General features: G+C 44.7%; 37 protein-coding genes and 1 tRNA gene. 11 read left to right on the top strand and 27 right to left on the bottom strand.

Translation table 11 applies throughout. The annotated features are described in order from the left end of the window. Positions 1-701 precede the first annotated feature (701 nt). The 3 genes from QW597_03540 to QW597_03530 all read right to left on the bottom strand — a co-directional run bounded on the left by QW597_03540 (position 702) and on the right by QW597_03530 (position 3,311). On the bottom strand, positions 702-1,670 hold the full coding sequence (locus tag QW597_03540; GenBank protein MEM0155658.1) for a bile acid:sodium symporter: 969 nt from the start codon (positions 1,668-1,670) through the stop codon (positions 702-704). 72 nt (positions 1,671-1,742) lie between these two features. After that, a complete protein-coding gene (locus QW597_03535; GenBank protein ID MEM0155657.1) occupies positions 1,743-2,060 on the bottom strand; it encodes a hypothetical protein in 318 nt (105 codons plus the stop codon). Between the two features lie 9 nt (positions 2,061-2,069). Further along, positions 2,070-3,311, bottom strand: coding sequence for an MFS transporter (locus QW597_03530; protein ID MEM0155656.1), 1,242 nt, complete (start codon positions 3,309-3,311; stop codon positions 2,070-2,072). 102 nt (positions 3,312-3,413) lie between these two features. On the opposite strand from QW597_03530, the gene QW597_03525 reads away from it, so the two are divergent. Then, positions 3,414-3,968, top strand: coding sequence for a TetR/AcrR family transcriptional regulator (locus tag QW597_03525; protein MEM0155655.1), 555 nt, complete (start codon positions 3,414-3,416; stop codon positions 3,966-3,968). Positions 3,969-4,271: 303 nt separating this feature from the next. On the opposite strand, the gene QW597_03520 is transcribed toward QW597_03525, so the two are convergent. Further along, positions 4,272-4,721: a PadR family transcriptional regulator gene (locus QW597_03520; GenBank protein MEM0155654.1), complete on the bottom strand. Its 450-nt coding sequence runs from the start codon at positions 4,719-4,721 to the stop codon at positions 4,272-4,274. Positions 4,722-4,799: 78 nt separating this feature from the next. Beyond that, a complete protein-coding gene (locus QW597_03515) occupies positions 4,800-5,768 on the bottom strand; it encodes a trypsin-like peptidase domain-containing protein (protein MEM0155653.1) in 969 nt (322 codons plus the stop codon). 79 nt (positions 5,769-5,847) lie between these two features. Here QW597_03515 and QW597_03510 point away from each other — a divergent pair, with 79 nt between their 5' ends. From QW597_03510 to QW597_03500, 3 genes are all read left to right on the top strand, one after another. Then, positions 5,848-6,237 (top strand): helix-turn-helix domain-containing protein, encoded by a 390-nt coding sequence (locus tag QW597_03510; GenBank protein MEM0155652.1) that lies wholly within the window; start codon positions 5,848-5,850, stop codon positions 6,235-6,237. A 234-nt stretch (positions 6,238-6,471) separates the two neighbouring features. Continuing rightward, positions 6,472-7,047 carry a methyltransferase gene (locus QW597_03505; protein ID MEM0155651.1) on the top strand — a complete coding sequence of 192 codons (576 nt, stop codon included), beginning with the start codon at positions 6,472-6,474 and terminating at the stop codon, positions 7,045-7,047. A 56-nt stretch (positions 7,048-7,103) separates the two neighbouring features. Beyond that, positions 7,104-7,589, top strand: a complete 486-nt coding sequence (locus tag QW597_03500) for a hemerythrin domain-containing protein (protein ID MEM0155650.1) — start codon at positions 7,104-7,106, stop codon at positions 7,587-7,589. Positions 7,590-7,592: 3 nt separating this feature from the next. On the opposite strand, the gene QW597_03495 is transcribed toward QW597_03500, so the two are convergent. After that, positions 7,593-8,105 carry a hemerythrin domain-containing protein gene (locus tag QW597_03495; GenBank protein ID MEM0155649.1) on the bottom strand — a complete coding sequence of 171 codons (513 nt, stop codon included), beginning with the start codon at positions 8,103-8,105 and terminating at the stop codon, positions 7,593-7,595. Positions 8,106-8,206: 101 nt separating this feature from the next. On the opposite strand from QW597_03495, the gene QW597_03490 reads away from it, so the two are divergent. Both QW597_03490 and QW597_03485 read left to right on the top strand, forming a co-directional pair. Continuing rightward, positions 8,207-9,310: a GTP-binding protein gene (locus QW597_03490; protein ID MEM0155648.1), complete on the top strand. Its 1,104-nt coding sequence runs from the start codon at positions 8,207-8,209 to the stop codon at positions 9,308-9,310. A gap of 4 nt (positions 9,311-9,314) precedes the next feature. Beyond that, positions 9,315-9,590, top strand: a complete 276-nt coding sequence (locus tag QW597_03485; protein MEM0155647.1) for an acylphosphatase — start codon at positions 9,315-9,317, stop codon at positions 9,588-9,590. Position 9,591: 1 nt separating this feature from the next. On the opposite strand, the gene ilvA is transcribed toward QW597_03485, so the two are convergent. The 3 genes from ilvA to ftcD are packed head-to-tail and all read right to left on the bottom strand — an operon-like array spanning position 9,592 to position 12,385. Next, positions 9,592-10,821, bottom strand: a complete 1,230-nt coding sequence (ilvA, locus tag QW597_03480; GenBank protein ID MEM0155646.1) for a threonine ammonia-lyase — start codon at positions 10,819-10,821, stop codon at positions 9,592-9,594. A 44-nt stretch (positions 10,822-10,865) separates the two neighbouring features. Continuing rightward, on the bottom strand, positions 10,866-11,483 hold the full coding sequence (locus tag QW597_03475) for a cyclodeaminase/cyclohydrolase family protein (GenBank protein ID MEM0155645.1): 618 nt from the start codon (positions 11,481-11,483) through the stop codon (positions 10,866-10,868). Between the two features lie 2 nt (positions 11,484-11,485). Next, complete coding sequence (gene ftcD, locus QW597_03470) at positions 11,486-12,385, bottom strand: glutamate formimidoyltransferase (protein ID MEM0155644.1); 900 nt, start codon at positions 12,383-12,385, stop codon at positions 11,486-11,488. Between the two features lie 357 nt (positions 12,386-12,742). On the opposite strand from ftcD, the gene QW597_03465 reads away from it, so the two are divergent. Next, complete coding sequence (locus QW597_03465; protein ID MEM0155643.1) at positions 12,743-15,100, top strand: adenosylcobalamin-dependent ribonucleoside-diphosphate reductase; 2,358 nt, start codon at positions 12,743-12,745, stop codon at positions 15,098-15,100. Positions 15,101-15,883: 783 nt separating this feature from the next. Here QW597_03465 and QW597_03460 read toward each other — a convergent pair. Together QW597_03460 and glpK are read right to left on the bottom strand one after the other, a co-directional pair. Further along, positions 15,884-16,360: a hypothetical protein gene (locus tag QW597_03460; GenBank protein ID MEM0155642.1), complete on the bottom strand. Its 477-nt coding sequence runs from the start codon at positions 16,358-16,360 to the stop codon at positions 15,884-15,886. Between the two features lie 161 nt (positions 16,361-16,521). Beyond that, the gene (gene glpK / locus QW597_03455; protein ID MEM0155641.1) at positions 16,522-17,994 is read right to left on the bottom strand and encodes a glycerol kinase GlpK; all 1,473 of its coding nucleotides are present in this window, start codon (positions 17,992-17,994) and stop codon (positions 16,522-16,524) included. 171 nt (positions 17,995-18,165) lie between these two features. Between glpK and QW597_03450 the strand changes: the two genes are divergently transcribed. Further along, positions 18,166-18,250: transfer RNA gene (locus QW597_03450), tRNA-Leu, on the top strand. A gap of 202 nt (positions 18,251-18,452) precedes the next feature. Here the strand turns inward: QW597_03450 and QW597_03445 are convergent. The 3 genes from QW597_03445 to QW597_03435 all read right to left on the bottom strand — a co-directional run bounded on the left by QW597_03445 (position 18,453) and on the right by QW597_03435 (position 21,936). Beyond that, positions 18,453-19,721 (bottom strand): HAD-IC family P-type ATPase, encoded by a 1,269-nt coding sequence (locus tag QW597_03445; GenBank protein ID MEM0155640.1) that lies wholly within the window; start codon positions 19,719-19,721, stop codon positions 18,453-18,455. Continuing rightward, positions 19,613-21,181: an HAD-IC family P-type ATPase gene (locus QW597_03440; protein ID MEM0155639.1), complete on the bottom strand. Its 1,569-nt coding sequence runs from the start codon at positions 21,179-21,181 to the stop codon at positions 19,613-19,615. The genes QW597_03445 and QW597_03440 overlap by 109 nt, the downstream gene beginning before the upstream one ends. Positions 21,182-21,243: 62 nt before the next feature. Further along, positions 21,244-21,936, bottom strand: a complete 693-nt coding sequence (locus QW597_03435; GenBank protein MEM0155638.1) for a diphthine--ammonia ligase — start codon at positions 21,934-21,936, stop codon at positions 21,244-21,246. A 236-nt stretch (positions 21,937-22,172) separates the two neighbouring features. Between QW597_03435 and QW597_03430 the strand changes: the two genes are divergently transcribed. Next, entirely contained in the window at positions 22,173-23,096 is a 924-nt protein-coding gene (locus tag QW597_03430) for a pirin family protein (GenBank protein ID MEM0155637.1), read from the top strand. A 36-nt stretch (positions 23,097-23,132) separates the two neighbouring features. On the opposite strand, the gene QW597_03425 is transcribed toward QW597_03430, so the two are convergent. From QW597_03425 to QW597_03415, 3 genes are all read right to left on the bottom strand, one after another. Continuing rightward, a complete protein-coding gene (locus QW597_03425) occupies positions 23,133-23,882 on the bottom strand; it encodes a DUF973 family protein (protein ID MEM0155636.1) in 750 nt (249 codons plus the stop codon). A 209-nt stretch (positions 23,883-24,091) separates the two neighbouring features. Continuing rightward, positions 24,092-25,369 carry an arsenical efflux pump membrane protein ArsB gene (arsB, locus tag QW597_03420; GenBank protein MEM0155635.1) on the bottom strand — a complete coding sequence of 426 codons (1,278 nt, stop codon included), beginning with the start codon at positions 25,367-25,369 and terminating at the stop codon, positions 24,092-24,094. Between the two features lie 2 nt (positions 25,370-25,371). Next, the gene (locus QW597_03415; GenBank protein MEM0155634.1) at positions 25,372-25,728 is read right to left on the bottom strand and encodes a metalloregulator ArsR/SmtB family transcription factor; all 357 of its coding nucleotides are present in this window, start codon (positions 25,726-25,728) and stop codon (positions 25,372-25,374) included. Between the two features lie 92 nt (positions 25,729-25,820). Between QW597_03415 and QW597_03410 the strand changes: the two genes are divergently transcribed. Then, positions 25,821-26,507 carry a YfcE family phosphodiesterase gene (locus QW597_03410; protein MEM0155633.1) on the top strand — a complete coding sequence of 229 codons (687 nt, stop codon included), beginning with the start codon at positions 25,821-25,823 and terminating at the stop codon, positions 26,505-26,507. A gap of 69 nt (positions 26,508-26,576) precedes the next feature. After that, entirely contained in the window at positions 26,577-27,956 is a 1,380-nt protein-coding gene (locus QW597_03405) for an MFS transporter (protein MEM0155632.1), read from the top strand. On the opposite strand, the gene sepF is transcribed toward QW597_03405, so the two are convergent. The 10 genes from sepF to amrB all read right to left on the bottom strand — a co-directional run bounded on the left by sepF (position 27,953) and on the right by amrB (position 40,443). After that, a complete protein-coding gene (gene sepF / locus QW597_03400) occupies positions 27,953-28,327 on the bottom strand; it encodes a cell division protein SepF (protein MEM0155631.1) in 375 nt (124 codons plus the stop codon). The genes QW597_03405 and sepF overlap by 4 nt on opposite strands. A gap of 169 nt (positions 28,328-28,496) precedes the next feature. Beyond that, positions 28,497-29,159 carry a glycosyltransferase gene (locus QW597_03395; GenBank protein ID MEM0155630.1) on the bottom strand — a complete coding sequence of 221 codons (663 nt, stop codon included), beginning with the start codon at positions 29,157-29,159 and terminating at the stop codon, positions 28,497-28,499. Between the two features lie 49 nt (positions 29,160-29,208). Continuing rightward, on the bottom strand, positions 29,209-31,896 hold the full coding sequence (locus QW597_03390) for an ATP-binding protein (protein MEM0155629.1): 2,688 nt from the start codon (positions 31,894-31,896) through the stop codon (positions 29,209-29,211). A 1-nt stretch (position 31,897) separates the two neighbouring features. Continuing rightward, on the bottom strand, positions 31,898-33,043 hold the full coding sequence (locus QW597_03385; GenBank protein MEM0155628.1) for an exonuclease SbcCD subunit D: 1,146 nt from the start codon (positions 33,041-33,043) through the stop codon (positions 31,898-31,900). Between the two features lies 1 nt (position 33,044). Next, on the bottom strand, positions 33,045-34,577 hold the full coding sequence (locus tag QW597_03380; GenBank protein ID MEM0155627.1) for an ATP-binding protein: 1,533 nt from the start codon (positions 34,575-34,577) through the stop codon (positions 33,045-33,047). Next, a complete protein-coding gene (locus tag QW597_03375; protein ID MEM0155626.1) occupies positions 34,558-35,586 on the bottom strand; it encodes a DNA double-strand break repair nuclease NurA in 1,029 nt (342 codons plus the stop codon). The genes QW597_03380 and QW597_03375 overlap by 20 nt, the downstream gene beginning before the upstream one ends. Before the next feature lie 274 nt (positions 35,587-35,860). Further along, positions 35,861-37,351, bottom strand: a complete 1,491-nt coding sequence (locus tag QW597_03370; protein ID MEM0155625.1) for an aldehyde dehydrogenase family protein — start codon at positions 37,349-37,351, stop codon at positions 35,861-35,863. Continuing rightward, positions 37,352-38,485 (bottom strand): iron-containing alcohol dehydrogenase, encoded by a 1,134-nt coding sequence (locus tag QW597_03365; protein ID MEM0155624.1) that lies wholly within the window; start codon positions 38,483-38,485, stop codon positions 37,352-37,354. Between the two features lie 129 nt (positions 38,486-38,614). Next, on the bottom strand, positions 38,615-39,637 hold the full coding sequence (gene amrS / locus QW597_03360; GenBank protein MEM0155623.1) for an AmmeMemoRadiSam system radical SAM enzyme: 1,023 nt from the start codon (positions 39,635-39,637) through the stop codon (positions 38,615-38,617). Next, positions 39,634-40,443 (bottom strand): AmmeMemoRadiSam system protein B, encoded by an 810-nt coding sequence (gene amrB / locus QW597_03355; GenBank protein MEM0155622.1) that lies wholly within the window; start codon positions 40,441-40,443, stop codon positions 39,634-39,636. The genes amrS and amrB overlap by 4 nt, the downstream gene beginning before the upstream one ends. Positions 40,444-40,578: the final 135 nt, after the last annotated feature.

The following is a 40,578-nucleotide window of genomic DNA, read 5'->3' as shown; positions in this document are numbered from 1 at the left end:
GAAAAGCACCAACCTTGGAGGCAAAAATCTGAAGGATTTTAGTAACTGCGACCGTAAACCATTATGACCGATCCAATGAACGCATCAATCTGGCGTCACTTGATGTTGCTCTTGGTCAAACCTTTGTCGACAACAGAGGATAGCATGAAGAAAGGCATCCAAGGAGTATGGCTGTTCCCAGATTTGCCATCAGAATATATACGAAAAGGAATCCGACTCCACCAGTAATCCTCCAGTTCGGGAAACTTTGGGAGAACAGCTACCAGTTGGGACAAGGAATATAAAGAAAAAGCGGCATGAATATTAGGTTGAAGGCTGCTATCAAGAGTGAGAGTCTCTCCCATCTATAATGTCTCAGAAATAGCTGGATGGGAACAACAAATCAACAAACACTATCGCAGATATAACTGGCGGAACACCAAAAATAGGCAATCCTACTGTTATTCCTATAAATCCGGACACAACTTTTTTCAATTGGGAATATAGGGAAACAGCTTCTCTGGATCTAGCACATTGCGGCGACCGCATATTGTCCTGTTATATTGCAATATTTCCACCAGTATTCCCCTTAAACTTTAATCATATAGCGGCTAGTCCATTTTTATAATTACCTATCATCATGATCTTCCGTGGATGTTTTAGGGTTTCCCAAATGAGGTCTCTTGTTCCTTCTAATTACTCTCATACCTTGGTCGTTGCATTTAATGGGCTAATTTTCTGCTCTCTCTTCGCATCTGCATCCATACCAGCATGAGCATTAGAGGTATTTCAAGCAGAGGGCCAATTGCAGTAGTTATAGCAACATAGGGATACACTGCAAAAGCAGAAAGAGCTATTGCAATGCTTACTTCAAAATTCCTGGCGGAAACCGAGAATCCGATGGCAGTGGAATCTGGATAATTGTAACCGATCTTCTTCGAAGTGAGATACCCCACATGAAAGAGCACGAAGTAAAAAATTAGCATCACAATACCCACCATCCAGACCAGTGAAGGCGTTTTTATTATTCCAAATCCCTCCCCCCAGAATATAACCACGATCGTGAACAAGAGAGCGATAGTCTGCACAGACCCTAGAGACCTCAGCAAGCGGTTATAATATTGCTTTTTCTGGAAAATCCACCTGGTAATGACGCCCGCTAACATAGGAAGACCAAGGTATAATAAAACACTCTCAATAATGAGGGATGGACTTACTGTAACAGAAGTTCTAGCCAGAAGATATATTAGAAATGGAGTCGTTAATATCTGAATTATCGAGTTCCAGGCTACTAGAGATACTCCGAGAGGCAGGTTACCATGTGCCATGTCTGTCCAGACCATGACCATCCCGATACACGGGGCAATTCCGAGAAGAATGATGCCGACCAGCATCTGAGACGCGACACCAGCACCTAGGATGCCTAAATGCACGTAAACTACATAAATGAAAAAGTACGCTATTCCTGCGACAAGGAATGGAGTGATTGCGTAGTTCAGAATTGCGGTAAAACCTAAGGTTCTGATGTTTCTTATGCTCCTTCCCATCTCATTCAGCTGAACTTTGGCCATGGCGGGGTATATCATGAAGAAAAGGCCCACTGGAATGCCGTAAGTGGCTGCAACTGAACTGCTCGATCTGAAGTCGGATCCCAAACCTATGCCAACAGCGATGGCAACTATTACAAAAATTGGAAAAAGTAGGGTCTTGGCCCCAAGTTTTTTTAAAATATTATTAGATTCCAGGTTAACTACCGCCTTGTTCTAGAAGGTGATTGTCACATAGCCCTCTTCTATGCTTTTTGCTATATACCCTCCTACTGGAATCAATTCTATGTCTCTCGAAAGCTTTGTTTCCAGATTGTACTTCTTTGAGGTGTTTACGTAAGCCTTGGGTTTCACAGTTCCTAACGAATTGTATTCCTTTCGCAGTTGATCATTGGTAGCGAGTGTCTTTTCGCTTGGTCCCCAGAACACTATCCTTATTTCGTTTCCAGCCTGCGACTGGTTTTTCGAGAAATTCAAGGGCATCCTTATTCTCTCTTCGTCCTCGCTCATTATTATCAGCATTATTTTTACCATAGGTACACCTTACGACTTAACGGTCTTATCTTCCTGATCATTCACAGTTTTTGCGGGTCTGAGCAGAAGTTCCCATATGAAGAATATTGCGGTGATTCCTGCAAATATCCAAAGCGTTGAGGTAAAACCTAAATACTTTACGGATGCCATGTACCCAACGAGTGGCATCAGAGCAGACATGATCATCATGGTCGAGCTGAAGAATGACGTCGATGTTCCAATCTCTTCCGACTTGAATGTGGTGTTTGCTATCTGTATTCCAAGAGTCCAGGCAATTCCATCGGGTATTGCTGCAATAAGGAATGCAAGTACAAAGAATACTACTGACACAGAACTCAGTGCGAGGAATATTGCCGCGACAAGCGCAATAGTAACAGCGAAGACCATGTATGGTCTCCTGTTCTGTATTGGTGATTTAAGTCTTATAATGAACCTTGTCACGACGTCACCGACGAACATTATGGCTAAGAGGTAGAACACCGTGGTTGCTGAAAGACCAAGGACTCCGCCATAGATAACACCATACGAGAAGATTATATAGAACGGTATCGTGTAGGCGAAAGCGGCTATGACTGCCCAGTTGTACTGTCTGTTCTTGAACAGTGATGTTATGCTCACACTTCCCTTGTGCCCTTTTGCCTCCATATATTGAAGTGAGTATTTCCCTCTAAGTAAGACGACAAAAGGTATTGCCACAAAGGCCATTACAGCAAATATCAGGAAGATCTCCTTTATACCAAGATCCAGGAGGTATCCAGTCACGAACGGAGCAATGATGAGCGCAAGCGCGACCCAGAAGGAGAATGATGCCTGTTCAACCTGCCTCTTGGACTGGTCCATGGATGCCATTCCTGCCATTGTCATGAATGAGTCCATTACCAGACCGGTTATGAAACCATCAATGATCATTAATGTGTACACCTCTGCAAAGCCAGATGCAAATATATACAGTGGCATCGTTATTCCAAGGAGTGCCAGGGAGATTATCTCAACCGTCTTCAACTGACTTGGCCTGAACTTCCTCATAAGAAATGCTGCCCCTGCGAATGCCAGGGTGAAAAGCGCAAATCCTATACCCACCTCAAACGAACTCATGCTGAATGCCAGTCCCAAGGAACCTATTGAGGTCTGATAGAACTGGAGCAGAAACCTGCCCATAAATGCAGCTATGATAATCAGCCACTCGGCCCCGCTTATTAGGCCAAAATCTAATCCAACCTTTCTTAAACTTCTATTCTGCGTGTTTGCCATGATTGACTAAATAGTCAATATATATTTAAACATTTTGACTGACTAGTCAGGTCATACCGACTGACCGATTAGTATATATATATTTTAAACATTACTTTTATTATGTATACAAAGAACGACAAAGAAGAAAAGATCCTGAACGCTTCAATCAAAGTCTTCTCCAAGATGGGTTATGATCTCGCAACTATAGACGAGATTGCTAAGAAAGCCAGGGTCAGCAAGGGCATTGTTTTCTTCTATTTCAAGAAAAAAGATAATCTAATAGAAAAAGCCGCTCTGAGGTCAGTGCCAGTAGAGGAAATCACCAGCGTAAATGAGAGAAGCCACAATAATGCTCAGGAACTCCTCAACGATTTTGGAATATCTTTTCTAAAAAAGTATGAAAGTCCAGAACTTAGAAATCTGCTTCTGATGACCATCGCGAACAAGGACAGACTTAAACCAATTGAACTGGCACTAAGAAACATGTGTTTCCAGGAAATGAACAAAATGTTCTCTCGACTTGAAGAGCTGGCTGGGGCAACAATTCCGTCGCCGATCAGGAAAGCTTTTTTTGGGTCTCTACTTTGCTATGTGGTATGGTGGAAGGATAACGAAATGAGCCCTGAAAGTTACGTAAGAACGCTTGCCGATGGAATCTTGAGTTCCATCATGTAAACCAATAATTTTAAAAATTGGACTTCTTTAGATTTATTGGGGTAAATTCTCTCGACCACTTTTCTCAGGAGATCCCGTAATACAAGGGAAAATATTTCTCCTATATCTCAAAATGTAATCATCCTTAGCAAGTTCGGTGTCAATGGTGAAAATATGCATTCCCCTGCGTCGAATTTACTTTATTTACTTACTCCACAAGGAGTTAAAGAAATACTTTTTATTGCGGTTAGACCGAGGTATTTAGGCCTCTTGCGATGAAGCCGTACATACTTCCAGTGTTAATTGAACCTGAGATTTAGTGATTTAAATGGGTTCGGAAACCTTTTTCAACTTTTCGGATAGCAACTTTAGGTTATTTGAGTAAGAATTCATTCGGTCAGGATCTGACGTTTTCAGGTCTTCCATGTATGAAATATAGCTGTTCATTTCTGAAATCATTTCATCAATGGTCCTAGGTCTGTTTATTCCAAAGAATCCCCCGAAATCAGTGCTTTCTTTTCCTTCTACGGTGAGCTCGTACCTTCCATCATCCCTCTTCTTTATCAGCTTCTCGGAGGCAAGGTTTTCAAGCAGTGGATACACAGAACCTGGAGATGGTCTCCAGAACCCCATGCTATTGGACTCCATGGCATTCATTATTTCAGCCCCGTTCATTGGCTTCTCCTTGAGGAGATACATAACGAAATACCTGAGCCCACCCCGCATTCTATACATTCCACCCATCCTGCGATGTATATCATCACGACCAAACATTATTCATCACCTTATCGTTTATCCGATATTGGATAATCGACATCGAATACTTAAATTCACTGTAAGATGATTCTGAAATCAGTTCAGTTGAGATTCAAGGTAATATTCAGGCATCTCCTGAAGTTCTATGGATACATCCTTCGCCGTGCCGCTTCTTAATATTCCTAAGGTAAGGTTACTTCCGATCTTTGTGGACGAAAGCTGCTCAAGCAGGGATTTCATGGAATCAATTCTTTTGTCATTCACAGACGTGATGACATCCCATGGTCTTAGGCCTGCATAATGAGCAGGGCTGTATCTGGAGACGCGCGCAATGGCAACCCCCTTTGTATTCTTAAGCATCTGTGGTCTATGTATTCCGTCATGCAAGGTAACCCCGGATATTCCAAGCCATGGTCTTATAACCCTGCCATTCTCAAGGAGCTGGTGCATCACCCTCCTGATGGTTGCAGAAGGTATTGCGAATCCCACACCCTGTGCATAGGCAACAATAGCAGTGTTCATACCTACAACCTCTCCATTCAGATCAACCAGCGGCCCTCCACTGTTTCCAGGATTTATGGCAGCGTCAGTCTGGATCAGTCCCTCAAAGATAAAATCGGCCCATGGCATAGGTCTGCCAATCGCGCTGACCACGCCTACGGAGACTGTCGGGTCCCCTGGCAGGCCAAGGGCATTTCCAATGGCAACTACAAATCTTCCAGGATCAAGATTTTCTGAGTCTCCCAGGACAGCTTCTTCAAGGCCATGAGCATCTATCTTGATAACGGCCACATCCGTCGCCGGATCGCTGCCAATAACTCTTCCTTCATATACCGAACCATCAGCCGTTGTGATCTCAAGTTCCTGATGACCGTGGATTACGTGATGGTTGCTCACTATGTATCCGCTGGAGCTTACAACTATTCCGGTAGCTGCTCCCTGAACTGGTATCACCTCTCCCTTCTTGTCCATCTGGAAGTGCCTGTTGTTTATGGTAACAACCCCACCACGTACCCTCCTCACCACGCTCATGATTTTCTGCTCGATATCGCCTGCAGTTTCCATAACATTTTACTCCCGGCAAAGTGCCAATATCTGCGAATGCGGTTTAAGTTAATATACCAGAAAGTAACTATACCGTTACTTGGTAACGGTCATGTTCGAAGTTTCAGTAACATCAAGGTTCGAGAAAGATGATAACACAGTTGCAGGTGTTATGCAAATTTTGGGGTACACATGGGTACCTAAGATTATTAGTCGTCTAGATCACTTCGGTGGGCTGAGATACAACGAGATCAGGAAGAGTATAAGCGGCATCAGCACCACAAGCCTCTCCAGATCACTGGCACTGCTTGAGAAAAAAGGAATCGTACACCGTGATGTGGAGAACACTACACCACCTTCCGTTACATACTCTCTCACGGACAAGGGGAGGGAACTGAAGAATCTCATAGCCAACATGCTTGACCTTGGTGAGAAATGGCACACGGTGAACGGGAAGTTTATCGAAATTAAAGGGCCGGGTAAGTTTTGAATTAATCTACCCACCCAATTGCTTAAGGGTACTGGGATCTGGCGGCTTCAAGATCATTATTCCGGTTTCTCTGGATCTGTCATATCTGTGGGGAGTAAAATTAAGCTAACTTTGGTAGCGTGAAATCACGGCCGATAGATCGGCTATAAGAAGGGAAGCTGAGATCTTAGATCCATGCAGGGGGTTGTGTTAAGCCTAAATAGCGTTTCTCAATCACGAAGCTGCTTCAGTGCAATGAGAATACAATACAAGGGTACAGTAATTGAACCATGCGCAGGTGTCTACGAACCAGCAGAGGACACCTTCCTGATTCTGGACAATGTGCTGCCAGGAAGGGAATTGCTCGAGATCGGTTGCGGTACTGGAATAATATCAGTATACTTTGCGAAAACTGGATGCAAAGTGACTGCATGTGATATAAACGGCACTGCAGTGGAATGTGCAAGGAAAAACGCTAAAGAAAACTCAGTCCTCGTAGATTTTTCTGAATCTGATCTGTTCTCAAATATATCGGGGCAATTTGACACAATTATCTTTAACCCGCCGTACTTACCAACTAGCGATGATGTTGAAGAGGGTACACAGTGGAATGGCGGCGAGGATGGCTTTAAGGTGATAAGTCCGTTTCTGGATGAAGCGAAGAATCACCTCAGTACAAATGGCGAGATTTATCTCGTTGTATCTTCGCTTACGGACTATCAGTCACTGTGGTCTGCATACAAGGGTTATGTGTTTGAGGAAGTGGCTTCCAAGGCATTCTTTTTTGAAACTATTTTTCTATTTCGGGGATTATTAAAAGCACAAGATTAACATCTCTAAAGAATTACTTGATCAGTGGTACTGTGGCAGACCTCGCTGAAGTGCTGATGATAGAACATACGGCCATTAGGAAGGCAAAGTGGATGTTGGAATCTCCATATGATCAGGAAAAATTTTCAAATTTCTTGGACTATCTTGAAAGGTGTCACATAGAGATAGAGGAAAAGGTTTGTTTCCCTGTGCTCGAAACCTTCCCATTCGCTGATTCTGCTGATTTTTCCGGACGTGTGAGAAGAATAAAGGCAGACCACAAGCTCCTGGCAACACTTGGCAACAACATAACAAAGTGGGCGAATTCAGGGAACATAGAACTTGCGGAAATGAGGTTGCCGCTCTTTTACAGAACCCTTGTTGATCACAATCTAAGCGAGGATAACGAACTTTTCCCACGCTGGATCGATATTGGCAAGGAAGATCTGAACTCCACAATGAGGGAGGCGCTGTCTATAATCAGTACTTTTAGCACAGAAGAATACCTGAAGGTGACCGGGCTCAATGAGGAAATGTTTCGGTATATTTTTAGAATAAGTTGACTCCTATCTCTTTAGCCCCGCTTCCAGTAAAGGCAGCTGCTCCTTCAACTTTTTCGAAAGGTCCTGCTTCTCATGGTCCGGAAGGTAAGAGTCCACGAGCTGGAACAAACCGTTCTCTTCCTTGAAGACATGCTGCAACAGTGTCTTTGCAATAAGCAGGCTTTTCCCAGCGATTTGATCGGCTGTAAGTTCTAAAGCTTCGTCATACTCGTTCGCCCCCCTGCCGATCAGGTCCTGTCGTTCCTTTCGTATGATCATATGTTCCCCGGTTATCACACGTATTGGCTCCTCAAAGTCAAGGTATTTTTTCAGGAAAGGTCTGAAGACAGGTATTAGGAAATTATCTTCAAGTGGAAAATGAACCATAATGGAATAATCGACATGACCGAGAAAGTCCGTAACTTTAACCTCATTGCCGATGAAGCCCTCGGCAAGCCTGACGGTTTCAGCATGCTGATCTCTCAATAACTGTGTCGCAATCGATCCCTTGAATCCTAGCGAGTCGCCAAGCCCCATCATATCCCACATGATATGGGTCAATAAATGTTTTTTCAGGCTCAGCCTGAGCGCTTCGAACCCATTGTTTTCGTTTAGTCAAATTAAAGTAATGCCTTGATATGGTCGGGCAGCAGATGGCCACCATAGAGGACAGGATACACGAGATTGAGGAAGAGATCAAGAAGACTCAGTATAACAAAGCCACAGAAAGGCACATTGGTCTCCTGAAGGCAAAGATATCAAAACTGCAGATTGAGGCAGATTCACACAAGGGTCATGGCGGCACGGGCTTTTCAATTCCAAAGAGCGGAGATGCAACAGTGGCGTTAGTCGGTTTCCCCAACGTTGGGAAAAGTAGCATCCTTAACAGACTCACAGGCAGCGAAAGTGAGGTTGGGAGTTTTGCCTTCACGACCCTGAAAGTAATACCTGGCATCCTTGAAATAAACGGTGCAAAGATACAGATACTTGATCTTCCGGGCATAATTGAAAATGCAGCATCGGGATCGGGAAGGGGGAGAGAAATTCTCAGTACGGTGAGAAGCGCAGATCTCATACTTTTGGTGGCCGATGTCCAGACGCTTGGCCTGGAGAAGATCAAGAATGAACTCTACAGGGCAGGCATAGTCATTGACAGAAAGAGGAAGAACGTATCGTTAAAACGTACCAGCAGCGGAGGTCTTAAGGTATATAAACCAAGGGGCACATCCCTTGAAGAGGGGTCTATCCGTGATATACTCAAGGAATTCAAGATCACCAACGCAGAACTGTACATAAGGGAAAAGATAACCGCAGATGACCTGATAGATTTCCTTAAGGGAAATGTGGTTTACATTCCCTCAGTCGTAGCGGTCAACAAGATCGACATCCCACATGATGAATCCAGGATAGAAACGCTGAAAAGTAACTGGAAAACTGTGGTGGAGATATCAGCGTCTAAGGGCATAGGTGTCGAGAAACTGAAGGATACCATTTTTGAGTCACTTCAGTTTGTAAGGGTATATCTAAAGGATAAGGCTGGCAAGATAGATTTTGAAAGGCCTCTCGTTCTCACAAAGGGATCAAAGGTCAGAGATGTCTGCAGAAGAATCAGTAGGGAAATGTTGTCCTCATTCAGGTATGCCATCATGACCGGCCCGAACAGGAAGATGGGAGAAATCAGGGCTGGGCTTGACTACGATCTCAGGGACCAGGATATAGTAACCGTGGTAAGCAGGAACTGATACCATGAAAGAGGCTAATTTAACTGCAACCGTATCTTTCTCCGGAATAGTGCAGGGAGTATCTTTCAGAAAGAACGTACAGGCTGTGGCGGTCTCCAGGGGCATCACTGGATGGGTGAGGAACGAGGACAACGGCAGTGTGACTGCCTGTTTCAGCGGTCCTGAGCCAGCCGTAAAGGATGCGATCGAGGACTGTATGCATCTTCCCCATGCGGTTGTTACTGACGTGAAAACTACCATTGGAACATACGTGGATTACGGGGATTTCAGAATTCGCTAGCTTATTTTTCGACCTCGAACTGATAACCCAGTGATTTAAGCTTTTCCACAAGTTCGTCCGCGTGTGCTCTGCCTCTGACATTGACTGTAAATCTTATGCTCTGGAAGCCTACTGGTGTGGTTTTCTCCATGTTGTCAACCTGGGCATGGTATATATTCCCTCCAACGGATGATACTGCGGTTGCAATTCTCATGAGCGTTCCCGGCCTGTCGGGAATCTGGAAATCAATTCTGATTAGGCGGCTCTCCAGCTCCATAGCCTTGTAGATTATCTTTGACAGTAGAAGGAGATTCGCGTTGCCGCCGGAGACTATGACCGCGACTTTTTTTCCTGTGACATTGACCTTTCCCTCCATAATAGCCGCCAGGGCTGCTGCTCCAGAGGGTTCAACAAGGACTTTGCTCCGTTCAAGAAGCTTGTAAAGGGCCATGGCTATACTCTCATCGTTAACAGTAACAATATCGTCAACGTACTTCTGCACTATTCTGAGGTTAAGTTCCCCGGGGAATTTAACAGATATACCGTCGGCTATGGTGTTCGTGCTTGTATATGGCACAATCTTTCCCGCTGCCACTGAAAGTCTCATGGAATCTGCCTGTTCAGACTGTACGCCAACGATCTTTATGTCAGGTTTTCGCATCTTCGCGGCCATAGCTATTCCGGAAATCAGCCCGCCACCGCCTATGGGCACAATAATCATATCGATTTCAGGCTGGTCCTCAAGAATTTCCAGTCCTATGGTACCCTGCCCTGATATAATCCACCTGTCATTGAACGCGTCTATGAATGTTCTGTTCTCGACAGCTCTGATTTGCTCTGCGCGAAGTTTCGCCTCATTGTAATCGATACCGGAAAGCACCACTTGTGCCTTGTAGTCCATAACCGCGTTGACTTTAGCCGGTACAGTATGTTCAGGCATAACGATCTTAGCACCTATATCATTTATCAAAGCTGCATATGCAACCCCTTGGGCATGATTCCCTGCGCTTGCAGTTATGACGCCGCGTTTTCTTTCCTCTGCCGAAAGTTTGGATACTCTGAATATTGCGCCTCTTGCCTTGAAAGAACCCGTCTTCTGGAAATTCTCCATCTTGAAAAAGATGTCAGAATTGTAAGTTTTGCTAAACCACGTGGAATGATAGAGAGGAGTCCTGTTTATTTTCCCCTTTAATTCATCCTGCGCAGCAATAAAATCGTCCATGGTCGGTTGAACATGGAGTTCATCGTCCATGATGCGTCATTGTTATGTGGCTAAAAACATTGTTGTAATTGCCCTCAGGACATTGCCTTGCTCACGTTCTTTTCCGCTGTTCTGTGAAGGTCATTTGCAGTATCCATTATTAGCCGTATGTTCATTTCCAGCTGGGTTTTCTTCTCTGCGTCTGAAATGGATTTCAGGTTGATTCTTGCATTGAAGAGCGCGCCCTTTATTGCAGCCAGTGCGAATTCCGAGGAGCATGCACTGTCAGTAATCGCGTTCTTATTCCCCTTTTCAGACAGGTAGGCTGCGAACTCCAACACCTTGAGTGACTCTCTTGCTATATTTATGGGAACTGATATTGCGACAAGGCTCGCTTTCTCAATCTCCACCTTCCTCTTCGTTTTCTCAGAATCTGTGCTTTTGGGCAGTGACCATGCTGCGACTATGAGATTGAAAGCATCTTCATCGTCCTTCATGAGTTTCCTCAGCTTTTCAGAAATTTCCGTAGCATTTTTCTGAACCTCCACCATCTTTTGCTGTTCGGCTTCGTAACCCTTTTTTCCAATGGTCAGTGATGCGACCATTGATGCCAGGGCAGAACCCACAGTCGACACAAGAGCGCTTGCTGCCCCGCCTCCCGGAGCAGGTGACCCGCTGGCGAGTCTCTTCATAAAGCTATCAAGTTCTTCCATTTTCACTCACTCCACAATTTTTTCTCAAAGATCTGTTCCGTTTTGAAACCGTTAAGTTGCATGTAGAATTCAGTAGATTGTACAAGTGCGTCGAGAGGCACAAGCCCGACGATCTCCGACTCCACTATCCCTATTCCGTATCTTTTGGCCTCGAGCTTTACCATCTCAAAGGCACGGTAAATGGGGGTTTTTCTGAAACTGGTTAGATTCATGGATATCTGTACCATCTGCTTATCCTCAAGGTAGAAAGCAAGTGCCTTCACGAATGCGAGGCCCCCATCCTTCGCTCTCAGGGCCTTTGCTATTTTCTTGCCAGTGTTAATGTCCTTTGTGTTCAGGTTGACGTTGAACGCCACAAGGAAGTCCCTTGCGCCTATTATGGAAGCTCCTGCCCTTCCCACCTTTGCAGGTCCAAAGTCCGGCTTCCAATCATCATCGCCGATTACAGAAGACAACTGTTCATACTGGAAACTCTTATTCCTTATGTCTTCCAGGTTTTTCCTCCTTTCCAATTTTGCTGCGGAACCGTACAGGAAAACTGGAATGGATAACCTCTCCCCAACAGCTTTTCCGAGTTCATGAGCGAGTTTCACGCAATCTTCTATTGTAGTCTCACTGATAGGTATAAACGGGATAACGTCTGAAGCCCCGAATCTTGGATGCTCTCCCTTATGTCCTGTCATGTCTATGAGCTCTGCTGCCTTTTTTATTCCAGCAAAGGCAGACTCCACAGCCCTATCGTATGAAACCACATAGGATACAACAGATCGGTTGTGGTTTGGGTCAAGTTCCACATCAAGAAGTTTAACTGAATCTATTTTTGTGATCTCGGATACAATCTGATCGACAACGTTCCGGTCTCGCCCCTCACTGAAGTTTGGGACACACTCCACAGTTCTCATGGAGGAGAATCAGTCAGGAATTAATGAACTTGCCCTAAGTGTGGGTAATAATATTTGGCTGCAAGTGACACCACAATTCGGCTCGATAAGATTATTCAAACCTGTTACATGCTTAAATAGGCTTATAAACTCATGATATTTACTAGATATTTTCTCTGTAAGTTTTTGTGTTGAACAATGGAAAACAAAAAGATTAGCAACATAGTAAAGGATATGTTTCATGATATTGATCATTGATTTGATCAATTATGTCACCAATTTGAAACAAAGTAGTGATAAGAAAGAAAAAACTGAAATATACTGTTGAGATGTTTATGTTGAAGGAAGAAATTGTTTTAGTATCTTCCAGGTGAACCAATGATCAAAACTATTATAAAACGCGACGGGACCGAGGCCATCTTCGACGAGGGGAAGATTATCAGGGCCGTATACAAGGCGATGCTCTCGGTTAAGATAGGCACGATGAAGGATGCCGAAGAGGTAGCAAAGATAGCAGTAAGGGAAGTATCCAAGTTGTCAAAGAAACCCACAGTAGAGCAGATCCAAGACAAGGTCGAAACTGCCCTTATGACCTTCAGAAATGGTGACCAGTCGTTCGTTGATGTTGCCAAGGCGTACATTCTCTACAGGGAAAGGAGAAGGATCATCAGGGAAGAGAAAGCTTCTATTGGAGTTAAAGACGATCTCAAGCTATCTCTGAATGCCATAAAGGTGTTGGAGGCGAGATACCTCCTTAAGGATGAAGAGGGAAAGATCATCGAGACCCCAAGACAGATGTTCAGGCGGGTAGCCACCCATGTTGGTGTAATAGACGCACTTTATGAATATAGAACCTATCAGATTACCGGGAAACTGCCTGAGAGTGGGAGAAAATGCTCACCTCTTTCAAAGACACAGGTAGAAGTTCTCAAGCGTGGTTTTGACGAATTGACTAAGGAGGACCAGATCAAGGGCAAATTTGAGGAATTCATGGACTTTCTGTATACAAAACCGACGAAGTTTGAGGAGAACATCAGTGAATATGAGGAAATGATGCTCAACCTAGAGTACGTTCCCAATTCACCCACAATGATGAATGCTGGAGCCCGACTGGGACAGCTCTCAGCGTGTTTTGTCCTCCCTGTAGAGGACAGTGTGGATGGTATATTTAACGCCCTCAAATATACCGCAGAAATACACAAGTCCGGCGGAGGAACAGGCTTCTCGTTCTCAAGGCTCAGGTCTAAAGATGACATAGTTGGATCCACGAAAGGAGTCGCCTCTGGCCCAGTATCATTCATGAGAATTTTTGATACAACAACTGACGTAATAAAGCAGGGCGGAAAGAGAAGAGGGGCAAACATGGGCATACTCAGGTACGATCACCCAGATATCATGGAATTCATACTCAAGAAAGATGCCGAGAATACTATCCTGAGTAATTTCAATATTTCAGTGGGAATGACTGATGAATTCTTCGAGAAGCTTGATTCTGACGGATACGTTGAGCTGAGGAATCCTAGAGATGGGAAAATTACTGGAAGGATTAAGGCAACGACCATGTGGGATAGCATCATCAACCAGGCTTGGAAAACTGCGGATCCTGGTCTGATCTTTCTGGACGAGATCAACAGAAAGAATCCAGTGGACCACATAGCCGAGATTGAGGCCACAAACCCATGTGGTGAACAGCCACTTATGCCATACGAATCCTGCAATCTTGGATCCATAAACCTGGCTAAATTTGTCAAAGATGGCGATATTGATTATGAGAGGCTGAAAAATGTAATACGACTGTCAACAAGATTCCTTGATAATGTTGTGGATGCCAATAAGTTTCCGGTCGTGCAGATAAAGAACATGACCAGAAAGACGAGAAAAATAGGTCTAGGCGTGATGGGGTTTGCTGACATGCTCATAAAACTGGGCATATCATACAACAGTGGGGATGCCCTCGTAATGGGAGAAAGAGTCATGGCTTTCTTACAGGATGAGTCTCACGAGGAATCAAAAATTCTTGCTGATGAACGTGGCGTTTTCCCGGGATGGTACGGATCAAGGTACGAGCGGGAGGGGGTCAGGATGAGGAACTCCACAACTACTACAATTGCTCCTACGGGCACCATATCAATAATCGCTGGATGCTCATCGTCGATTGAACCCCTTTTTGCCATCGCTTTCGTCAGGCATGTACTCAACGGTCAGGAACTTATCGAAGTCAATCCCCTATTCGAGGAAATGCTCCGCGCAAAAAATCTCTACTCAGAAGACCTAATGAGGGAAGTTGCTAAGAGCGGTAATCTGCATGGCATGGACATAGATCCTGAGATCAAGAGGCTTTTCGTTACGGCACATGAAATAGAACCGGAGTGGCATGTTTTGATGCAGGCCACATTCCAGAGATATTGTGACTCTGGGGTGTCAAAGACCATTAATCTGCCTGCAGACGCCTCACCAGAGGACATAGGCAAGGCTTACAGGATGGCCAAAGACCTTCACTGCAAGGGAATAACCGTTTACAGAGATCAGAGCAAGACCCAGCAGGTGTTGTATACAGGAACGGCCACAAGGAAAGAACAGCCGGGGAAAGTGGAGAAGAAACCTGAAAAGAAGGTCGAGAAGAAGGAGACTGAGGAAGAGAAAGCCCTTGAGCTCATAGCTAAGCTGCCGGTGAAATATCTCAAGCTGGACTCCACATTCGATCCTGCGTGCCCAACTGGAAAATGTGATAAATAACATTTTCATTGTTAGTATGTGTGAAGACTGCTACATTGAATGTCAGTGTGAATCCTGCTACGCGTACAGGCATAATTCGGCGTGCCCCATTTGTGGGCACACAATTTTTCTGGACTGCTGTCAGGGATTTTAGGTGCATCATTTTGTTTAATCGGTTCATAATATCTTACATATATAAGGCTGAATTTTAAATTAGGTGTGCAAACTAAGCTATTAAACTTCATAAACCAAGGTACATTAAATGTTGTATTTCTGAATGGGAAAACTATAGCACTTATAGTCAAAGTTTGCTAACCTTCACAACTCCGATTTAATTTTCTCGTCAAGGCAATATGTTAGATATAAGTTTGAAACACAACCAGAATGTAAAGAACTCATGGTCGAAGCGGCTTCACTACAGGGCACTTAGGTACCGAAGCGATCAGTTATAACAACCATGTCATCCACGGGCTATTTCTATATGAGTACGACCTGAGTGTAATTTCTGTTTTTACACTCGTCCTCACCACCCCATAATATTTTCCCATTTAACAACCACAGTGAAACTTTCGATACGTTCCGCGTACCTATCAATGCCATATAACTATGTATATAATGCCGTATAACACCAGAACATACTTAAAAATTTCTTGAATTATTTACTCTTGTTCACAATTAGAAAATATTGGATTTTCACGGTACGAGGCGCGGTCGCCCTCCATGAAATTTTCCCACGCACTGCCCAAATAAGTACGAAAATCAGGAATTATTGGTGAGAGCCCTTCTTAATTTCCTGGCATAAAATTATTTGGAAAGGGTAACGCTCCGATAGGTTAAGGCAAGTCTCAGGAACGAAAGGCCCCCAAACCTACCAACCGAAAAACCTTCGGCAAATCTGGGTACCTTTGACAATCTCACATACCAGGACATCATCTTGCGAGCTGTTACGCTCGCTTTTACCAGGTCTCCAACGACCGGATTACTTGATCGAAGAAGCCTTTCTGCAACGCTGTCTTCAGTTTCATCACCCATAGAGAGCTTTATAAGAAAATCATGAGAGGGGGGATTCTTCTTATTGATTATGGAGTCAGAAAGAGAGGAGATATAACGGATCATTTCTTCGTAGTTTGTTTTCCATGTCCTGTCAGAGAACCTTAGTGAACTGAGCTCTGCAGATAGCGTGGAGGCATTGAGAAAATAATTCTCAACCTCAGAGTCATAATCCTCATTAGTATTCGATATAGCACATCCAAACGTTGGAAAAGATTTTGTTTTTTCCATTTCTGCTAATGATCTGTCGGTATTTAATTTTTAATAATATCAATTACTGTTCCATAAAATAATGAGATAATGCGATTTCAGTGAAGATCACTGCCCACCCGAGGGGATCAGTCAATGCCTGATAAATCAAAAGAAGCAGCCCCCGGCTCATTGATCAATATTCAATAGTGGTTTATTACGCTCTTAATAGATTTTCTCCAAGTTGAGTAGAGCTTGTCCGCATACTCACTCGTTATTTCCGGTACGAACGGCTTTTCATATTTTTTAAGTTCATTTACTTCCTTTCTGGACCACCAGTCACTTACTATGCCTGCCATGAAAGCAACTCCTGCTGACGTAATCTCGCTATTTTCCGATCTGTATATTTTTAGTCCCAGAATATCAGCCTGAAACTGCATCAAGAAATTATTCATCGTAGGCCCACCGTCAACTCTCAGTCCGTCAATTGTCCTACCCTTGTCTAGAGTCATCTCTTCATAAATGTCTCTTATCCTGAAGGCAATGGACTCAAGCGCAGATCTTATGATATCTCTGGGCGTAGTTTTTGCCGTTATTCCAAATATCGTCCCCTTGGCTGATGGATGCCAAAATGGAGCGCCCAGTCCTGCAAGCGCAGGTACAAATATGAGGCCATGATCCCGTGGAGCCATCCTTGCGGCATCTTCAGACTCCCCGATTGTTCCAATGAGTTTCAGGCCGTCACGTATCCATTGAACGACAGATCCTGTATTGAATACGCTTCCTTCGACGCAGAATTCTGACGAGTCACCTTCGAATTTCCATCCAACGCTTGTAAGAAGATTCTGCTTCATATCAATCTTATGTCCAGAATTCATCAGGACAAAGGATCCCGTGCCATAGGTACACTTTACTTCTCCAGGGTTAAACGCTCCGTGACCGAAAAGTGAAGCCTGCTGGTCCCCCGCAATTGACCTGAGGGGGATCTCAGTGCCAAATTCACTTATGGTGGCGAGTTCGGGCGAAGCGGAATCAACAATATTCGGCAGTATGGATTCCGGAACGTGAAATAAATTCAGCAGTTCCTGGGACCATTCATTGTGTCTGATATCGTAAATCATTGTTCTTGAGGCATTTGATGAATCACTTATGTGAACATGATTGCTGCTCAGGTTCCAGATTAACCATGAGTCGACAGTCCCGAAAGCAACATTCTCTATATTGCGTGATTTCAACCTATTATCTAGAATCCATTTTATCTTAGATACCGAGAAATAAGGATCTGGAATGAGTCCGGAAACATTCTTTATAAACGTACTCTCTTCCTTATCAAGTTTCCTGATAGCAATTTCCCCCCTTCTATCTTGCCACACAATAGCATTGTAGATCGGCGCGCCTGTGCGCCTGTCCCACATTACAGTGGTTTCTCTCTGGTTGGTTATACCTATCCCCTCAACTTCTTCAATTCCATGTCCGGATTTAGCCAGGGTCTCTCTCGTGCAAATCTTTACCGCATCAATGATAGTCATTGGGTCCTGTTCCATTTCGCCAGGCCGGGGATAAGTAGAGGGTATCTCCCTCGCAGTGAACCCGAACATTTTTCCCTCGCTGTCCCATAGGGCAGTCTTGCACTTGGAAGTGCCTTCATCTATAGTTAGGATGAATCTCTTGTTCAACAGGAAAAAAATACCGTCTCAATATAATATGCTTTCTCAGCGCGTAAACGCGATCGGTTCAACACTAAGGTCTCTTCCTGTGCGGCGAAGGCCTTGAAACGTCTGCCATTTATCAGAACCCACAGATTTTTGAGAAATATAGATATAAACAGAGAGAATAAAGGGAAACCTGCAGGGGTTGTCGAGATTGGTCAAAGGCGCCAGATTGAGGGTCTGGTTCCGTAGGGATACGTGGGTTCAAATCCCATCCCCTGCATATTAATTTCTTGGTCACCGTTTCTTCGACACTAACTAGTGACAAGTCTACCTGTTTGGGCTTAAATTTCACACTCAAAGGATCCATTTGACGACTTCCGATCTGATCGATTCATTAGGTGCATAATTTTGAAAATGTGCCATTTCGACAAACCTAGGCACGTCGCGATTAATCTATTTTTGCAGCTACAGCCAGATATTCTTCAGGAATCAGCCTCGCCAGCGTGTCCTACTTTGTGATCTTTTCTGAAAAATTTTATAATTTCCATCCAAGAACTTGACATTATTGCTGCGGCTATTATCAACAACCACTCAGCTATCCCGAGTGATGAGGTGTCTACAATCGAGTGAAGTGGCGCATAAATATCTACGGTTAGAAGAATGCCCGCTATTATAATGCCCCATGCAAGTATAATTGGATTGGAAAAGAAACCCTTTTTAATCACGGGCTGAAACTCGGTCCTCAGGTTCTGGGCCAAGACCAACTGTGAAAGTGACCACGTTACGAATGCTCCCATTTGCGCTTGCGACAAGTTATGATTAACATAAAACAGGTACAGGTATACGAAAGAAACAGCGGCAAAAATCCCGATTGTCCCAGTCACGATTGAACGCAACATTTCCATCGTAATAAAGCTCGATCTCTTTCCGGGCGGACGTTTCTGCACAACTCCAGCTTCTTCCTTCTCGTAGAGGAATCCCCACAGTGCCCCTACGTCCATGAAAAGTTCCATAATTATAATCTGAATGGGAAGGAACGGAAAAGGTATTATGAGTATGATAGGGACAAGGAGAATAGAAATTAGCGAAAGCTTGACTGTTATGTAATATCTGATGCCTTTCCTCAAGGTGTATTGCATCCTTCTTCCCTCAAACACGGCATCAGCAATAGTCTGGAAATCATCATCTTCAATGATCATGTCCGCAGCCTCTTTTGCTGCATCAGTCCCCCTGATCCCCATGGCTATCCCTATTTCGGCCGCCTTGAGCGCTGGGGTATCATTTACCCCATCACCCGTTACAGCAATAATTTCTCCAAGACTCTGAAGTGTCCTGACAATTCTCAATTTTTCTCCATGCGTTATTCTGGAAAAAATTAGATGGTTCTGAACACTTTTTACCAGTTCAGCATCATTCATTGATCTTATCATCTCGCCAGTCAGTATATCACCGGTTTCATTAATCCCAACCATTCTTCCAATGGCCGCTGCAGTATCAGGATGGTCCCCCGTCAACATTATAACTCGAATTCCGGAGCTCTGACACATTTTTATCGCTTCTTTCACCCCTTTTCTTGGAGGGTCGATAAAACTGAACAAACCAATGAATACCAGACAATTCTCAGCTTTATTTCTGTCATTGGTTATGGAGTAAGATCTGGAATAAGATACAGCAATGGTTCTTTCTCCCAACTTTGCCATTTGTCTGGCGGACTCAAGGACAAAATCCCTGTACCCTTCAGACATATCCATTTCAGCTTCACCACCATTTGTAGAGTATTTTGTGCATCTTTCAAGTACTGCTTCAGGAGCGCCACTGGTGAAGATCGCGTGCCCAATGGAGTTTTATAAATGTAGGACGCAAGCCTCCTTGAAGCATCAAAAGCAAATTCATTCACTGGAACAAATTCATTGCGAACGTTTTCCAGATTAATCCCATGATGTCTTGTATAATTAGATATGGCTATCTCCATGGGTTCTCTGTAGATACCAGATATCTTGCTATCAGTTGTTAGTGATCCTGTGGCGAGTAAGGCAGCGATCAGTAAATTATCACCGACAGCATGATTCGCATCATACAGTTCCTCACCTTGCATTATATGCCCCACGCTCATCTGGTTCTCGGTCAGTGTACCGGTCTTGTCTGTAGCAATGATCGTGACAGTGCCTAGTGTCTGAGCTGCCTTCAAGCCTTTCACAATTGCCCGTTTCTTCGAAAGAGCATATGCACCTATGGCCAGTGTAATGGTAATCAATATTGGTAATTCTTCAGGAACAGTTGCGAAAGCCATTGACAATCCAGTCAGAATCATTTGATTAAGTGGATTCCCATGGAGAATGCCTATGAGAGGCACCAGGACACTGAAGAAGAGAGCAATTCCCAAGAGAAATTTGGATGCGGTGCCAAGGGAAATTTCCAGTTGCGTTTTTGGCTCAACCTCATTCTTTACAGACGCTGAGACTTTTCCCAGTTCAGTCCTCGCACCAGTCGACACTATGGCGAATTTACCACTTCCCTGAACCACAAGTGTTCCAGAGATGATCATGTATGAACTGGAATCACCTGATACATTCTCATGTCCCGTAAATGCCAGTTTGCTGACAGGTACAGACTCTCCTGTGAGGGAGGATTCGTCTACATCAAGGCCAAAGCATTCTAATATGATCCCGTCTGCAGGTATCCTCTCACCCGCATGAATGAGCACAACATCTCCAGGTACTATACGGGTGACAGGAATCTCCACAGCGGAACCACCCCGAAGTACCCAAGCTTTTGGAGACACCAGTGATCTTAAGGCAAGTAGGGAAATTCTTGCTTTGTAAACGTTATATATCTCTATCGACAGTACGATGAATACTATGATTATTACAGAAATAGACTCAACTGGAGTCCCAATAAGCAGGTAAATCAACCCAATTATTATCAATATGAGGATAAATGGGTCCCTCACCTGTTTAAGGAAAATACGGAAAATACCCTCTTTTTCAGACGCCGGGAGTGAATTCTGACCATACAGTTTTAATCTGGACTCAGCTTCATGTTGTGAGAGGCCAGTATCGGCGTTGACGCCAAGCAGCTTGAGCGTTCGGCTTGGACTGGCAGATGTATCACTGCTAATGCCAGCATCCATTGGTGTGTAATGAATATAAAGGTATAGGCTTATCTCATCACCAATTATTGTGTTAGTCTCGATATCTCCTTCTCCTGGCATCGTTCTTTGCCAGCACTGCCTGAAGCACTCCTGTCCATGCTTGAAATTGCGTACCTATGGGGCTATCTGGCCACAACGGTTACATCGGTAAAATAGAAACCTTCCCTGTCCACGGAGTCCCCATTTGTTACCGGTATCGGAAGTCTGAAAAATGGAGCATCATATACAAGGGTATGGAATTCTCCCTTTTCTCCACAGGGATCCACTTCTTTAGGTATAGTTCGCAAAAAATCCATGTCAAATTCTGATCCGCCAAACTTTCTATCAAGTTTGGTAGGGTCAAGACTCACTATCCTGGCTTTTATTCCGGAGGAAATGATCTCCTCTGCCAGTGATTTAGTATTATTTCCCCAGAGCGGAAATACGGGCTCGATTCCGGTCCCTCTCATTTTAGATTCACGGTAATCTCTGACATCTTGCAGGAATATGTCACCGAAGATAATGTGTGTAACTCCCATACCTCTCAGTTCTTGTGTTGCATTTGCCATGCTTGCCTCATACGTAGCATTGTCACTCTTGGACGGTATCTTGGCTTCAACCACCGGCAAACCTATCCTGCGTGCCTGTTCTAGCAGAAGATCTTGGCGTACGCCATGCATGCTTACCCTGTTGTACGTCGTGGTAACTGTTGTGAGGAGGGCTATAACGTCATACTTTCCCTCAGCCAGTGTCCTGAGAAGTGCGTATGCGGAATCTTTTCCTGTGCTCCAGGAAACTGCTGCTTTTGGCTTGAGCGCATCAGGGCGGCCTACCATAAGAAGACGATGACTCAGACGTAATAAATTTTTTTAAGTTCCAAATACTATATAAACCGATAGAAATATTAAGTGATATGGAGTACTTACTACTCCTTCTCAAACGCAATGTATGCGCAGGAACGCACTTGAAAATCGCTATTAATAAAAAGATATTTTAATCTGTTTGTGATACTAAGTATGAAAATACTACTTAAAGAGTACTAAGGCAGTTAAGTGGTACATAGGCGATAAATGTGACAGATTCAAAGATAAAGAGGGTAAAACAGGTATACTTAGGATCGGAAACTACTGATGGTGCGGGCGTTAGGCTGAAGAGGATATTTGGGGGACATGTTTCGGCAACGTTGACAGATCCATTTCTATTGTTGGATCATTTTGGATCAAACAAACCGGAAGAGTATATGGCAGGATTTCCATGGCATCCTCATCGTGGTATAGAAACAGTTACATATATTCTGGAGGGAAAGGTTGAACATCAGGACAGCGAAGGGAACAAGGGAACCATTTATCCATCCGATATTCAGTGGATGTCAGCCGCAAGTGGCATCTTTCACCAGGAAATGCCAAAGCCCCTTGATGAGAAAGACCCAAGAGAGCTGCTGAAGACAACAGGAATGCCGACAGCGTCTGTAGGCTTTCAGCTATGGATAAATATGCCTGCTAAGTCAAAAATGTCTACGCCAATGTATAATGACATTAGGGGAAAGACGACTCCGGTAGTAGAAGACGGAAACGGTTCTAAGGTAAAAATCGTGGCGGGAGATTACATGGGCACATCAGGCTCGCTAAAAGGCCGAACTCAGATAGATCCAACCTACCTGGATGTGAGAATGGAAAGAGAAACGGAATTTAACTTCAGTGTAAAACCCGGATACACGTCGATAGTTTACAATGTTGCTGGTGGAGTTGCAGTTGGTAAAGAAAGAGAGAACTTATCTCCAGGGTCTGCAGCAGTGTTCGATCAGGTAGGAAATTCAGTGCTGGTATCCTCTGGCGATAAGACTGGAAGATTCATTTTACTGTCGGGAAAACCGCTAAATGATCCAATATACTGGTATGGCCCCATGGTAATGAATACAAGGGAGGAAATAGATGAAGCCCTGTCTGACCTCAGAAGAGGCACATTCATACGGGACAGGAACCCGGTGTTTCAGTGAGAGCCTTGCGGAAGGCTAAACTCCACATTCAATACTTCAAGCGCTTGTATGGCTTCTTTCAATTATTTCATTGCATCCTAGAAGTGCAAGTATGGCGGCAACAGTTGACAGTGGTGAGAAGAGGAATGAAAGGATATAAAGTACCATAGCAGCGTCAAACAGGCCTGCGTTGAACTGGTGCGAGATCCTGTGCATACCAAGTATCACCGCAAGTACCACCCCAACAAGTAGCATAATCGCACCGATAAGAAGAACAATCGCAGCGATTATAAGCCCAGTAAGTTCAGAGCCAGTAAAGGTCAGGTTATTCAAATCCGTAAATATGTTTGGAATCATAGGTAATATGGCCAGCAGGGAAACAATGACCAAGATAAGTCCAAATACAAGGAAGATAGAACCTGTTTTTGGAGTTCTGAACATTTCCGACAGGCGAGAAAGCCGAGCATAACCAAGGTACAGCACATAATACTCAAGAATAGAGACTACGAGAGAGACCCCTGAGATGATCAAGTAATATAAGAAGTCGGGTGAATGTATAAGCTGACTTGCGGCATTACTTCCCTGGGTCTGGAAGACGGTAAAGATATCGCTGATCCCAAGGCTGGTATATGTTTCTACTATGCCAACAATTCCTACGATCAGGCTGATTATGGCAAATATCCTTATGTATAATATTCCGGAAATATCGCTCCCGTTTGCTACGGGTTTGATATCTAGCCCACAAACAGGGCATACGGTGGATTGATCATCTACCACTGACCCACATGTCGGGCATAACCTGGTCATGGCGCGCTATGTTTTAAGACCTAATAAATTGTTTTTCCCAGATCGCAGGGAGTCGCATAGCAATGTTTGTGCAAGGATTCTACCATAATGCAAAAACTAGGCTATCTGATGTGGATTCCTAATATTTAGCATCCCTGTCTCAATACACTCTAGCTTGCCCTTCAGAAGGACAAATCCTTTTTCCGTCATTTAGTTGTAAATAAAGAGCATTAAATATACGCCAGCGCCAGGAGAGTTATAACAAGAACCGGCATCGCGATGATGAAACCCGCTTTCATGTATTCACGGGGAGTTATTCTTACCCCTCTTTTTCTCTCGAGTGTGTAAAGCCATAACAGTGTTGCCAGTGACCCTATTGGCGTGAACTTTGGCCCGATATCATTGCCTATGACATTCGCATAGACTAGGGTCAATGGGCCGTGAATGCCTGCGATAGCAAGATTACCTAACATGACAGAGGGAAGGTTGTTCATTATGGCGGCTGTAAGCCCAAATATAACTCCGGAGAAGACAATAGATGCCGGATTGCCTAATTTCGAAATGAACAGTATCAAGGAAGACATATACTGAGTTAATCCCTGAGCACCAAGGCCAAATACAACTATGTACATGCCGAGAGAAAAAAGCACTATCTGCCACGGGGCTTCCAGCAATATCTTTGTAGTATCTATCTTCCCATGGAACTTGGCTACCAGAAAAAGTGCTGTTACTCCAGGCAGGGCAATAAACGCAATGGGAACATTGAAGATACCGCCTATGGAATAGAGAGCCACCAGGGTAACAATCACAGGAATCGCGAGCTTGAAAACCAAAGGATCCTTTATCGCCGATTCTGGTTTTGCGAGGCTTTCCACGGCGAATCTGGACGGCACGGCTTTCCGATAGTAAAGCCATACAAATACCACCGTCGCGAGGATGGACACAACATCGGGAAGAATCATCTTCAGGGCGAAAATAAGGAACGGTATGGAGAAATAGCTGGCGGATATGATATTAACAAGATTGCTTATCGTGAACGGGATGCTGGCTGTGTCTGCTATGAAACCGGTCGCCATAACGAAAGGCAGAACGTGCTTGGAGTCAAAACCGGACCTGTAGACAATAGCCACCACTATGGGGGTCAAAACCAGAGCAGTGCCATCGTTTGCAAATACAGCAGAAATCCCGGCACCAAGGAGAATAATTAGTATGAAGAGCATCCTGGCATTTCCTCCGGAGAACTTGGCGATCCTGAGCGCAAGGTACTCAAAAAAACCAGCATCGTCGAAAACCAGTGACGCAATTATAATTGCTACAAAGGTGAAAGTGGCATTCCACACGATATTCCAGACAACAACGACATCATGAAGAGAGGTTATTCCGAGGAGAACGGACAATGCAGCTCCAATGAGTGCGGAGTATCCTATGCCAATGTTCCTTGGCCTTTTTATGACAAAGAAGAGGGTGAATATGAAGATTGCAAGAGATGCCAGAAAAAGGATCTGCATCATCACACCGGGTCTTTACTGTGAAATTCATCGGATTTGTACGTACACTCCACACATTCGCATCTCTCCGAGATCAAATTTCCCGTATTCTCCCCTTGTTTTAGCAGTTTTTTCAGGGAATCATCAGACAGGTTATATATTATCCTCTTACCAGAATAATGGCTAGTGACAAGACCTGTTTCTCGTAAATCCTTCAGCTTGTGAGAAATTAGGGACTGAGAATGGCATGTTTTGCGGACAAGGTCACCGACACACTGTTCTCCCGAGGAAAGTATCTTGACAATCTGCAACCTCAAATTGTCGGAGAGCATTTTATAAATTAGCAGATCTCCAACATGGGAGCTTTTTTTCTCAAACAAATTTTTCTTCATATGATTAAATTTTCATATAAAATTTTTACCATTCCAAATTCGGCACCACTTGCTTAAATAGATTTTGATGATCTCTATCCATGAGGCTGCTAATAATCTCCGACGCACATTCTAACCTGGAATCTCTCAAGACGGCAGTATCAGCCGAGAAGTTTGACAAGATGATATTTCTCGGTGATTCCGTGGACTACGGACCTCAGCCGGTTGAAGTATTCGATTTTATCAATGAAAATGCTGATTATATAGTCATGGGAAACCATGACAGGGCCGTTGCATATGACGAGGACTGTCACTGCTCACTTGATATGCATGACTTGAGTGAATATACAAGAAAGGAAATATCCCGTACATTGCTTTCAAAACAGGACCTGGAAAAGATGAAGCAATTGCCGGAAAAGATCATTACAGATATTGATAATATCAAGGTCTACATGACACATGCCTCCCCGTATAACAGCCTGAATGGATATATGTATGGGAGCGAGGCAGAAATGGTGAGTAAGGACAAGAATCTTGTTGAATATTCAATGATCATGGTCGGACATACACATTATCCCATGTACTACAAGAACAGAATACTCAACCCCGGAAGTGTAGGCCAACCAAGGGACGGGAACTGGAAGCCTCATTACGCGACAATGGACACAGATACCATGGAAGTCACTTTCAAAAGATTCAGTTATGATCACGAAAAAACATTGAAAATGCTGGAAGAGATTGTCGGAAATGAAATCATGATGAATAAACTCCGCAAATTCTATATCTAAGCTAAGCCCTAAAGTGGCTCAATAGATTAAAATCGCTTTTCGCAATAACCGCGAAACAAGAAGTGGTTAATAACGATCGAGGCAACAGGGAGTGAGGCCGAACCCGATAAAGGGGATGCGGGCGATACCCACAGTAGCCTTATAACCAAGAATGGAGAACTCAGGCGGGGTTGGTTTGTCAGTTATCTGCTGTCAAACGTTGCAGGCGGAATAAATACTCCGTTAATACCGCTTTTTGTTGTCATATATCTTGGCTATAACGTATCCTATGTTGGTATAGCCTCTGCGCTCTCTTCACTGGCCTCGGTTCCTGCCCTTATTTACTGGGGGAACCTTTCCGATAAGGTTGGAAGAAGAAAGATTTTTGTGTTTACTGGTTTTTTCGGATCGTTTGTTACACTTTTATTTATTACCATAATTAGCGGGGTCTGGGAGTACATTGCGGTACTTATGGTATTCCAGATCGTAGCCATGGCTAGCGTGCCGGTATCAACAATGATCATTCTGGAGAATACTGCCGAGATCAAGTGGCCGCCCATTATGTCCAGCTTCAACATGATAGCCTCGATCGGAACAGTGCTGGGCCTTATTTTTGGCTCGATCCTAGTACTTGGAGACACAGCAATGACGGGATCATCCCTTCCGGACATCTATCTTGTCTCGGCCGTGGTTTACCTCATCGCAGCACTGAGTTCCCTGTACCTTCTTCCTGAACCGATCAGGAAGATCAGGAGAAACAGGGTGAATCAGCTTTTCACTGTCCGGGTAATCGAAAGAACGAGATACCTGCCTTCTTTTATTATTCACGTTCTCAAGGAGGGTAATGGCAAGAAAAAGCACAAGCTTTCAGGGTCATTAAAAAAATATCTTTTTTCCACCACGCTGCTTATGTTTGGATTCCAGATATTCTTTGTTCCGTTTCCAGTTTTTCTTATCGACAGGTTTGGAGCAGGTAACCTGGAAATCTTCATAATGTACCTTTTGAACAGCCTATTTTCAACCATAGCCTTCCGCCCCGCGGGAATGATGGTAAACAGGATCGGGCCGACCAAGACGATCTCGACATCTGTTTTATCCCGAATAGCCATATTCACAGTAGCGGCTCTGATACCATTCGTGATAACATGGAATCTCCTCCTGCTTGTAATAATGCTCGCTTTTTACGGTGTGCTCGGAGGATTGTGGAGTCTTATAAGCATTTCAGAGGTGACTTCAATATCCAAGATGTGTGAAAGGACTGTTCGGGGAGGGGTCATAGGTATGTACAACTCACTCAACGGCGTTGGGCAGATTCTTGGAGCGGGAGTATCTGGATTTTTAGCCCTCTATTTTGGCTATTCTGCAGATTTTCTGATAGCCGCCGCGGTCGTCACTGCAGGGCTCTCCATTATCCTGAAGATCAAGGTGCCCGCATTACAGGGAGCCAGTGCGCAAAATCCCCTGCCTTAAATAATCCCTCTTATAACATTTCTGTCCACAGAGACTCCCCTGGGCGTCAGGATGACCATGTTTTTTCCGAAACCAGCCACATCTCCGCCGGTATCATGACCAAGATACTTGATATCATCCAGCACCTTCCTTCTTACGAGTTCATCCCCTGCAATCGGGTTGTAGTCTATGATCAATATTGAACCTGTATAGGTTAGCTCTGACAGTCTGGAGACATCGTCATAGCGATTGATTTCTACGATACGTATCACCATATCGGACCCAGTAAAATCATCCTGGAGTTTCATATCGTCAAGATCTATAAACCTCCTAGAACCGTCGCTATCCTTGGATGACTTCAGTTTCGTTTTTTTTGCCTTGAAAAGTGCCATCTGATCAGTGAATAAGCCTCACCTGACTTAAATATTTTTTCAAATTCTTTGGCTCTTCTATGCAGGAAAATATCCTGACGGCAAATTAAACGAAACTGTGGAGATCATTTGACACCACTTGGGAAATAGATGACTCTTATGTAACTTATATTTTAGAAAGGAAATGCTCTCATTTCCTAATCATTTTTATGAAAATATTGAACAGATTGGAGAAACCGTCCCCCCAGGTTTTGAGTTTCGGTTTTGTAATCCTCACTCCGTATCTTATAGGTATTTCTATGAATTTTCCCTTTCTCATGGCTTCTATCTTAATTTCCTGGGAGAAAGACATCCCATCGCTTAAATGTCCCATTTTTCTGTATATTCCGGAACGGAAAACCCACATTCCACTCTGTGAATCCTTCATTGAATGCCTGAAAAAGATGCGTATGGTAAGGTTCAGGATACTGTTGCCCAAAAAATGGAGTCGCGTGTAGTTGTCGTCATTTCTCAGTGTCATCCTGTCGCAGGAGATAAAATCCACATCATCTTTGTTCAGCACATCAATTAGGGTGTCCACCATTTCGGTTGGATAAGTTCCATCACCATCAAGGCAGATTACAATGTCTCCACTGGCCTCTTTCAGGCCCGTCTTGTAGGCAATGCCATACCCTCGAAGCGGTTGTTCTATTACTTTTGCCCCCTTTGATGCAGAAATTTCCCTTGTTCTATCTCTAGAGTCTGTGTCCACTACAATGATTTCAAGATCTCCAAGTGTTTTCAGGCCATCTATGACATCTCCTATGGTGTGTTCTTCGTTCATCGTAGGTATAACTGCACTTATTTTAGGCATGAATTAAAAACCCTATCATGTACATTCTATAATACGTTTGTTTTGAGAATCAGCCTATTCTCGTCACTTCGCTTTTTCCGTTTTCCTTCCTTATCTCATACATCGCGTCCGCCACAGAATAGAGTTCCTTGTGGTGTGTTATGAGCACAAGCTGGGGAACGATCCCCTCATCCTTAAGGGAGTATTGTATGATATCTCTGAGGTCAGCCCTTCTGTCCTCGTCTAGAAACGTCGTAGGCTCGTCCATTATTATTGTGCTTATCTTGTTCTCGAGGTAGCTTGATATGGCGAGCCGGACTGCTATAGCCAAGGCAGTCCTTTCTCCCCCGCTGAGAGACTCCATTGCGACCATTGCACCGTTCTGTGACACTTGTATGTCCAGATCTTCGCCCACGACAACATCATCAATATTGAGGTTGAAAGATGAAATCAGGGAGACTGTCTTGTCAGAGATATAAGAGGAGAATCGTTTTCTTATAATCTTCTGAACGCCGTCTCTGTCAAAGGCCCTCCTGATATCTTCAAGTTTCGAGATAGCATTCCTATACTGAATAAATCTCCTCCTGTATTTTTCCTGTGCGTCCTTTTCGGTCTCCAGAATTTTCAAGCTTTCGCTCATCTGCTTCTCTTTTCCGGTAATTTCTGCCAATGCCATCTGTCTGTCCAGCAACTCGTTTCTCAGGGACTGGTAAGCTTCTTCAGCCTTCCTGTAGGCTATCTCTGAACTGGATTCCATATCAGCCTCTTTCGAAAGATCCGACAGCATCCTTTCCATTTCCCCTATCCTCTGCGATATCTCGCTTTCCGCCGCCTTAAGCGAGTTCAATTGATTAATCTTCCTCGAAATGTCGGCATATTCTCTCCTTATTCTTTCAAGAGATTCGACGCTGTCAATGCCCGGAACAAAGCCAATTTCCATCTCTATTTTTCGCATGCGCAAATCTATGTCAGAGATCTCTCTAGCTATTGTCGAACGCTGGTTCCTGAGATCATTAATCTTGATGGAGTCTCGTGTGGCAACCGTGACAGAATATTCACTGTGATTCCTGTTGAGTGCCCCCATCCTTTCCTTGATATTCTTGGCATCAACCTCGACTGATTTCAACCTTTCATAGGTGGCAGAATTTTCCGCCACGCTCCTCTTCGCTTCCTCATATTCCTTTCGTGATGAACTCAGGTTGGACACGGCGGTGATGAGATTTCTTAGATCAGCGCTCTGGATCCGGTCGATCTTGGCGGTGAGATCAGATACAATTTCCGTCTGGGCAGTTTTCTTCGCTGAGGCTTCAGATATCTCATTTAGAATCGCCTGTTCCCTTAAGCGGTACTCCTCGAGCATGGTGGAAATATGATCCTCGGTCAGTTCTGAACCGCAAAGGGGGCACACGCTCTTCCCCTCCAGTGTTTGTAAGTTCTGTCTGATGTCATTCAGGGTCTTATTCAATGAGATGACCTCAGACTTTATTGACTCTATCTTGCCAGAAGCTTCCAGCCTGTCAGCATTCAATTTACCTTGAACAGCGCTGATTGAGTCAGCGTTAATGGGCACTCCCTGAGGAAAAAGGTCGCTGTATTTCTCCAGATCCATTGTTTCAATCTCAAGTTTCTCTTTGCGTCCTCTCTGTATCTCCAGTATCTGCAATGCTTTTTCATACTCTTTCTGTATAGGCTTCCCTTCTGCAAGCTGATCTTCCATAATCGCGGCTTTCTTTTCCAGCTCGTTGTATTCATCAAAGTCTGCCTGAAGCGTCCTGAGTTTAGTATCCAGGTTTTCGTATCTTTCCATTCCATCGGTCACGTAGGCAAGCCTATCCTTAGCAGAACGGAGATCTTTTGCAAGTAGAAGGTATCGTGATATTTTTTCCCCATTGCGATACAGCGGATCATTCTCTATTTCTCTCATCCTCTTTTCTGTATCTGCCAGAGATTCCATCAGTCTTTTTGTCTCATTTATTCTTTCTATTGCACTGTTTATATCGGATTTCATGGTTTTCATCTGGCTCATCTTGGACAGGTAGTCCTGGTAAGATCTGTAAAAATCATCTCTTTCCTCTGTCTTTTCCTGCAATTTGACTGAGACAGAGGTGATCTCCTCATTGATTAATCGGGATCGGGTCGAAAGTTCCTCAAGATCAGCATGAATCTGGTTGATCGTGGTCATGATCTCCGAATACCTATCCTCACTGTACTTCAGTCTGGAGACTTCCATCTCCATTCTGTGTATGTATTCCCCTATCTTGGCGGCGTGTTTGGCAAGCCTTTCTATGTTTATGACTTTCGCAAGGAAATCCTTTCTCTTCCTGGGCTCATCCGAAATAAGGGAGTCGATATCGCCCTGCTTCACAAAAACGGAATTAAGGAAGACTTCTCTGGACATCCCGAGTACTTTTGAAATCTGCGACGAAACACCTTCAGATGTTTCCGCTATCATGGACCCGTCAGCTTTCAACCAAGCTTCTTTTGCTCCTTTCTTGATTGCAATTGACCGGAAGAGTTCATAACTCAGGCCTCCCATGTTGAAGTTCAGAGTTACGGATGCCTCTGTCTTTCCCACCTTAATCAAATCCTGCACGCTTCCTGATCTGCGCTCGTTGAAAAGCGCGAACTTGATCGCATCCACTATGCTGGATTTTCCAGCCCCGTTCTGCCCAACGATCATATTCACTCCTGTCGCAAAATCGATGCTGCTGTCTTCGTGGGAAACAAAATTTGATAGCGCCACTGATTTTAGTATCAAGTTACAGGTCACCTTCTTCTACGCCAAGCTGGTTCAAGACTGTGGTATACGTTATGTTATCATCTTCCCTGAGAAGCGTCTCATAGAGTTTCATGGCCAGTTCAGCCATGTCCTTCTTCTCGGCGAAATACGTCTCGAAGTAGCTTCGCATGCTGTTTTCATCAGGTCTCTCCTTAGACGCATGTTCCTCGCTTATGAATTCTGGTTTCCTGAAAATGGCTGCCTCTTTCATTGAGTTCAACTTCTCCATGACACCTGCCTTATCGATCTTCCCTGATATGCTCACTGTGACCACTGGAGTTTTCAAGTGGCCTGAACTTTGTGCCTTCGATATACCATCCTCAACAAGCTTGAGGTAATTTTCAGGTCTCGCGTCAACCACAAACTGTGGTCTCACTTTGCTCAGGATAATCCTCTTCACAGTTGCTTTTCCATTTTCAAGTGCAACGATGTTGACAGCTTTCCCGTTCTTTGCATATGATCTAATCTCCCTAGTGCTTGTCATCTCGGTGGATCCGGCGTACGCAAGGGTACTGTTGCCTATGTTCTGGAGGTCAGAATCGTGGATATGCCCGAAAGCCATATAACTGAAGTTCACCGGGAGTTCCTTCCTGAGGATTTCACATTCGTCTGGCGGAAGGTAACCTTCGATTGCCTGGTGAGAGATCAGGATGGAGGATTGAGCCCCTTTCGCGACAGCTTCAGCTTTCCTGTATTCATCCGGTAGCCTCGGTTTCCTGAAACCCTTCATATTTGAAATTCCGCATATCGTTACCTCCTCGCCATTTTTGGTATATGCCGTACTTTCGCAGCCATCTTTTCCCAGAAGGATGATGTTGAGGTGGTCAAATATGTTCGCGGCAGGGAAATCTACGCGCTTCGGTCTGTCATGGTCCCCCAGAATCACGTACATTTTCTTTCCACCCTCCCTGATCCTGAGAGCGGCATTCTTGAATTCTGTAAGCGCCCTATTGCTCGGGTCGGCATAATGGAAAAGGTCACCGGAATGCACAAAAAAATCAACATCTTCCCTGAATCCTATATCTATTGCTTCTTTGAATGAATCGTAAAAATCCTCCTCCCTGGTTTCCATCATATATTGCCTGGCCCCAAGATGTGTGTCAGAAATATGCATGAATTTTATCATCTCAATCACCCATTACGCTGGATATATCCCCTCTCACGCTATCGGCGCTATTTTTTTTCTTTCTTTCCTGAAGGCTTTCCTTAAGAAGGGTAACGATGTCAACATCTCCTCCCCCCTCAATTGTCTCTCTCTCCCTTATCTTCACAATTACCGGCATCCGGACAAATTCCCCAAGCAGGATCCCCTCACCGATATCCAGTGAGGGAAGATCAGACATCACTGATTCTCCCACACTTTCTCCACTTTCAATAATGGCTTTCTGGTCCAGTGGGTTCGTGATCCTCAGGATGATCTCGGAGTTGCACTGGCTGAGGACATCCTGGTCTATCTTCCCCGGTCTCTGGGTGATGACAACCAGGAATATGCCAAATTTTCTCCCCTCGGAAGCGATCTTCTTGATGATCTGTGAAATCTGGGTCACAGATCCCGGAGGGACAAAATTATGAGCCTCTTCGACAAAAATGAATACAGGATACCTGTACGCGGAGGAAAGCTTGCTCTCATAGATTTCGTTGACAACTCTGTAAGAGAAATAATTCGCCATGAACTGATCCATTCCGGAAAGGTCAAGAATGCTCATCTGGCCCGGAGCAAGGTAATCTGACCTTCCCGTCGTGGCGTCCGAAAATATGCCTCTGATTTTTTTCAGGAACTTTATCCTGCCATCTATCTTTCTCCTGTCACCTGCTGGTAGATTCTCAAGTGCGTTGAGAAAATCGGCGAAATCTCCCTTTCCGGTCATGGACTTCATCGCATTCTCAACGATGTTTGCAAGGTTTGTCCAGTTTTCCCTTATGTTCATTATTCCTGTGACGTCTTCAATCGTAAGGTCCTGGAAGCGGAGTGTGAATTCTTCCACTATCCCCTTGCCTGCCAGATCATACCTTCCGGTGCTCAGTGGCGTCCGGAAGGTCCTGATGAACCGTGAATACGGATTTGCCGTTCCTCCAGATTTCATGAATACGTAATCCGCGTGAGAATCAAGCACAATAATTGAAGCGCCTTTCCTCAGCAGTTCTTCCATTATCACGCCTGCCGTGTGACTCTTTCCGGCGCCTGTCTGTGCAACAATGGCAAGATGCCTTCTCAGCCCATTCGCGCTGACCGAAATCTTAACGTCCTGCCTGTCACCCAGGTAGCCTATTTCTATGGCATCGTCACCGGGATAGCCAAATGCTTTCTGAAGCAGAGATGATTCAGCTGAATACACCTTTAGCCCTGGGCGGAGCAGTTCCCTTGACTGTTTTAGCTTCCCCCCATCGAATAATCCCAGCGTGCGTGCCTGGCATATGCAGACCTGATCCATTATATTGGATTCAACATACTTCTGTATGCTGGAGAAATCCATGCTGTCATTCAGAAGTTCACTTCGCGACACAATTCTCTCTATCCGTCCAAGGATTTTCGAACCACCATACATTATAGTAACATAGTCCCATTTCTTCACAGGAGTATCGACGCTGATCACGAATTGAAAACGATCAGAGGTATTCTCCCCAACAGTGTAACCAATGTTAGATGCGGATTCTTGCACGTCGTTCACCCCTCGTTTCATAGAAATGTATACCTGTCATCTTTTCAAATGTTTTCATGTAGAGATTCTCAATCTCAGGTGTCTTGAATTTCACAAGCCTGTCTACATCCGCAAGCCAGATATTGTGAGCCTTGATACCCCCGTAACCCCAAAAAATCATACTCAGTATTTCCCGGTTCACCTCAACCGGTATAGGAGATTCGATGATTTCTTCTTGTTTCTTGCCATTAAATATGTCGACCTTAAGAGGAAGATCGATGGTATCAGGCACGGCGTGAAAAGACACCACGTTTATCCTGCGTCCCGTGGCGCCTATCTTCATGGGCATCATTATTGGAGTAGTATATCCGTGGCTCTGGGCTATGGATCTTACAAGAAGGTGGTCAGTCTCATCCCCAAATCTTCCAGAATCCCCAATCAGTGTCTGGAGGTATCGTGTAAATACTCTGGAATCAGAACTCTTTGAAACAAAAACTAGCGGCACTTCTACTTCAGCAGAAATATGAAAAAGTTCCTCAAGGGTTGAAAAATAAAGTTCAGTAAAGTTCTCATAGCCAGAGGCACTGAGTTTTCCCCGATCGTGGATAAGACGTCCCACAAGTGAACCGTCGATCAGTGCAAAGTCCTGTTTGCAGGTCTTCAGGGATTCCATCGTGGAAAGATGCTCATAGTGTTCCATGAGAAGACCTATGAACAGGCTCAGGTCATCACGGCCCACTGAGAGAACCTCCGCAAGGAATTTGCTTGTAACATCATTGCCCATCCTAGTGTACGCTCTGATAAGTACGATCTTCTTTCCCGAATACAGTTCTCTCACGAACTCAGTGCTGTCTGTTGCAGACACAGATCCCCTGAAGTCACCAACAGCCCGATACTCGTGGAAATTCTCGAGGAAGACCTTCTCATAGTGCTTGTAAGATTCCGATCCCCTGTCCATTACCAACGAATCCTTGATGTACTGCATGTTTTCCGTTAGGTAATCCACAAACTCGGAAAACGTATCATTCATGTTGACTCTATTCCAACAGGCAAATAAAAACTTAGCTTTACTGGAGTTTGCAGGAGATCAGGAAAAGGATCATGCGTGTGTCGTACGATGGTAAAAAGGATTTTCCCGCTGTGGCAGAGCTAAATTCCCGAACCTCCTAACAGTAAACATCATTGAATGATCTGCATGGCAAAGGCCCCGGTAGACATACTCTTTATTGTCAACTCAATGGGCATTAGCACTTCGCAACAACGGAAGTTTACACCTGGAAACCATCCATATTTTGCATGTGGCACTATTGCGATCCAAGCAGCAAACCATAGGCCACATCATCCTGATCCGTTTTTCCCTTGCTTATGAACAGATGCCTCGTCTGGGTATATTCCAGGATACCTTCCATGCCCAGCTCCCTGCCAATTCCGCTATCCTTGAACCCTCCCCTGGGAGCTGCTGCAGAGAGCAGATGATACTCGTTGACCCATACCGTGCCGGATTCAAGTCTGCTCCCAATTTTCCTCGCGCGCGATATGTTCTGGCTCCATACCCCGGCAGCTAAACCGTATCTGGAGGAATTTGCGATTTCTATTGCCTCGTCGTCCGAGTCGAATTCAGTCACGGAAAGTACAGGTCCAAATATTTCCTCCCGCGCCACTTCAGATTCAGGGGGGACTTCAGTGAGAATGGTTGGCGGATAATAGAATCCGCTTTCAGGTGCAGATGTCATGTTCTTCCTGTAAAAGATCTTTGAACCATCCGCGGCACCTTTTTCCACAAGGCTTGTGATCTTTTTTTTCTGCTTTTCGGTAGTGATTGCACTCACATCCGTTTCCATATCCATTGGATTCCCTGCCTTCATACCTTCCAGATACGATCTCATCCTCTGGAGGAATTTTTCCCTGATCTTCGAGCTGACAAGCAGTCTGCTGCCTGACTCGCACAGCTGGCCAGAATTCAGGAATATGCCAAACATTACACCCTTCACAGCGTGGTCAAGATCACAATCATCCATCACGATGTTTGGGGATTTTCCACCTAGTTCCAGTGTTACTTTCTTTATATTTTCGGAGGAATCTCGCATTATCTTCCTTCCTGTGATCGTTGATCCCGTGAAGCTGATCATGTTGACTTTTCTGCTCTGGGTCATTGCTTCTCCCACCGAGGACCCTTGTCCGGTAACTACATTCACGACTCCAGGTGGGAAACCCGCTTCTCTTATGTCCGCAGCCATCTGCAGCGCGGTTAAGGGAGTAAAGTGCGACGGTTTCAATACAACCGTATTGCCTGCGAGGAGGGCCGGTGCAAGTTTCCATACAGCCATCAGAAAGGGAACATTCCATGGTGCAATGGCACCAACCACGCCCATGGGTGCATACTGAACTTCCCCCTCAGTATCCGGGTATTCCGGATGTTTTATTCTCCGGCTCTGATTGAAATCGTCATTGTTGGCGAAATACCTTATATGCTCAATCCCAAGGGGTATATCCATCAGGGTGCTCTGCCTGAGGGTTTTCCCTGTGTTTAAAGATTCAAGTGTGGAATATTCTCCAGACCTTTCCATTATCCTGTCTGCAAGCCTTTCAAGGAGCACACGGCGTTCCTTTATGGACGTATGGACCCACTTCCTATAAAATGCGTCATACGCAGCGTCTATTGCCTCCTCAGTTTTTTCTCTTCCAGCAATGGTAATGCGAGCTATGACTGATCCGTCAGTCGGGCTCCTGAGATCCAGCTGTTCTCCATCAAAATCAAAACTTCCGTTTATAAAGTTCCCGTATTTCTCCACCATTCACGCACCTCCGAGTGCAGCAAGAAACATTTTCCTGATATCTTCGGAATTGGAATCTTCTGGGTTCATGGTCACACCAGTAGATTCAGAAGCAAGAGAGACAAGTGAATCAAGTGATTTCAGGTAATCTTCCCTAGTGATCATGGTTTCCCCTATGCTAACAGGCTGTCCTATGTTTTTGAAAAGGGCCACCACTGATTCCTGTAGATTTCCCTTTCTGATGGAACCAGGGAAAAGTGAATTCAGCACGTCATACCTATTTCCACTTGATCTGTTATTGTAACCAATCACAATGGGAAGGAACAACCCAACCGCCTTTCCATGTGCAATTTTGAAATGCGCACCGAGTGAATGCCCAAGCGCATGAGCCAGGCCGATTTGGGAATTCGAGAAAGATAGTCCTGCCATGGAGGCACCTATGTGTAGGTTGCTCCTCGATTCCAGGTCTGAGGGGTTCTCCAAAACCTTTCCAAGGTTGCCAATGATAAGTGAAAGAGCTTTTTCCGCAAGTGCGTCTGAATATGGATTCTTCCACTGGCTGACGTAGGATTCTATTGCGTGGGTGATTGCGTCAACCGCAGTGTTCCTGGTCTGTTCGCGTGGGAGGTTCAAAACCATTCTCGGATCAAGAATAGCATAGTCAGGCAATATTTCCGGAGACGCCAGTTCATTCTTTCTCATCTCGTTCTTTTCGGAGATGACCGCGGCCCAGGTACATTCAGATCCTGTCCCGCTTGTAGTCGGGATGGCCACCAGCCTGCACTTCTTCCGCAGGTAGAGAGGAACAAGCGGAGTTACATCATATACAGACAGATCGGGACGCTCGTACAAGGCAAACATGATCTTGGCAGTATCCATAGATGACCCGCCGCCAAGGCCGATTATCCAGTCCGGGGAAAACTTTTTCAACTCTTCCATTCCAGAGAGCATCTGGTTCATGTCAGGCTCCTCTGAAACATCGCCTATGACAATGGCTTCAGAACCTTCCGGGAGGGCATCCCTGACCATGCCCGGTAGGGGAGTTTTTGCAAGAAACCTGTCGGTGACGATGGCAGCTCTTCTCAAAGGTAGATTTGAAAGGAATGAAAGGGCATCCTCCCCGAACACGACCTGTGGGCTCCTGAAAAACCACATTTAAAATTCACGCCCCCTTTTCCAATCATTTTCTCCTGCACAACCACGAGTATCTCTATCATCTGAAAAAGCCATGAGAATACAACCCGAGAATCTATAAAGAAGTTGCCAAAGAGTCTTAGGGTTGGGCTATTTTCCCCAATTACCCGTTATTATTCCGGTGTCATAGCCACAGAAACTGCATTTTCCATTACTTTTAACCATGACTTTCGTGGTCCTGAAGCCGTGCCTTTCCATTATCAGCGCACCGCATCCGGGGCAGTACGTATTTTCGTAACGGTGACCTGGAGCATTGCCTATGTACACATATTTGAATCCCATTTCCATCGCGATGTCGTGGTGAAGTTCCATGGTCTCAATAGGTGTTGGCGGCAGATCCATGAGTTTGAAATCTGGGTGGAATCTCAGAAATCCTATCGGAACCTTATTTCCCACGGCATCAAGTATGTGGTTGAGCATGTTCCTGAGGTCATCTGTATTATCACCCACTTCCGTGACAACGAGATCCGTGATCTCCAAATGAATGCCGGATTTCTTCATCCGTTCAAGAGTGTGATATATGGGATCGGCGCTTGGCACGGATATGAATTTCCTGTAGAATGCTGCCCCCGCATTTCCCTTGAAATCAACCGTGGCTGCTGTCAGGAAGTCTTCTGCCATTGAGACTGCCTCATCAGTTTCGAAACCGTTTGTAACAAAAATATTAATCAATCCTCTTTTCTTTGCAAGAACTCCTACGTCATGAGCAAATTCCATGAAAATGGTAGGTTCATTGTAGGTGTAAGCAATCCCGGCGCAGCCATGCCGGATTGCTTTGTCGACAATGTCCTCAGGAGAAATCGCCTCGCCCTCTGCCTTCCTTCTCTGGCTGATATCCCAGTTCTGGCAGTATGCGCAGGCGTAATTGCAACCTGTCGTGGAAATAGAAAGAATCTTGGAATTTGGGTACATGTGCAGGACCGGCTTCTTCTCTATGGGATCGACATGCATTGCAGATACTATGCCATAAACAGAGAGATACAGCTTTCCTTCTCTGTTCAACCTGACCCCGCAGAATCCGGTCTGTCCTGGCTTTAGGATGCAGTATCTCCAGCAGGCTGTGCACTTTACCCTGTTATCACTGATCGTTTCATAAAGCGAAGCTTCCATCATAGATAGGACACCAGAGAGGCATAGCCCACAACCGGTTCACCGTAGCCAGTGACTTCCCCTGAAGTGGTATGGTGAATGAGCTTGATCTTTCCACCGAGTGTCACTGTAACACGCATCAGAGTTGCGATCGCACCGTATCCACAGGCACTGACGTCAAGATCCCTTAACGTCTTATAAAATCCCTTTATGTCGAGCTCCTCTATCCTTGCAATCAGTTCAAGATCCTTGTGATCGGTTATTTCCTTTTTCTGGTAATGGTTAAGATCAGAACTCGCAATTATGCTGAACTCATCGGAATGCCTAGATAGAACATTACCCAGGATCTCCGTCACGTCCTCCTCTTGGTACCAGAGGGATAAGGGAACGAAGGAGAAGTCATTGCCGAAGATCCGCTGCAAGAATGGTATCTGGACCTCGATGGAATGCTCAGCCTGATGGGATCTTGGATCATTATCCACAATTTTTGCTTCAGACAGGATCTCATTCATTATGTCAACATTGACCCGGGCATCACCCAACGGGGTCCTCCAATCATCTCTGGTCGTGCTTATGCTTGAACCAGTTCCCCTGTGATTTGGGCCAAGTATCACGAAGTCTCGGCCAGGAGCATATTTCTTCAGGATATTGTACGAATACGCTGCCGTTGTTCCGGAGTACTCGTATCCAGCATGAGGAACAACGACCCCTATCAATCTCCTTATGGATAATTCTGGAATTTCAGCTTTCGACAGCGACATGTCTATGATGGATTCTAGGTCAGATTTGTCCGCCGGATAGAACATCCCAGAAACTGCTGGATATCTCATAAATAACTAAGGCGAAAAGGAATAAATATCCTTTCATTTGTGACCCAGGGTTTATTAAAGCAGTTCTTCAGTGAAAAGTAAGAGATTATTGTTGATATATGCCAACCGTGGGTGAAAGAACGAAAATGAATTGAA

It is taken from the genome of Thermoplasmataceae archaeon (genome assembly GCA_038729425.1).
Classification (GTDB): Archaea; Thermoplasmatota; Thermoplasmata; order Thermoplasmatales; family Thermoplasmataceae; genus B-DKE.
The sequence above is the reverse complement of the archived record's forward strand: the minus strand, read 5'-3'. Positions and strand labels throughout refer to the sequence as shown.

Excerpts from the sequence above, each read along its gene's own strand:
- QW597_03425 (MEM0155636.1), bottom strand. The coding sequence starts at position 23,882 with ATGACCAGGTTATGCCCGACATGTGGGTCAGTGGTAGATGATCAATCC.
- ftcD (MEM0155644.1), bottom strand. The coding sequence starts at position 12,385 with ATGAGAACTGTGGAGTGTGTCCCAAACTTCAGTGAGGGGCGAGACCGG.
- QW597_03395 (MEM0155630.1), bottom strand. The coding sequence starts at position 29,159 with ATGCCTAAAATAAGTGCAGTTATACCTACGATGAACGAAGAACACACC.
- QW597_03435 (MEM0155638.1), bottom strand. The coding sequence starts at position 21,936 with ATGGTAGGCCGCCCTGATGCGCTCAAGCCAAAAGCAGCAGTTTCCTGG.
- amrS (MEM0155623.1), bottom strand. The coding sequence starts at position 39,637 with ATGATGGAAGCTTCGCTTTATGAAACGATCAGTGATAACAGGGTAAAG.
- QW597_03385 (MEM0155628.1), bottom strand. The coding sequence starts at position 33,043 with ATGATAAAATTCATGCATATTTCTGACACACATCTTGGGGCCAGGCAA.
- QW597_03440 (MEM0155639.1), bottom strand. The coding sequence starts at position 21,181 with ATGCCAGGAGAAGGAGATATCGAGACTAACACAATAATTGGTGATGAG.
- QW597_03525 (MEM0155655.1), top strand. The coding sequence starts at position 3,414 with ATGTATACAAAGAACGACAAAGAAGAAAAGATCCTGAACGCTTCAATC.
- QW597_03500 (MEM0155650.1), top strand. The coding sequence starts at position 7,104 with ATGATAGAACATACGGCCATTAGGAAGGCAAAGTGGATGTTGGAATCT.
- ilvA (MEM0155646.1), bottom strand. The coding sequence starts at position 10,821 with ATGGACGATGAACTCCATGTTCAACCGACCATGGACGATTTTATTGCT.
- QW597_03535 (MEM0155657.1), bottom strand. The coding sequence starts at position 2,060 with ATGGTAAAAATAATGCTGATAATAATGAGCGAGGACGAAGAGAGAATA.
- arsB (MEM0155635.1), bottom strand. The coding sequence starts at position 25,369 with ATGCAGATCCTTTTTCTGGCATCTCTTGCAATCTTCATATTCACCCTC.
- sepF (MEM0155631.1), bottom strand. The coding sequence starts at position 28,327 with ATGGCACTTTTCAAGGCAAAAAAAACGAAACTGAAGTCATCCAAGGAT.
- QW597_03490 (MEM0155648.1), top strand. The coding sequence starts at position 8,207 with ATGGTCGGGCAGCAGATGGCCACCATAGAGGACAGGATACACGAGATT.
- QW597_03485 (MEM0155647.1), top strand. The coding sequence starts at position 9,315 with ATGAAAGAGGCTAATTTAACTGCAACCGTATCTTTCTCCGGAATAGTG.
- QW597_03410 (MEM0155633.1), top strand. The coding sequence starts at position 25,821 with ATGAGGCTGCTAATAATCTCCGACGCACATTCTAACCTGGAATCTCTC.
- QW597_03465 (MEM0155643.1), top strand. The coding sequence starts at position 12,743 with ATGATCAAAACTATTATAAAACGCGACGGGACCGAGGCCATCTTCGAC.
- QW597_03505 (MEM0155651.1), top strand. The coding sequence starts at position 6,472 with ATGAGAATACAATACAAGGGTACAGTAATTGAACCATGCGCAGGTGTC.
- QW597_03460 (MEM0155642.1), bottom strand. The coding sequence starts at position 16,360 with ATGGAAAAAACAAAATCTTTTCCAACGTTTGGATGTGCTATATCGAAT.
- QW597_03475 (MEM0155645.1), bottom strand. The coding sequence starts at position 11,483 with ATGGAAGAACTTGATAGCTTTATGAAGAGACTCGCCAGCGGGTCACCT.
- QW597_03370 (MEM0155625.1), bottom strand. The coding sequence starts at position 37,351 with ATGGTGGAGAAATACGGGAACTTTATAAACGGAAGTTTTGATTTTGAT.
- amrB (MEM0155622.1), bottom strand. The coding sequence starts at position 40,443 with ATGAGATATCCAGCAGTTTCTGGGATGTTCTATCCGGCGGACAAATCT.
- QW597_03375 (MEM0155626.1), bottom strand. The coding sequence starts at position 35,586 with ATGAATGATACGTTTTCCGAGTTTGTGGATTACCTAACGGAAAACATG.
- QW597_03495 (MEM0155649.1), bottom strand. The coding sequence starts at position 8,105 with ATGGGGCTTGGCGACTCGCTAGGATTCAAGGGATCGATTGCGACACAG.
- QW597_03520 (MEM0155654.1), bottom strand. The coding sequence starts at position 4,721 with ATGTTTGGTCGTGATGATATACATCGCAGGATGGGTGGAATGTATAGA.
- QW597_03445 (MEM0155640.1), bottom strand. The coding sequence starts at position 19,721 with ATGGATATGTCTGAAGGGTACAGGGATTTTGTCCTTGAGTCCGCCAGA.
- QW597_03365 (MEM0155624.1), bottom strand. The coding sequence starts at position 38,485 with ATGTGGTTTTTCAGGAGCCCACAGGTCGTGTTCGGGGAGGATGCCCTT.
- QW597_03530 (MEM0155656.1), bottom strand. The coding sequence starts at position 3,311 with ATGGCAAACACGCAGAATAGAAGTTTAAGAAAGGTTGGATTAGATTTT.
- QW597_03515 (MEM0155653.1), bottom strand. The coding sequence starts at position 5,768 with ATGGAAACTGCAGGCGATATCGAGCAGAAAATCATGAGCGTGGTGAGG.